The sequence below is a fragment of the Microcoleus sp. F10-B2 genome (genome assembly GCF_036704965.1).
Classification (GTDB): Bacteria; Cyanobacteriota; Cyanobacteriia; order Cyanobacteriales; family Microcoleaceae; genus Microcoleus.
Genome location: NZ_JAUBTB010000013.1, coordinates 56,037 through 110,096, shown reverse-complemented (window position 1 = coordinate 110,096; position 54,060 = coordinate 56,037). Strand labels below are relative to the sequence as shown.

At 42.5% G+C, this 54,060-nt stretch carries 75 protein-coding genes and 1 pseudogene (1 of these 76 cut by a window edge); 27 read left to right on the top strand and 49 right to left on the bottom strand.

Annotation, left to right across the window (positions count from 1 at the left end):
• The 4 genes from QUA99_RS07765 to QUA99_RS07750 form a co-directional block, all read right to left on the bottom strand.
• Positions 1-188: the 5' portion of a hypothetical protein gene (locus QUA99_RS07765; protein WP_333235243.1), read on the bottom strand. 112 nt of this gene lie to the left of the window's left edge; the window shows 188 of its 300 coding nt (coding positions 1-188); the start codon lies at positions 186-188; its stop codon lies beyond the left edge, outside the window.
• Between the two features lie 103 nt (positions 189-291).
• A complete protein-coding gene (locus tag QUA99_RS07760; protein WP_333235241.1) occupies positions 292-1,869 on the bottom strand; it encodes an AAA family ATPase in 1,578 nt (525 codons plus the stop codon).
• A 312-nt stretch (positions 1,870-2,181) separates the two neighbouring features.
• Complete coding sequence (locus QUA99_RS07755; RefSeq protein WP_333235239.1) at positions 2,182-3,528, bottom strand: hypothetical protein; 1,347 nt, start codon at positions 3,526-3,528, stop codon at positions 2,182-2,184.
• A 98-nt stretch (positions 3,529-3,626) separates the two neighbouring features.
• Positions 3,627-3,947, bottom strand: a complete 321-nt coding sequence (locus QUA99_RS07750) for a helix-turn-helix transcriptional regulator (RefSeq protein ID WP_333235237.1) — start codon at positions 3,945-3,947, stop codon at positions 3,627-3,629.
• 594 nt (positions 3,948-4,541) lie between these two features.
• Between QUA99_RS07750 and QUA99_RS07745 the strand changes: the two genes are divergently transcribed.
• Genes QUA99_RS07745 through QUA99_RS07730 form a run of 4 tightly spaced genes read left to right on the top strand, consistent with a single transcriptional unit; the run spans position 4,542 to position 8,902 of the window.
• Positions 4,542-4,769, top strand: a complete 228-nt coding sequence (locus tag QUA99_RS07745; RefSeq protein ID WP_333235235.1) for a hypothetical protein — start codon at positions 4,542-4,544, stop codon at positions 4,767-4,769.
• Positions 4,770-4,787: 18 nt separating this feature from the next.
• Positions 4,788-5,153 (top strand): hypothetical protein, encoded by a 366-nt coding sequence (locus QUA99_RS07740; RefSeq protein WP_333235234.1) that lies wholly within the window; start codon positions 4,788-4,790, stop codon positions 5,151-5,153.
• A gap of 11 nt (positions 5,154-5,164) precedes the next feature.
• Positions 5,165-8,668, top strand: coding sequence for a VapE domain-containing protein (locus tag QUA99_RS07735; protein ID WP_333235233.1), 3,504 nt, complete (start codon positions 5,165-5,167; stop codon positions 8,666-8,668).
• 21 nt (positions 8,669-8,689) lie between these two features.
• Positions 8,690-8,902, top strand: coding sequence for an NblA/ycf18 family protein (locus QUA99_RS07730; RefSeq protein ID WP_333235232.1), 213 nt, complete (start codon positions 8,690-8,692; stop codon positions 8,900-8,902).
• A 151-nt stretch (positions 8,903-9,053) separates the two neighbouring features.
• Here the strand turns inward: QUA99_RS07730 and QUA99_RS07725 are convergent, their stop codons facing one another.
• From QUA99_RS07725 to QUA99_RS07710, 4 genes and pseudogenes are all read right to left on the bottom strand, one after another.
• Positions 9,054-9,644 carry a tyrosine-type recombinase/integrase gene (locus QUA99_RS07725; RefSeq protein WP_333235231.1) on the bottom strand — a complete coding sequence of 197 codons (591 nt, stop codon included), beginning with the start codon at positions 9,642-9,644 and terminating at the stop codon, positions 9,054-9,056.
• Between the two features lie 62 nt (positions 9,645-9,706).
• A complete protein-coding gene (locus QUA99_RS07720; protein ID WP_333235249.1) occupies positions 9,707-9,982 on the bottom strand; it encodes a phage integrase SAM-like domain-containing protein in 276 nt (91 codons plus the stop codon).
• Positions 9,974-10,084 (bottom strand): annotated as a pseudogene (locus QUA99_RS07715) (hypothetical protein); the annotation flags it as partial. The pseudogene QUA99_RS07715 and the gene QUA99_RS07720, both read right to left, overlap by 9 nt.
• Before the next feature lie 338 nt (positions 10,085-10,422).
• Positions 10,423-10,626, bottom strand: coding sequence for a hypothetical protein (locus QUA99_RS07710; RefSeq protein WP_333235230.1), 204 nt, complete (start codon positions 10,624-10,626; stop codon positions 10,423-10,425).
• 200 nt (positions 10,627-10,826) lie between these two features.
• On the opposite strand from QUA99_RS07710, the gene QUA99_RS07705 reads away from it, so the two are divergent.
• The 14 genes from QUA99_RS07705 (at position 10,827) to QUA99_RS07640 (ending at position 18,310) form a co-directional block, all read left to right on the top strand.
• Positions 10,827-11,063 (top strand): hypothetical protein, encoded by a 237-nt coding sequence (locus tag QUA99_RS07705; protein ID WP_333235229.1) that lies wholly within the window; start codon positions 10,827-10,829, stop codon positions 11,061-11,063.
• A gap of 411 nt (positions 11,064-11,474) precedes the next feature.
• Complete coding sequence (locus QUA99_RS07700; RefSeq protein WP_333235227.1) at positions 11,475-12,044, top strand: hypothetical protein; 570 nt, start codon at positions 11,475-11,477, stop codon at positions 12,042-12,044.
• 314 nt (positions 12,045-12,358) lie between these two features.
• Positions 12,359-12,673 (top strand): hypothetical protein, encoded by a 315-nt coding sequence (locus QUA99_RS07695; protein WP_333235226.1) that lies wholly within the window; start codon positions 12,359-12,361, stop codon positions 12,671-12,673.
• 35 nt (positions 12,674-12,708) lie between these two features.
• Entirely contained in the window at positions 12,709-13,005 is a 297-nt protein-coding gene (locus tag QUA99_RS07690) for a hypothetical protein (protein WP_333235224.1), read from the top strand.
• On the top strand, positions 12,986-13,315 hold the full coding sequence (locus QUA99_RS07685) for a hypothetical protein (RefSeq protein ID WP_333235223.1): 330 nt from the start codon (positions 12,986-12,988) through the stop codon (positions 13,313-13,315). The genes QUA99_RS07690 and QUA99_RS07685 overlap by 20 nt, the downstream gene beginning before the upstream one ends.
• Complete coding sequence (locus tag QUA99_RS07680) at positions 13,285-13,497, top strand: hypothetical protein (RefSeq protein ID WP_333235222.1); 213 nt, start codon at positions 13,285-13,287, stop codon at positions 13,495-13,497. Before QUA99_RS07685 ends, QUA99_RS07680 begins: the two co-directional genes overlap by 31 nt.
• Positions 13,497-13,712, top strand: a complete 216-nt coding sequence (locus QUA99_RS07675; protein ID WP_333235221.1) for a hypothetical protein — start codon at positions 13,497-13,499, stop codon at positions 13,710-13,712. The genes QUA99_RS07680 and QUA99_RS07675 overlap by 1 nt, the downstream gene beginning before the upstream one ends.
• Positions 13,690-13,986 (top strand): hypothetical protein, encoded by a 297-nt coding sequence (locus tag QUA99_RS07670; RefSeq protein WP_333235220.1) that lies wholly within the window; start codon positions 13,690-13,692, stop codon positions 13,984-13,986. The genes QUA99_RS07675 and QUA99_RS07670 overlap by 23 nt, the downstream gene beginning before the upstream one ends.
• Positions 13,979-14,185: a hypothetical protein gene (locus tag QUA99_RS07665; protein WP_333235219.1), complete on the top strand. Its 207-nt coding sequence runs from the start codon at positions 13,979-13,981 to the stop codon at positions 14,183-14,185. The genes QUA99_RS07670 and QUA99_RS07665 overlap by 8 nt, the downstream gene beginning before the upstream one ends.
• 7 nt (positions 14,186-14,192) lie before the next feature.
• Positions 14,193-14,531 (top strand): hypothetical protein, encoded by a 339-nt coding sequence (locus QUA99_RS07660; protein WP_333235218.1) that lies wholly within the window; start codon positions 14,193-14,195, stop codon positions 14,529-14,531.
• Positions 14,532-14,653: 122 nt separating this feature from the next.
• Positions 14,654-15,487 carry a hypothetical protein gene (locus tag QUA99_RS07655; RefSeq protein WP_333235217.1) on the top strand — a complete coding sequence of 278 codons (834 nt, stop codon included), beginning with the start codon at positions 14,654-14,656 and terminating at the stop codon, positions 15,485-15,487.
• On the top strand, positions 15,484-15,774 hold the full coding sequence (locus QUA99_RS07650; protein ID WP_333235215.1) for a hypothetical protein: 291 nt from the start codon (positions 15,484-15,486) through the stop codon (positions 15,772-15,774). Before QUA99_RS07655 ends, QUA99_RS07650 begins: the two co-directional genes overlap by 4 nt.
• Positions 15,758-16,219, top strand: coding sequence for a hypothetical protein (locus QUA99_RS07645; RefSeq protein ID WP_333235214.1), 462 nt, complete (start codon positions 15,758-15,760; stop codon positions 16,217-16,219). The genes QUA99_RS07650 and QUA99_RS07645 overlap by 17 nt, the downstream gene beginning before the upstream one ends.
• Positions 16,220-16,462: 243 nt before the next feature.
• Positions 16,463-18,310 (top strand): hypothetical protein, encoded by a 1,848-nt coding sequence (locus tag QUA99_RS07640; RefSeq protein WP_333235213.1) that lies wholly within the window; start codon positions 16,463-16,465, stop codon positions 18,308-18,310.
• 59 nt (positions 18,311-18,369) lie between these two features.
• Here the strand turns inward: QUA99_RS07640 and QUA99_RS07635 are convergent, their stop codons facing one another.
• The 4 genes from QUA99_RS07635 to QUA99_RS07620 form a co-directional block, all read right to left on the bottom strand.
• Positions 18,370-18,777, bottom strand: a complete 408-nt coding sequence (locus QUA99_RS07635; RefSeq protein ID WP_333235211.1) for a hypothetical protein — start codon at positions 18,775-18,777, stop codon at positions 18,370-18,372.
• 148 nt (positions 18,778-18,925) lie between these two features.
• Positions 18,926-19,570 (bottom strand): hypothetical protein, encoded by a 645-nt coding sequence (locus QUA99_RS07630; protein WP_333235210.1) that lies wholly within the window; start codon positions 19,568-19,570, stop codon positions 18,926-18,928.
• Between the two features lie 43 nt (positions 19,571-19,613).
• Positions 19,614-20,156 (bottom strand): thermonuclease family protein, encoded by a 543-nt coding sequence (locus QUA99_RS07625; RefSeq protein WP_333235209.1) that lies wholly within the window; start codon positions 20,154-20,156, stop codon positions 19,614-19,616.
• Between the two features lie 63 nt (positions 20,157-20,219).
• Positions 20,220-21,281 (bottom strand): hypothetical protein, encoded by a 1,062-nt coding sequence (locus QUA99_RS07620; RefSeq protein WP_333235208.1) that lies wholly within the window; start codon positions 21,279-21,281, stop codon positions 20,220-20,222.
• 251 nt (positions 21,282-21,532) lie between these two features.
• On the opposite strand from QUA99_RS07620, the gene QUA99_RS07615 reads away from it, so the two are divergent.
• Complete coding sequence (locus QUA99_RS07615; protein ID WP_333235207.1) at positions 21,533-22,873, top strand: thymidylate synthase; 1,341 nt, start codon at positions 21,533-21,535, stop codon at positions 22,871-22,873.
• The gene (locus QUA99_RS07610; protein ID WP_333235206.1) at positions 22,870-23,121 is read left to right on the top strand and encodes a hypothetical protein; all 252 of its coding nucleotides are present in this window, start codon (positions 22,870-22,872) and stop codon (positions 23,119-23,121) included. The genes QUA99_RS07615 and QUA99_RS07610 overlap by 4 nt, the downstream gene beginning before the upstream one ends.
• A 559-nt stretch (positions 23,122-23,680) precedes the next feature.
• On the opposite strand, the gene QUA99_RS07605 is transcribed toward QUA99_RS07610, so the two are convergent.
• From QUA99_RS07605 to QUA99_RS07565, 9 genes are all read right to left on the bottom strand, one after another.
• Positions 23,681-23,860, bottom strand: a complete 180-nt coding sequence (locus tag QUA99_RS07605) for a hypothetical protein (protein ID WP_333235204.1) — start codon at positions 23,858-23,860, stop codon at positions 23,681-23,683.
• Between the two features lie 101 nt (positions 23,861-23,961).
• Positions 23,962-24,282 (bottom strand): hypothetical protein, encoded by a 321-nt coding sequence (locus QUA99_RS07600; RefSeq protein ID WP_333235203.1) that lies wholly within the window; start codon positions 24,280-24,282, stop codon positions 23,962-23,964.
• A gap of 127 nt (positions 24,283-24,409) precedes the next feature.
• Positions 24,410-24,661 carry a hypothetical protein gene (locus tag QUA99_RS07595; RefSeq protein WP_333235202.1) on the bottom strand — a complete coding sequence of 84 codons (252 nt, stop codon included), beginning with the start codon at positions 24,659-24,661 and terminating at the stop codon, positions 24,410-24,412.
• Between the two features lie 41 nt (positions 24,662-24,702).
• The gene (locus tag QUA99_RS07590; RefSeq protein ID WP_333235200.1) at positions 24,703-25,035 is read right to left on the bottom strand and encodes a hypothetical protein; all 333 of its coding nucleotides are present in this window, start codon (positions 25,033-25,035) and stop codon (positions 24,703-24,705) included.
• A 38-nt stretch (positions 25,036-25,073) separates the two neighbouring features.
• On the bottom strand, positions 25,074-25,457 hold the full coding sequence (locus QUA99_RS07585; RefSeq protein ID WP_333235198.1) for a hypothetical protein: 384 nt from the start codon (positions 25,455-25,457) through the stop codon (positions 25,074-25,076).
• A gap of 85 nt (positions 25,458-25,542) precedes the next feature.
• Positions 25,543-26,553: a DUF5131 family protein gene (locus QUA99_RS07580; protein WP_333235197.1), complete on the bottom strand. Its 1,011-nt coding sequence runs from the start codon at positions 26,551-26,553 to the stop codon at positions 25,543-25,545.
• Between the two features lie 30 nt (positions 26,554-26,583).
• Positions 26,584-26,829 carry a hypothetical protein gene (locus tag QUA99_RS07575; RefSeq protein ID WP_333235195.1) on the bottom strand — a complete coding sequence of 82 codons (246 nt, stop codon included), beginning with the start codon at positions 26,827-26,829 and terminating at the stop codon, positions 26,584-26,586.
• A gap of 161 nt (positions 26,830-26,990) precedes the next feature.
• Complete coding sequence (locus QUA99_RS07570) at positions 26,991-27,497, bottom strand: hypothetical protein (RefSeq protein WP_333235194.1); 507 nt, start codon at positions 27,495-27,497, stop codon at positions 26,991-26,993.
• A gap of 427 nt (positions 27,498-27,924) precedes the next feature.
• Positions 27,925-28,215: a hypothetical protein gene (locus QUA99_RS07565; RefSeq protein WP_333235193.1), complete on the bottom strand. Its 291-nt coding sequence runs from the start codon at positions 28,213-28,215 to the stop codon at positions 27,925-27,927.
• 104 nt (positions 28,216-28,319) lie between these two features.
• Here QUA99_RS07565 and QUA99_RS07560 point away from each other — a divergent pair, with 104 nt between their 5' ends.
• Complete coding sequence (locus QUA99_RS07560) at positions 28,320-28,484, top strand: hypothetical protein (protein WP_333235191.1); 165 nt, start codon at positions 28,320-28,322, stop codon at positions 28,482-28,484.
• On the opposite strand, the gene QUA99_RS07555 is transcribed toward QUA99_RS07560, so the two are convergent.
• The 20 genes from QUA99_RS07555 to QUA99_RS07460 form a co-directional block, all read right to left on the bottom strand.
• Positions 28,477-29,313 carry a hypothetical protein gene (locus QUA99_RS07555; protein ID WP_333235190.1) on the bottom strand — a complete coding sequence of 279 codons (837 nt, stop codon included), beginning with the start codon at positions 29,311-29,313 and terminating at the stop codon, positions 28,477-28,479. The two genes, QUA99_RS07560 and QUA99_RS07555, sit on opposite strands and share 8 nt — an antisense overlap.
• A 60-nt stretch (positions 29,314-29,373) precedes the next feature.
• On the bottom strand, positions 29,374-30,027 hold the full coding sequence (locus QUA99_RS07550) for an HNH endonuclease (protein WP_333235189.1): 654 nt from the start codon (positions 30,025-30,027) through the stop codon (positions 29,374-29,376).
• A gap of 297 nt (positions 30,028-30,324) precedes the next feature.
• Positions 30,325-30,804 (bottom strand): hypothetical protein, encoded by a 480-nt coding sequence (locus QUA99_RS07545; RefSeq protein ID WP_333235188.1) that lies wholly within the window; start codon positions 30,802-30,804, stop codon positions 30,325-30,327.
• Between the two features lie 96 nt (positions 30,805-30,900).
• On the bottom strand, positions 30,901-31,473 hold the full coding sequence (locus tag QUA99_RS07540) for a hypothetical protein (RefSeq protein ID WP_333235187.1): 573 nt from the start codon (positions 31,471-31,473) through the stop codon (positions 30,901-30,903).
• Between the two features lie 47 nt (positions 31,474-31,520).
• Complete coding sequence (locus tag QUA99_RS07535) at positions 31,521-32,006, bottom strand: hypothetical protein (protein WP_333235186.1); 486 nt, start codon at positions 32,004-32,006, stop codon at positions 31,521-31,523.
• A gap of 85 nt (positions 32,007-32,091) precedes the next feature.
• Positions 32,092-32,700 carry an SLOG family protein gene (locus QUA99_RS07530; protein WP_333235185.1) on the bottom strand — a complete coding sequence of 203 codons (609 nt, stop codon included), beginning with the start codon at positions 32,698-32,700 and terminating at the stop codon, positions 32,092-32,094.
• 52 nt (positions 32,701-32,752) lie between these two features.
• The gene (locus QUA99_RS07525; protein WP_333235184.1) at positions 32,753-33,358 is read right to left on the bottom strand and encodes an alpha-ketoglutarate-dependent dioxygenase AlkB; all 606 of its coding nucleotides are present in this window, start codon (positions 33,356-33,358) and stop codon (positions 32,753-32,755) included.
• 75 nt (positions 33,359-33,433) lie between these two features.
• Positions 33,434-34,849 (bottom strand): phospholipase D-like domain-containing protein, encoded by a 1,416-nt coding sequence (locus QUA99_RS07520; protein ID WP_445250988.1) that lies wholly within the window; start codon positions 34,847-34,849, stop codon positions 33,434-33,436.
• A 93-nt stretch (positions 34,850-34,942) separates the two neighbouring features.
• Positions 34,943-35,341, bottom strand: coding sequence for a hypothetical protein (locus QUA99_RS07515; RefSeq protein ID WP_333460327.1), 399 nt, complete (start codon positions 35,339-35,341; stop codon positions 34,943-34,945).
• 544 nt (positions 35,342-35,885) lie between these two features.
• Entirely contained in the window at positions 35,886-36,320 is a 435-nt protein-coding gene (locus QUA99_RS07510) for a hypothetical protein (RefSeq protein ID WP_333235181.1), read from the bottom strand.
• A gap of 306 nt (positions 36,321-36,626) precedes the next feature.
• Positions 36,627-37,124, bottom strand: coding sequence for a hypothetical protein (locus tag QUA99_RS07505; RefSeq protein WP_333235180.1), 498 nt, complete (start codon positions 37,122-37,124; stop codon positions 36,627-36,629).
• Between the two features lie 111 nt (positions 37,125-37,235).
• Entirely contained in the window at positions 37,236-37,532 is a 297-nt protein-coding gene (locus tag QUA99_RS07500; protein WP_333235179.1) for a hypothetical protein, read from the bottom strand.
• A 205-nt stretch (positions 37,533-37,737) separates the two neighbouring features.
• A complete protein-coding gene (locus QUA99_RS07495) occupies positions 37,738-38,142 on the bottom strand; it encodes a hypothetical protein (RefSeq protein ID WP_333235178.1) in 405 nt (134 codons plus the stop codon).
• Between the two features lie 100 nt (positions 38,143-38,242).
• The gene (locus tag QUA99_RS07490; RefSeq protein ID WP_333235177.1) at positions 38,243-38,623 is read right to left on the bottom strand and encodes a hypothetical protein; all 381 of its coding nucleotides are present in this window, start codon (positions 38,621-38,623) and stop codon (positions 38,243-38,245) included.
• Between the two features lie 129 nt (positions 38,624-38,752).
• The gene (locus QUA99_RS07485) at positions 38,753-39,133 is read right to left on the bottom strand and encodes a hypothetical protein (protein ID WP_333235176.1); all 381 of its coding nucleotides are present in this window, start codon (positions 39,131-39,133) and stop codon (positions 38,753-38,755) included.
• A 41-nt stretch (positions 39,134-39,174) separates the two neighbouring features.
• A complete protein-coding gene (locus QUA99_RS07480) occupies positions 39,175-39,552 on the bottom strand; it encodes a hypothetical protein (RefSeq protein WP_333235175.1) in 378 nt (125 codons plus the stop codon).
• A 105-nt stretch (positions 39,553-39,657) separates the two neighbouring features.
• Positions 39,658-40,065, bottom strand: a complete 408-nt coding sequence (locus QUA99_RS07475; RefSeq protein WP_333235173.1) for a hypothetical protein — start codon at positions 40,063-40,065, stop codon at positions 39,658-39,660.
• 202 nt (positions 40,066-40,267) lie between these two features.
• A complete protein-coding gene (locus tag QUA99_RS07470; protein ID WP_333235172.1) occupies positions 40,268-40,684 on the bottom strand; it encodes a hypothetical protein in 417 nt (138 codons plus the stop codon).
• Positions 40,685-40,793: 109 nt separating this feature from the next.
• Entirely contained in the window at positions 40,794-41,198 is a 405-nt protein-coding gene (locus tag QUA99_RS07465) for a hypothetical protein (protein ID WP_333235171.1), read from the bottom strand.
• Positions 41,199-41,267: 69 nt separating this feature from the next.
• Complete coding sequence (locus QUA99_RS07460; RefSeq protein ID WP_333235170.1) at positions 41,268-41,651, bottom strand: hypothetical protein; 384 nt, start codon at positions 41,649-41,651, stop codon at positions 41,268-41,270.
• Between the two features lie 63 nt (positions 41,652-41,714).
• On the opposite strand from QUA99_RS07460, the gene QUA99_RS07455 reads away from it, so the two are divergent.
• Together QUA99_RS07455 and QUA99_RS07450 are read left to right on the top strand one after the other, a co-directional pair.
• Positions 41,715-42,551 (top strand): DNA cytosine methyltransferase, encoded by an 837-nt coding sequence (locus tag QUA99_RS07455; protein WP_333235169.1) that lies wholly within the window; start codon positions 41,715-41,717, stop codon positions 42,549-42,551.
• 5 nt (positions 42,552-42,556) lie between these two features.
• Positions 42,557-43,279, top strand: a complete 723-nt coding sequence (locus QUA99_RS07450; RefSeq protein WP_333235168.1) for a hypothetical protein — start codon at positions 42,557-42,559, stop codon at positions 43,277-43,279.
• A gap of 19 nt (positions 43,280-43,298) precedes the next feature.
• Here the strand turns inward: QUA99_RS07450 and QUA99_RS07445 are convergent, their stop codons facing one another.
• Positions 43,299-43,730 (bottom strand): hypothetical protein, encoded by a 432-nt coding sequence (locus tag QUA99_RS07445; RefSeq protein ID WP_333235167.1) that lies wholly within the window; start codon positions 43,728-43,730, stop codon positions 43,299-43,301.
• 95 nt (positions 43,731-43,825) lie between these two features.
• On the opposite strand from QUA99_RS07445, the gene QUA99_RS07440 reads away from it, so the two are divergent.
• The 4 genes from QUA99_RS07440 to QUA99_RS07425 all read left to right on the top strand — a co-directional run bounded on the left by QUA99_RS07440 (position 43,826) and on the right by QUA99_RS07425 (position 49,197).
• Positions 43,826-44,272, top strand: a complete 447-nt coding sequence (locus QUA99_RS07440; protein WP_333235166.1) for a ribonuclease H — start codon at positions 43,826-43,828, stop codon at positions 44,270-44,272.
• Positions 44,273-44,381: 109 nt separating this feature from the next.
• Entirely contained in the window at positions 44,382-45,800 is a 1,419-nt protein-coding gene (locus tag QUA99_RS07435) for a hypothetical protein (RefSeq protein ID WP_333235165.1), read from the top strand.
• Entirely contained in the window at positions 45,793-48,498 is a 2,706-nt protein-coding gene (locus QUA99_RS07430; RefSeq protein ID WP_333235163.1) for a hypothetical protein, read from the top strand. Before QUA99_RS07435 ends, QUA99_RS07430 begins: the two co-directional genes overlap by 8 nt.
• A gap of 105 nt (positions 48,499-48,603) precedes the next feature.
• Entirely contained in the window at positions 48,604-49,197 is a 594-nt protein-coding gene (locus QUA99_RS07425) for an HU family DNA-binding protein (protein ID WP_333235162.1), read from the top strand.
• Positions 49,198-49,291: 94 nt separating this feature from the next.
• Here the strand turns inward: QUA99_RS07425 and QUA99_RS07420 are convergent, their stop codons facing one another.
• From QUA99_RS07420 to QUA99_RS07390, 7 genes are all read right to left on the bottom strand, one after another.
• The gene (locus tag QUA99_RS07420; protein WP_333235161.1) at positions 49,292-50,134 is read right to left on the bottom strand and encodes an ATP-dependent DNA ligase; all 843 of its coding nucleotides are present in this window, start codon (positions 50,132-50,134) and stop codon (positions 49,292-49,294) included.
• A 10-nt stretch (positions 50,135-50,144) separates the two neighbouring features.
• Complete coding sequence (locus QUA99_RS07415; RefSeq protein WP_333235159.1) at positions 50,145-50,849, bottom strand: hypothetical protein; 705 nt, start codon at positions 50,847-50,849, stop codon at positions 50,145-50,147.
• Positions 50,850-51,018: 169 nt separating this feature from the next.
• The gene (locus tag QUA99_RS07410) at positions 51,019-52,221 is read right to left on the bottom strand and encodes a collagen-like protein (RefSeq protein ID WP_333235158.1); all 1,203 of its coding nucleotides are present in this window, start codon (positions 52,219-52,221) and stop codon (positions 51,019-51,021) included.
• 114 nt (positions 52,222-52,335) lie between these two features.
• Entirely contained in the window at positions 52,336-52,890 is a 555-nt protein-coding gene (locus tag QUA99_RS07405) for a hypothetical protein (protein WP_333235157.1), read from the bottom strand.
• Between the two features lie 113 nt (positions 52,891-53,003).
• Complete coding sequence (locus tag QUA99_RS07400; protein ID WP_333235156.1) at positions 53,004-53,357, bottom strand: hypothetical protein; 354 nt, start codon at positions 53,355-53,357, stop codon at positions 53,004-53,006.
• The gene (locus QUA99_RS07395; RefSeq protein WP_333235155.1) at positions 53,350-53,643 is read right to left on the bottom strand and encodes a hypothetical protein; all 294 of its coding nucleotides are present in this window, start codon (positions 53,641-53,643) and stop codon (positions 53,350-53,352) included. Before QUA99_RS07395 ends, QUA99_RS07400 begins: the two co-directional genes overlap by 8 nt.
• A 15-nt stretch (positions 53,644-53,658) precedes the next feature.
• Positions 53,659-54,021 (bottom strand): hypothetical protein, encoded by a 363-nt coding sequence (locus tag QUA99_RS07390; protein WP_333235153.1) that lies wholly within the window; start codon positions 54,019-54,021, stop codon positions 53,659-53,661.
• Positions 54,022-54,060: the final 39 nt, after the last annotated feature.

The window sequence follows — 54,060 nt, the reverse complement described above, 5'->3', positions numbered from 1 at the left end:
AAAAAAGTGGGAATTTCATCTTTATTAGTAAATAGTTCGTTGGCTATTGCTAAAGCATTTGTGTTGCCAGCCACGGCGCTTGTCCAAATCATTGAGGCAAATGCCCAACTATTCATTACTTCTTTTTTACCTTCATCGGTATCAATGGTTTCCAAGGTTGACAAAGGGTGAACAAAATGTGGTTCCATATTCTGCCTCAATTTATGTGAGCAATTCCTAAATCAGAAGCAAAAAGCGAAGCATTTGTACCCTTCGGCTACGCTCAGGGCGACGCTTCGCTTTTGATAACGATTAATTTTCGTCAACCTCAAGAGGGGAAAGCTGATATGAACTGGAAGGGGTTGCGGTGCGATCGGCAATGCTGGCGGATTTAGCACCCGAGCGAATGGCCCAAGTTTTCAAATCATCAATTTGCGCCTCGGCTATTTGTGCCAAAGGGACGCAGCCGGCGATCGAAACGAGTAAATCTTTTTGGCTGAATTCTTCACCGTTGGTAAAACCTGCAACCATCGCGTCGTAAACCACTTGCTCAATCTCCGCACCTGAAAAACTTTTCGATTGCTCTGCCAGTAGCTTCAAATCGAAATCGCCTTGCTTGACTCGATCGGGCCGGACGCGGGTGAGGTGAACTTGAAAAATTGCCTCCCGCTCTGTGAGGTTCGGCAGGTCAACCCAGAAAATTTCATCAATCCGCCCCTTACGAATTAGCTCGGCGGGTAAGACTTCCGCTCTGTTCGCGGTCATCACTACAAACACTGGCGCGGTCTTTTCTTGCATCCATGTCAGGAGCGCACCAAACACTCGCTGGGAAGTTCCAGAGTCTCCATCCATGCCAGACGTGATGTTGGCGAACGCTTTATCTATTTCGTCTAAGAATAATATACATGGTGCGATCGCCTCGACGAGCTTAATTACCTGTCGGATGCGGTTCTCACTTTCACCGACCATGCTGCCGAACACGCGACCGACATCGAGGCGCAGCAAGGGGAGTTTCCATTCAGTGGCAATCGTCTTGGCAAGTAGCGATTTACCAGTCCCTTGAATGCCGGCGAGTAAGACACCTTTGGGGTTTGGCAAACCATATTCACGAGCTTGGTCAGTGAAGGAGCGCGATCGAGATTTGACCCATTGTTTGAGAATTTCGAGTCCGCCGACTACTTCCAGACCTGATTCAAGCGGGATAAATTCGAGGATGCCCGTCTCGCGGATGGTTTGGCGTTTCTCCTCGATGATCATAGGGAGTGCAGCACTATCAACTTTTGCTCGTTTACCACGTACCAGGCATTTGGCGAGGACACGAGATATCCGGCACCGGGTCAGCCCCTGGCAAGCTTTGATAAATTGCTGCCGTTGCTCGGCATTTAGTTTGAGATCGGCGGCTGCCACCAATCGAGTGAGCAAGTTCGATATCTCCTCGATGCCTGGTAAGGAGATATCCACCACCGTCGTTTCTTGAGACAGTTCTTGAGGAATTCGGAGTTGGTCGGAGAGGATGACGAGGCAGCGACGGTCACGGGCAATTTGCCATGCCAGATTTTTCAGTTCGCGGACGATCGCTAATTGGTTTATTGCTATCTGTCCGTTGGCACCGGGGGCAATGAGCGTTCCCAAATCCTTCATGACAAACACTGTTACCTGTTCCATTGCCGGCGCTTTGCTGATGCGCTCCAAAGCTTGCATCGGATTTCCTTTGCCTACACCTGAATCATTCCACCCCCTGGCGAAATCCCAGAAGTATATTTGTCCCTCTATGCCTTTAATTACTTCGCACAAAATTTCTTCGGCTGGTTCTTCTTCCGGGCTCACTACCCACAGCAAAGGAAATCTTGCCAATAACATTAGCTGAATTTCTTTTTTTTGATCTATCATGTTTTTAGTCCAATTATCACCAATTGCCAATTACCAATTACTCTCTACCCAATAGCTTGCTTAGCTAGTAAACGATGTCGCTACGCGGCCCGTAAACTACGAGCTTTTGAGTCACCAAAATTGCTACAGTCTTGGGCTACCCACCCAAGATGATTAGACCTCTAACAATATCCATTCTCCCTCTCGACTCAGTAACAGAAACGCCAAAATGTTACTGAGTTTTTGTTTTTGAAGGTTTCTAATGTTTTTAACATTTCTAACATTTCTAACATTTGTAGCGTTTCTGGTGTCTAGTATTTAGGTCACAGCAGATTATTTGGCTAAAGCAAATTTTTGCTTTTTGGGTTTAGTAGATTGAACCGGAGGAGAGTGAGTTTCAGAAACAGACTCAGGAACAGGTGCAGCAATAGGTTCAGAAACAGGTTCAGGAAACTGTTGTTGAACCGGATGAGAAGGTGAATCGAGAGGGTCATCAGCCCAAGTTTCAGGAAGCTGGTCTAAGAGACTTTCACACACATCACTAGAAGAATCTGTAGGAGAATCTGTAGAAGAATCTATAGAATCTCTCTTATTTTCAGAAAGTTGAGCTTGAGTTTTAGCAAGTGCCGCTTTCAAATCTTCAATTTCTTTAAGAGCGTCTGACAAATCAGCATGGAGGGTTTCATTTTCCACCATGAGCTGAGCATCAGTAACCAATTCATCGTCTGAATCAAAAGGTCGATCGACTTGTAAAGCGCCACTAACTTTCTGTTGAGTTTGCAGATTAGTAATTGTTGTGGAAGCTTCTTTAAGCTGTCCTCGAAGTTGTTCGAGTTGAGACTCAAGAACTTGTTTCTGACCCATTTCTGATTGCAAGTTTTGAATCTGAACATGAAGAGTGGAAACTTCCCGTTCCCGTGCTTCAATTTGACCATTGAGTTTAGAAATTTCAGAAATACGATCGCGTGCTGCTGCTTCAAATTCTGCAATTTCTGCCAATCTTCTTTCAGCAACTGTCAATTTTGCTTGTAATTCGTTGCGATCGGCTTGTAACGAGTCCAACTGTTGACGAAATTCTTCAGAATCTGTCAATTTTTGCTTGTTGAGATTGATGTAAGCTTCTTTGAGTTCATTGCACTGGCGATTGTACTGAGCTTGGTAAAACTCCAGCTCCATTTCCAGTTTGGGAAACGCTTGGAGTTGTTGCTGAAGGATTTCATTTTGCTGAGCTAACTGTTTCATGCGATCGCCGGATACACTACTATCCGCTTTTTGGAAAGCGAGGCGATAGGTGGCAAGCGCCATTTGCCTAGCAACCGCCAGAAAATCTTCAGGAATTTCTGAATCCTCTAATAAACCGTCGTCTGCTGCTTCCATTAGCACGGTTGCCAAGTCTTTCTCCGACTTCCCTTCTTTCAAGAAAGACAGATTGTCTGACCGCCATTCTTTCAGCAGTTTGCATATTACGTCGGTACTCCCGCCGACTCCGTAGATTTCTTTCAGAGCTGCGTTGACCGAACGCACTACCACTCCTACATTATTTTTCTGAAGCACAGCACAGGCAATATCGAGCATTTCTCGACTAATTCCCGTGTATCCTATGTACTTCTGCTTTTCGTTTTCTAAGTCAAACCCTGACAGGTCAAGGCTTTTAAACGTTGTCGGTAATTTTTTGCCCATTGTGAATATTGGTAAATAGTTTTGGAAAGCTACTTACCAATATAACATCGTTTACCATTAGTGGTAAATACATTTATTAAAATTTTACTGAAAAAGTTTCAAGAAGACATTCGCTCAGCAATAACGTGCAAAATAACAGAAAGTTCTTCCTTATCTATCACACGAACTTGTTGTACAAGTTTTTGTAATCGGCTGGGTTGGCGGGCTCCGCCCAGGATTTGCTTAAATTCTTCAAGAGTTTCACCTCGAAAAGAAGCTATACGTTCTAAATTTTCTTGATCTGGTATCCCTTCCAAGTTCTCCCAAGCTTTGATGGTTGGGTGAGTGACGCCAAGCAACCGGGCAAAAGCCCGGTATGACCTGTTTGCTCGCATTTCACAAATTATGTCAGCAAATTTTTCCCTAGTGGCTTGATCCATTCGGTATCTCTGTGATTGGCTCTGGCTATCGTTTTCACAACTGTTTTGGGAACTGGTAGCGGTGAGTGAATACTTCGGAAGAGTATGTTGTGAATTTTGGGTGTCCGATCGATGATGGTCAGGATGTTCAGGATGAGTAGCATCCAATAAACTCGATCCCTGTCTCTTACGTGTTTCCATTTGGTAAATTTAGGTGGTAAATTACGGTATAGTGGTAAATACGTCTGGTAAGCCAAGCATTTTGTACTAGCACTTACTGAGGTCTAGCACCGGAACAGGTTATATAAGCAACCTCAAGCTCTACAAGCTTTACTGCTTAAGCAATTAAGTCGTTAGGAACCTCCGTTTACCTGTTCTGGCAATGCCCTGAAACGCTATACGGCCCTTGTCTGTTACCGACATTAAACAGTTACTAAGTCACGCATTGCTGAAACCTAGCCACAAACTTATGTGCTGATGGAAATGCAAAGTTGCACTCCTTCACAACTTTCATTCTGCCGCATTTGCTGCGGGGTATGGTAACTCTAGCACACTGCCACAGACTTTTCAGCCGTAAGAATATTAATCTAATCCCTCATTTCACCCATTTGTACGATGACAAATTTTACAAATTCAACTGTTTTGGTTGAAAAGCTTAGTTCTGTTGCATCTATTAAATGTCTTGAAAAAGTGAAGAAAACTAAACGCACCATATCACTTTCTGAAAAGCTTGATCACAGAGTTCGTATTTTAGCAGCCAATAAAAGAATTAGTGTGGGCGCAATAGTCGAAGATGCTCTGAATCTTTACTTTTCTCAATCTCAAGAAAATACTGAAATTTAAAATTCAGAGGTTCTTCTGATGACAATAAACGGATGGTGCCGTAACAATTACCACAAAGATGGTAAACGTCGTTTTGCCAAGCTAACGGACGGTTTCTGTTGGGAATGTCAAGCCGATCAACTTGCTAAAACAACTACTCAAGTTAATGAACCAGTTGCTGAGCCTAAAGAAACGCTACCAAAAACTGCACAACAGAAGAAGGAAACAGCCGATCGCAGAAAAATCACTTGTCTCCAACAAAAAATTATAGATATGGAGGTAGAACGAAACCTTTTGAATAAAGAAATTGACCGTCTACGGAATAAGTTGCAGACACTTATTAACTCCTTGAATCAATCAAGAGTTAATACCTCAGAAATAAAATCAGGAGTAGCAAAGACGTGAGTAATAAAATCGTGATTGATCGTGAATTAGCAGAAAAACATCTCAATTACCTGGGATATAAATCAGGTCAAGCCTACTTGAGATTTTTTTATCATTCTACAGATGATCGTAAGAAAAAGGATAAAGGGCGCAAACTCTCTGACCTTAACTGGCAACAAATTGAACAATATCAAACAGATGAGCGTGGTGTCTATGTAGTCGTTAATGGTGCTGGCGGCACTGGTCACACTGATACTGATATAGCTCATTGTTGCGCTATTTTTTGTGAATGGGATGATATACCGCTGGGTGAACAATTTGAGAAATGGAACGCTGTAAACTTTGTAGAGCCTACCTTCACGATATTTAGCGGTGACAAGTCCATGCAACCGTATTGGTTGTTCGAGGAGCCGATCGAACCGGAGCAGTGGCGCGAACTGCAAGTGCTTCTCATCGATATAATGGAAGCTGATGAAAGTAATAAAAATCCCAGTAGGGTGTTTCGCCTAGCAGGGGGTTGGCACGTCAAACCCGGTCGTGAACCAGTCAAATCAGAAATTGTAAGTGAATCAGGTATTCGATACAATTACAATGATTTGCGGGAACATCTTATTAGATTATTCAGGGAACTTGAGCAAAGAAGAAAGGAGGAAAAGGAGCAAAATGAGCAAAATTTACTCGATTTATTGCCAAGGCAGACAATGGCTGAAAATACTACCAACGGTACAGAAAGTGCTGGCACTTCAACAGCAACACTTATAAAACCGCCAGAAACTCTCCCCGCGCCAGGAACCAAAAAGATAAAATTCAAAGATCTTAAGGTTCCGGTGCCGATGGCTATACCCTTGGATTGCGCTTTGGGAAAGGCTAAGGTTTATTTGAGTGGAGTGCAAAGTCAAAGAAATACATCAATGGCAATGCTCGCCAGAGATTTACTTGGAGTTCAGGCTGAATTTCACCGCCTGGGACAACTTACAGAGGACGATGCTTATACATTGTTTCTGGATGCTTGTCGTCGTTGTTCACCCGGTGGCGGATGGGATGAGGATGAATGGCAGCAGGTCTGGGATTCGGCTGTTAAATCCAACCCCATATCCTCTATCAAACACTATATTCCTGATGGAGTAGAAAGCTGCATCAAAGGCGTATACTGGCGCTTTTTAAAAGGTCAACGACCCTTTGATTTAGATTTCTCACCTGTTGCTAATTCTGTTGCTGAGCTAGAAACTCAAAAGTCATCAGATTTTAACATTTTTAATTCTGATGACAAAATGATTCAGGATTACAAAAAATTGAACAGACATTTTGGAAAGCGGATCAGGCTAAACACACTCAGCAAACGAATAGAAATAGATGGGAAACCTGTATCTCTCGATCGAGTCCGTCTTCAACTCGCAATTAGACACGGAGTATTAGTCAGATCCAGTAGGGAAGATGTCCAAGACATTCTCACAGAAATAGCAGTGGAAAATCAATATTCACCTATTCAAGAGTATCTAAATTCTCTACCCGTGGCTTCAGATACTTCAATTTTAGATACTTTAGTTCAAAGATATTTTGGTATTGAAGGTGAACTTTATACAAAGTTCATCCGAAAAACTTTAATTGGTGCGGTAAAACGTGCCTTTGAACCAGGTTGTAAAATGGATACAGTTTTAATTTTGCAAGGGCCTCAAGGTTTCCGAAAATCCACATTTTTCAAAATCTTGGCAGGCAAGCAATATTTCGACGATTCTTTAGGTACAGTCTCCGATAAAGATGAACGTCTAAAACTTCACCGAGCTTGGTTAATTGAATGGGCGGAGCTAGAGTCAATTTTCAAACGTCGGGATGTCAGCGCAACCAAAGGTTTCCTCTCTTCTGGGACAGATGCAATCCGACCGCCGTATTGTCGAGATACCGAAGATTTCGATCGACCTTCCATTATCGTGGCAACCACGAACAAACAAGAATTTCTCGCCGACGAAACTGGCAACCGCCGATTTTGGGTAATTCCGGTTAAACAAAAAATTGATACCAAATTACTCAGGCAAGAACGAGACAAAATTTGGGCTGCTGCAATGTTGGCTTATCGCTCTGGTGAAGAACCCTATCTGGATTTTGGAAATGATGAAGAAAAAGCCGAACTCTTAACTGAGGACTTTCAAACGTCCGACCCCTGGGAAGATGTCATCTTGAATTACATCGAGCACCGGGACTATGTTCGGTTGAGCGACCTTCTCAATCATCTTCAAGTTGATTTGAGCCGCCAAGAGCGATCGCACCAGATGCGCTGCTCGGCGATTCTCAAAAAAATGGGGTGGGAACGAGAATTCCGAATTATCGGCTCCAAACGTGTTCGAGTCTGGGCAAAAATCGAAACAGATGAAGTCACTGATCAACCTCAAAATTTGAAAACCCCCTTAAAAATGGAGGTTGATCACGAGGTTGATCTTCTTGCTGTGTCTGACTTCGATCGACCTGATCAACTCGATCATCCTGTTTCTCAAACTTTACTAATTCCTGAGCAGACTGTTTATCCAACCTCCGAGCCAACCTCCGAGCCAACCTCCGAGCCAACCTCCGAGCCGAGCGCTGAGCCAACCTCCGAGCCGAGCGCTGAGCCAACCTCCGAGCCGAGCGCTGAGTTGAGAAATGAGGCGATGGCAGCAGAAGATTTTGATAGTTTGGGTGTAAAGGATGATCAGGTTGATCAGGTCGATCAATATCAAGCACAGCAAGGGTTTGAAAATGATCGACCTTTTGAAAATGAGGTTGATCATTCAAAAACAGAGGTTGATCTGCGAGTTCAACAGGAATGCGAAAAAGAGTTGCTCGAATATATTCGGACGGTGCTTCGAGAGGGCGACCCTAAATTAGCCAGAAATATTCAGGGTGTTTTGACCGAAGTTTGCAGTGACGGTGCTGCCGATCGCAAAAAGGTTTGGGCAAGCCTTACCGAAGCTGAAAAAGCCGCCTTCATTGCATTACTCGAAGCTCCTGAATCTGAATCTGAATCTGAATCTGAATCTGAAACCACGGCAGAACCGACATCGATCACAGCGGAACCAACATCGGTCATACCAGAATTAATATCAGCCCCGGCGGAACCGACATCGGTCACACCCGAATCGGCCACACCGGAACTGATCGCACCGGAACCGATCGCACCAGAATCGGCTACACCGGAACTGATTGCATCGGAACCGATTGCAGCGGAACCGCTTGCGCCGGAATCCATTACACCAGAACCGATTACACCGGAAGCAGCATCGACCCCGCTGGAACCATCAGCATCGGTGGAACCGACATCAAATTCTGTGCCAACACCAAACCAGATTAGTAGTCTAGATGCAGAAAAACTGCAAAATATTGCTTTGATTTGGTGGCCTGAATACTATCCTGACCAACTACAAAGCCTTGTTGCTCAGATGTATGGATGGGATGCGCCGGGGACTAAATATGATGTGGACGTTATCGCTATGTGGCTGGAAAACCAAGATGAGGTAATTCGCAATCGAATTAATCACTTAATATCGCTCAGAAATAACATCTAAGATACAGAAACAGACAAGACTATGACCACTGAAAAAGAGGAAGATGGAGTTCAGTTACAGTCTTTAACTGAACTCACAATTGAGCAGCAATTTAAGCTCAAAGTGTATGCTGATGAGACTCAATCACTTTCTGCTGAAGAAGCACAAATACTTCTAATTCAAATGGCCCGCCAAAATATGATAAAAGACAACGTTATCCGACATCTAATTGGTAATCAACTAGAACAAGCTTAGACTTGTTTCTAATAAGCAGGGTAGTTACCTTTCAGAAAGCTTTTTCTAATATGCAGGGTATACAAATGCTAGAAAACAGGGTTGGCATTTGTAGAATATTTTTCATAGATTACAGCACCAAAAACAGTGACTTAGTGCTTAAAATTTAGCCTCAAGAGTCATCACAAGAGGAAAAAAGAGGAAGAAGCTCAGGAAGTTGTGGCGGATTAACAATTCCTGCGTATCTTTCATATAAAGTACGGACACCATGCCCGGTAAGAGCTGCAATTCCAACTGAGTTCATACCAGATTCTAAAGCATGGGAAATGAGAGAGTGTTGGGTGATATAGGGTTTTCGATAATCAATCCCCAAATCAGCGAGTGCAGGTTTCCAGTAACGATTGCAGAAATTTTTGCAGTTGATCGTACATCCCTCAACACTAGAAAAAATCGGATCATCTTTCTGCTCGGTTTGCCAAGCTTCAGGTCGGCGGTTGAGCAGTAGTTTTTGTAATTGGAGAGTTAGCGGCACCGTGCGGTTTTTATTGCGCTTGGCAGCTTTGGGCTTTCGATTTTCGCCAGAACCCGTTAAAGTTTCTCCAATCCAAATTCGATCGCACTCACTCGAACAGTGTCGCCGGCGCCAGGCTGCTACTTCACCAGTAGGGAGTCCTGTACAAAACTTAACTTTCAGGTAATCTAAGAAATGTTGCAGTTCTGGGTCAGAACCAAATTTTTCAACAATCGCCTGAATTTCTTTCAAAGTGAAAGGTTCTCGGGGCTGCTTAGGTGGAACTGAAACCTTAATTTCATTCTTTTCCTTACTTATTCCCAAGAAGCCTTCATCATCACTATCCGCTTTCGGATAGTCCCGGGTTCAAGTTTTTGTATCTCTCGTAGCCAGTCTCTAAATTTCTCACAAACCCTTTCAGAAACAGAAACACACATTTTGTTACTGAAAAACAGAGAAACGTGTTTTTGTAACCCAAGATATTTGGCAAAAGTAGAAAGCTCAATTTTCCGGTGCTTGTACTCGACAAAACGCTGGAATAAGTCAGAAACAGAAAGTGATTCTTGTTTCTGAGGTTTGTATTTGGTCAGAGAGGGGTCAAAATTGCCACTAGCCATGTCGAGTTCGATCGTCAGTGCTTTGATTTCAGCAAGTTTACGATTGGCGGTGGTGTCAGATAGACCCATGTATAAGCAAAACCGTTTGTCTTGTCATGACCACGCTAACCGCAGCCGATTCCTAAAAACCTTGACTTTCAAAGAGCCAGAAGCCATTGATCGTAAAATTCCTCTTATGTTTGCAGGTGGTACGACAAATGGGTCATATCCTCATTTTCACTCTTAACCTCTACGCCAGAATTATGAATTTCTTAACAAGTGGAAGAATTTCATGATTTTTACACGAATGTTAAGAATTTTAACTTTTGACCCCTACTAAGCTCAAAGTTGTCTGTATTTCCCTGTAATGCTTACTGTGTATAGCTTCTCAATTACATAAAATTGCTGAGATATCATTAAACCACCTGCGAATCTTAAGAATTTTCAGAATCTTGAGAAATTTCTGATATATCAGGTTGAGCAATTTCTTGTTGCTCAACCCAGTCAAGCACGGCCATGCGGACGATCGAAGCAAGGGACTGATTCGGTTCACGAGCCTGAGCTAGAAGGCGATCACGCAGTCCCCCAATATCAAAAGTCACTGTGAAACGATCGCGTCGGTCGTTACTTTTGCCCATAAAACTTAAGAAAATCCATAAAATCCTTGCGCTGTGTTCTCTCAGGATAATGGAAAACTTAGAAAATTCATAAATTTCTTAGGGCGTGTTGACATAACATTAAAACGATGTTATGTTTGCAAGACGCCTGGAAAATCTGCGTCAACAGACTTTCCAGACTTTCCACCCAATGCCGGCACACGGCACGAGGAGACAGGATTATGTTACTACACCAAGTGCTGTTACAACAGCACATAAAGCCGCATCCCCAAAAACATCAGATTGTGATCGAACGTTCGTGTAACGGACCTTCGATCGCAACAGTTCTTGGCAGAACTGCTGAAGAGGCAGCTAAGAATGTCATGAAAAATGCACGAGCTTACGGCTACTGGGATGCAACGAAAGCTTATCCGCAAGGTAAAGCCCCCGAGCCTGGAAGCTCCCGAGACGATCGATAGTTTTTTTTTGCCAGTACCGCGATCCAAATAAAGTGCAAGAAATTAACAACCGGAAGTAGATCGTCAATTAGATCGTGAGATACACCCAAAAATGCCGTAACCCTGTCTCAGTACAGTGTGAGCAGCCTAACGGAAGGCGAAATTTCTGGACTCGTAAACAACTCAGAGAACTGCTGGGACAGGTAGGCAAAGACAAGCGCAAGAAAGCACCACCAATGTCAGAAGGCTCGTTCAAGAGACGGCTGGCACTGCTGGAGGAATGCCCAGAAGCAGAGCGGGCGATCTATACCCGCCACTTTTCAGATTTCACAAAATGGTGTCTTGTTCGCATACAAGAGATCTTTCTGAATGAATGCAATCGAAACCTAGAAAGAACCCGTACTTACCTCAAAGAAAAAGGACTAGAAACAGATGAATACTTCGCGCAATGATCTGAAATGGCAACTAGGTTTGGGTGCTGTTAAAGAGATCACCAATGTCCGCAAAGCGTTGGGACAGAAGGATTGGCAGCAAACTAATATGACCGAGGCAGATGCTGGAGAAGTTCGGAAATATTATGAACTGATTCGCGAGAAGATGATGTCCCCGCAGGAAGCTTTGCTAACGATTGCCGAGAGTCGCACAGGCACGGAAGCCGAAGCTCAGAACGACATGATTGACGAAAATGCGATCGACCATAGCGAACATCGCGATGGCGAAGAAGAAACATCGGAGCTAGTTGTGGCAGTCAGAGGAGCAACCCAAGAAGCAGCTTTGGCAATGACTGATGTGGGTAAAGCTGCTGCTGCCTCGGTAGTTGATGCGTTTTTCATCTCTTTAGGTACCAATGTGGTCAGTGAGCTGACAGAGCGATCAGCAAACACTCGCTCAAATTTTGGGCAAGTAGTAGCGTCCGTCAAGAATGCTCCCCTAGACTTGCGCGATGGTAGCTTACCAGGAAAAAAAACGAGCCCACAGAAAAGGATCGGAGCCTGGGGCTAATTGAAGCCTGTCTAGAACTAGCTGAAGCTTATAGCGATCGGCTAGTTCTGGAAGAGCAAGCTCGCGCAGCTCACAGAGAAAAACTGTTCACTGCCTTGTATGTTTATGCGAGCTTGCATTATCCTTCCCGTTCTTGTTCCTGTTCTGAATCTCAGTCAGAATCTAAATCTGAGAACTCAAACTCTACAAATTCATCAACCCCTTCAGAAAAAGAGAAAAAAGAAATGATCAAATGGTTAATGTCAATGTTCACACCCCCCGCTAATCCTTATCCTGTGAGTTCATGTTCGGTGTTCATGACGGGGATGTGCTAAATGCTAGTTTCTATCACATCTCGTGACCTCTACAACTGGCATCCAAATCAAAAAGTTTACGTATACAGCGCTAACAAAACGTGTTTGCAACTGTGCCGAGTAATAGACCTGGATCTATGTACAAGCGATCAGACACTATTTGTTGAACCTGTTGACGATAATCTGCAACTTTGCAAACCCGAAGAAAGAGAGTTACCTCCTAACTGTGTCGGAGGTAGGGAATGTCCCTATCCCGAAACCTGCTATAGACTGGAAACTGATCAACAAGACTACGAATGCACCTTTCCTGACCCCACAGCTAATTTGTTTGATTGAGCTGAACTCCCAGCTACAACTACAGGTAAATTCTCATGAATGACCAATTTTTTATTGATTCCGCTGATTCTACTGATTCTACTGATTCCACTGATACAACCGAGCATTCAGGTCAAGGTTCTAGGTTATTAGGCTCTTTAGTTTGTGGAGCTATTCCAGCACTTTTGGTAGGTTTCGGGGGTTTGTGCTATCACACTGGGTATTACCACGCTGTGAAAGAAGCGCGTCCTAACATCATTTACGGCAGCCAAAACAATACCAAAATTTATAACATTGCACCCTCGATCAACAGCAACAACAATAGCAACAACAATGGTAAAAAAACCGAGTGAGATGACTTATGATGAAATCGTTGTTGAACGTCAAATAAATGCTGTTAAAAAAGACAAGTACAAGTCTCAGGCAGAAGCTGAAAAAGACCTATCTACTTGCCTCAAAATTAATCAAAAAATCTTGAGATTAGCTAACAGAAATGAGGCTTTAGCTAAACAGCAACTTGATTTACTCAAAATTCAAAAATCTCAAGCTCAAGCTCAAGCTCACATTGAATCTAAACCTAAATCTGTTGATAAAAGCAACAAAAATTCAAAGAACTCAAAAAACCCGTCGATATGTCACTCGAAGAAATTCGGGCAGAACTGAAAAGTCATAATGAGAGAATTTCATCACTTGAAGCTAATGAAGTTCAATCAAGTGATTTTGAAACTCGTTTCAACGCTAAGATGGAAATTCAAAAGCTTACTCCTCGCATGAAACGTCTTGATGAACAAGAAATTTCTTTGCTAAAACATCAAATTACTTGTCTAAAAAATGGTAGCTTGTAATGTTTAAACGACCTGTTTCGACGTTTCTAGGAAAAAACCTCGAATATTGGGATTGGGCTATTTACGATGGCTTTGGGCAAGGAATGTTAAACGCTGGTGTGGCAGACACGGGAAATGATGCTACCGCCATAGCTAAAAATTGGGCAATTGAATTTCTTGAAGGTCGAGTTCTGTGTAAGAGCAATTTTCGCTATGATTCAACCACCAGAGTCTAAATATCCACAATCTTATGATTCTAAACCTTTAGAATTAGGAGATTTTGTCTGTCCCCGCTACATGGCAAAAACTGCTGAACAAGCGATCGCCCAAGGGTTTGTTTATCAAATTATCAAAGTAAATCAGCCCGGCAGCATCCTCACAGTACACAGAGTCTCTGACCCCAGAACCCAAATTATTGCCTCAAGCGATTTCTTCATCAGTTTGCAAGAAGAAGAGGGCGATGTTGATATTGAAGTTTATGAAGAACAGGAGAAAGAGGTAGATGCTTGATTGGTTATTCGGGGGGAAACCTCAAAATACACATTCCCGAAAAGTTTACGTTAGCAGCAGCCGTCGTCGGGGAACCCAAGTTTTTACAGTTTATGGCGATACCGAAGTCTGCGCGATTCGGGCCATGAAAGAAGTCGAGCGTCAGCTCCCCAGACCTGAACCGGGGGAAACGGTTGAAATCAAAACTTATTTGGGATAGGAACCAAATGCGTAGGAACCTTAAAAAAATACTGAATCTATTGCCCGATTCGATCGTCCTCTCATTCACAAAACAATTGTTAATCTACTTAAAAATTAGAGGAGCAATCAACGACTGGGTAATAAATCCACCAGTAACGGACGAATATGAGCATTCTGGGTTGATTATCCGTCTAATATGCTGTCACATTGATGGAGATGAACAGTGGAGTGAGAAATGGAATTGGTACGTGTACGACGGGATGTATCGGATGCTTGAACAAGGTCTTACCTATGATTCAGCTTCTTCTCTCCAAACAGCCCAAAAGTGGATTGATGATTTTATGGGCTATGAAGATGAAGTCTGATGAGGCGGAGTGGATTGATTTGATTCTTCTGATGAAACAATTTTATATTAACAAAATGGAGGGAAAAAAGAATGCAGGCAACAATAGAAAACACTGATGTGTTGACAAAACTCCTCACAACTTTGGTAGATGGAACTCTTGATCAAGAAGGCGAAACAATGCTGTGGGAAATATATAATATCTCCACGGCTAATTTTAGCGAATTGACCTCTCAGGACTGGGCAGCGATCGGTGAACGTGCCATCCAAGGAAAATGGTTTCTGGATCACATCAAAGAAATCAAAGAGAGATTTCAGCTCCTTATTGACGCGCAAATCTCTTTCCGCCAATTTCAAGGTTGGTTGATGGAGGAAGGCTACAAAGGTGCTGAAAAAATTAAGGAAGCTGAGATAAATGTCGCTGTTGCCAGGGCTAAATATGGAGCGACAGTAGATGTACAGAATTACCGACTTACCAAGCAACAGGAACAGTTTGATGGAGAAGTTGAACAAGAAAAGCTTCTCTGGGATAACAAAGTAATTGCAGCAATCGCTAAGAAAGTTGCCGAAGTAGATGCAGCTCTTGCAAGGTTGCAAGGAAATCCCGAATTTGCTGAGCAATTACGACAATGGAAAGAAGACGAAGATAAAAGCTATAAGGAAGCTGAATACGGCTTAAAATACGGCTTTCATGGGCTAAGTCACCCAGCTCTTAACCCTCCCTCTTCTTCTCAAGTTCAAATTAGTCAATCCAATCAATCTCAATTTGTTTCCCCTCCAATTTCTTCAGGCGCTGGATTAGCAGCCAAAGGACGAGCCAGCATAGCAGCAGCAACAACGGCAGCAGGAAAGACAAAGGATTCAATTAACGTAGCGGTTAATTGGTCAGGCGATATGGCAGGTCAAATCAAAGGAGTCGCATCTCGAATTAATCGCGGGTTCACCCGAGTTGGTAATTTCTTCGGAGGTAAAGCGTGAAAATTTCTAAAGGCGAAGTTTTCAGAGTTGTTAGTTCAATTAGCTTGAAACACCCTACTTACCATGCAACAAACACAGGATTTGTCGATATCATAAGAAAAAACCAAAAAATAAGTCTGGTAAAAGACCGAAAACTAGGCATAACAATTGTTAGTAGTGGTGGATATTTAGTTGTTGCTGAAGCTTCAGCTATTGAACATATTGAGTTTTGCCCACACTGTTGTGTCTTTTATGGTCAACCATCCAATAAATGTGAGCATTGCAAAAATCATGTTTCCTTCATTTAATTTTTCCTCTCCCGTTCCCGTCCCGAATCCCGTCGGGCAAAGACCGGGGGCACAACCACAGCAAGTTCCACAGCAAATTCCACAGGTAGAGCCGATCGTCTACAAACCTTCACCGCAGCTCCAACGCTTGAAAACTATCAACAATTGGCACTTTTTGATAGTGAACTTCGCGATCGGTGTAGGAATCGTCAATTTGTCTCGGCTCTCAAGCTCACATATATTTTTGGGCATCATCGCCATTATCGCCGGGTCTATCACTTTATTCCTCATATCGCCAGCCGATCGCACTTATGTCGGGTTGTGGCGGACGGGCGGTGCAGCACTATTTTTCGGAGGCATTCTCTGTTTCTGGGACTTGTATCATCTGCTGACTTGGCAGCATGGCTTGGCAATCGTCGTGAGTGTGATTTTCGCCATGTGGATTATTGGCGCTGGCAGTGACTAGCTTACGCTCACACAATTTCCACAACCTTATCCCAATCTCGAACTAGGACAAATTTTCGCCCGTGGTGTCTTGGTTTGACATTGGGATTTGTTTTTGCTATTGCCATTGCTGCCGGCAATGGAACTGGAGCCGTCCTACACGCGCTGACCTGGGCAAAAGTTTCGGGAAAGTTTCGGGCCACAGATTTTGGGTATTGGGTATTGGGCTTTTGGGTATTGGTTTTTGGGTAAAGGGTAAAGAGCCATGAGTAGCAAGGTAACGATCGGATCATTTGTAGGGGCATTGTCCTGTCTGGCACTGGCATTGGTGCCAATCCCCTTCCATAGTTGGATAGGGGTTCGCCAAGCGAGTACCGTTGGCGCAGTAGGTTTCGCATACCTCGGTTGGAGGAACAGCCAGAACAAGAAAGAACAACTCGAACAGCATGAACTGTGGCTATTTGAAGAGAAGAAGAAACAGCAGGCGATCGAAGCTGCGATGAACAATGCTGTTGCCGATGTCTTGGTTCAGGAGGTTGTCGTCAAAGAACAGATGCGCGCCAACGCTTCCGTTGAGGTCTACAAGGCTCAAACTCAGCAAAACTATGTCACGGTCATGAGCCGTAACCATCCCGAAATTCTTGAACAGCTCATAAAAAACTCAGACACCTCAGAAACAAAAACTGATTCTGCTTCTCTCCCAGAAACAAAACCTGATTCTGTGACTGATTCTGTTTCTGATTCTATTTCTGATTCAGTACCCGAACCAAGGGAGGACACCAGGACAGCAGAAGAAATTCGAGCAGAGCAGATGGCAGCAGCGCGAGCGGTGCTTCTGAAGTTAATCGAAGAACACGAGGGCGGATGGATTGGGCAATTGATGAAGAAACCCATCCTAATCTATGGCGACCAAGGCAGCTACAAATCATATTTCGCAGCGTTTTTGGCACTGTGCCGATACTATCTACGAGGGCACTCCATTGTATCGATTGCTGACCCTCACTTCCACCAAAACAAAAACAAATGTTGGAAATATTTAGTTGATTTAGGTGTACCGGGATACGGTGCAAATTTTAATTATGAAGAGATCGGCGAGCAATTAAATGCCATGTACGATCGATTCGCCATACGGACTGAAGAAGATAATCCTATCACTTCAATCTTTGATGAAGTAACCAACTATGGCTTAGAGGAAGGCAGCAAGGAACCTGCTTCTAAACTAAGCCGAAAGGTTGTCAGCGACCCTCGAAAATCCAATGAATCTCCGCTGATTATCGCTCATAACAATACTAATGCTGCTTGGGGTGGTGGCAGTGGATTTAGCGATTCGCTTCAGGGCAATGTAATCCAACTTAAATTTCTTTCCACTTCTGAACAGACACCTGTTTTCCGAGGTGTTATTTCAGGCATCAAAGATGAGGAAGGAGAATTTATCAAAGATTACAAAATCTCTATCTTAGCAAATTGGATTCGTCCAGAATTTGTCTACAATCTTTTCAATCCTCCAACTGATTCTACTAAGCCTCCTATTACTCCTACATCCACATCCACATCCACATCTACCCCTACATCCACATCTACATCTACATTCACGCTTATGGAGAATGTAAATGTGCAAGATACATCAAGTGCCACTAACACCCATAAACAATATTTTACTAATGAAGCTCAAAAATGGTTGGATGAAATTAATGGTCAAGTCAATGGTCAAGTCAATAGGGAAGTAAGAAAAACAATTGGGGAAGCAGAAGTGAATTCTACTGCTCAAAACTTAGAGATAAGTGAAGTAACAAAAGTTACTTCAGAAGTAGCAGAAGTACGCATTAGTAATACTTCCAGCGTTACTTCACTACTATCTGAAGAGGAACGCTCGAAAGCTCTCGTAGCAGTTATAGAACTTTTATCAGTAGCAAAAATAGCTTCTGGGGAAGTAATTAATCTGATGCCAGATAATCCAGATAAAGCGCTGTGGTTGGGAATCAAACTGCTTAATAAAAGCATGACAGCAACAATTAGAGATGTGCTCGATTGCGGAACAGGTGGCAAGAAATTTCAAAGAGGAAAAGCCTGCTACCAAGCACTGAAAAGTCAATTTGGAGATTATAAAAATTAAATTCACTCATAATAAAAAACCTGCGAGTTACATCACAGGTTTTTTACTGCCAGTTTAACTTATCCCTGATCTTCAGAAGATGAATCTAAATCCGGATCTTCAGTCGGGGGTAAAGATCCTAATGGCATTTTTGACAGATTAGCTTTTTTTCTTGGGGGTAATTCTCTAGTAGAATCAGTAGGATACTCAGTGAAAGACTCAGAGGAGTTGTCCCGATTATAAACTGTTTTATCTCCCCGCCGAGAGTAGCTAGCAAACGAAAAATTGCGTGGTAATCTTCCTCTGTTGTAAACTATTTCTAGCCCTAAGATGGCAAATCCATTAATTAAAAACCCATCTTTATGGCTAATATATTCAGTATATGCAAGAGCTTCCGCAGCAAAAGCGATAGTACCCAAGATTGTAGCTAGAATATCTAAAGTAGTTAATTTGGCTCTTCTCTTGCTTCTTCTTCTGGTTTTTTTCATGGTCGTTTCTTTAATTTAGTCATTAGAAAGAAATTGATTAGCGGTTAAAGCATACGAGGAAATCGCTAATCATTTATAGATGCACCTTTATATAAGCTGATTACTAACTACTAATCACCAAGCACTAAATCAGTAAGTAGTGATTTAGTTATGCCGGAAGTTTCGTCCGATCGATGATTGTCGTCGGAAAAACAAAACCGGGATTGAATGAGTAGCGCCGATCGCTTTTCACACGCTGCATAAATTCAACGTGTTCTTCCCAGAGCCGACCAACCAGGCAACCTGCGGAGGCAGTATAAATGTCATGAACCGGATGGTTGTATCCCCAGTGCTGGTTTATCCCAAAAAGACCCCATTCTACTAGATCCCCTGTTCGCTTCAGATCTCGGTTGTAGTCGCGGTGAACCGCAACTTCTTCGACCTGAACTAAAGACTCATGAGGGTTAGAGTAGCCATGCAACCCAACCTGCCAAGCAGTGTATTGTCCGAACTTAATCCGAGCAGCGCCCTTGGGATTCATCGGATTGTCAGTGTAATGGAAACCTGGCTCGGTGGTTGCAAGATAGATCCCTTCGATTACTGGTCGGAATTTTTCATCAAACGCAATAATTATCCTGAGATCATTGAAGTAATTGGGTCGATCGTCATTTTCCGTTCCATTAGTATCAGCCCCTTCTACATAGATTATGTTTTTTTGCCCTTTGTTCCGGGAAATTTTATAACCTTGTTGCTCCATATACTCGATAATCCGGTCAGCAAATGTTCTTACAGTCGGTGGTGTTTTTTGTATCATTTTTCGTGTGTTTTGAGGATGTTGACGTACATAACTACTAAAACTAGAGAGTCATTTTTTTGAATTCGTGAGGTAGAATCATGGTTGGTTCTGACCAGAGTCCTATTTTTTTCCTATTAGCTGTTGCCGCAGCACTTATTATTGACCGCAACAGATTAGCTTCTCTCACACTGTATATATGGCGGTTATAAGGCAATAGAGACACAGCTAAACCAGATTGAACCATTTTAAGTTGGACATTGTTTGAAAGTGGCAAACCTTTGCTACTAGAAACATCAAGATAGATGTCACAAGCCCATCTCTTGTACATATCCATTTCATAAGGGATAGCTATTAACGCTTTGTTTTGAATTAAATCCATCAAAGCGGTTTTAGCTTTTTTTGCCCATTCCCAATGCTTAAGAATCAGTGGATCAGAGCTAGTTTGATTGGCTTTTTGCGACTCTGGGGTGTCAATCCATTGCAAGCGACAAATAATGCCCAAACTTTCTGTACCTGTTGAAGATAATAATTTCAGGTTGAAACTATCTCCATCATAAATGAAGCCCAACTCAGCTTTGTAGGCTGTTCTTTTGACTATTTGCATATGAAAATTGGATACGAGAAAACCCTAACCCTTATCTCAATTATAGCTCTAGGGTTCGGTTATTTAGGAATTTACATATATGGGCTTGATCCAAATTCGCTTGCCGTTCTTCCACCGTTTTCCCTCACCGCTCTCTAAAACTCTCCAGTGTCCTCTACGCCAATGAGCGAGCGGTGATGAGTGAGTTCTCTTTGTTTCTACGTTTTCAGTTTCTATTTGTTCTTCGGTTTCTTCAACCTCAAGAATTTCTTCAGTTAATTGAGAATCTGACTTACTGATAGAAAAACCTTTGCCAAGCCAACGAGGAAATCGGTCGATCGCTTTAGATTTTCTTAGAGGTGCGCCAAATCCTTTAGAAGAAACTGCTAAATCTTTTTTATCGACCTCAGAAACCATAGAAGGAAGGAATTCAAGGGTCAAAAGAACGTTAATGACAAGATTTCTTAGACGGCGAATAAAAACTCTATCTTCAGAAGTAAGCGTGTTTCGTCCAATATCAGAACTCTCGTCATAAACTAAAGTTTCTCCATCTTCAGTAATCCCCGTACCTGAAGTCCACACAGTTTCATGAGTATCTACAGTAGTACATTGAAAGTACAAAGGATATGTTAACTTAAAAGGTTTAATTGATATACCCTTCCACTTAGCCGAATTCCATTCAGGATGATTGATATCGCTACAACTAATCGTCAGGTAATCGATCCAGGCTCCATCCGGCGTAGATATTGCTCCTTTAGGTATGGCTAGTAAAAAAATGGGCAATGATGGCCGCCAACCACACATTATCCCTGGCTTGCGGATAGCATCTGTGTGGTCAAAGGCTTCAATTATTTCCTGGGTCATAAGATACATCGGTGCTTTTTGAGCAAACCAGAGCGCAATTCGATAACTTTGGTAAAAGGCTGACATATCAACTTTTGCATAGTCCAAGCTACAGGTTGCTAACCCGATCGCAACTACTTGGCTTAATACTTGCCAACTTATGTAGTTTGATGGCATTCGATAATTCATCTCTTCTCTTATAGCTGCTAAGAGTTCTTTATTAATTTTCTCCCACCTCTGCAAAGTCTTATCTCGATTCAAAATATGATGTAATATGAGTTTCTTTGATGTATTAATTAGCATAAGATTAAGGTTTTTGTGATTAATTATGTTATATTATAATTCAAGTTTCTGTTGATTTTTCTAAAAAAATAACAAAAATGGTAAAAAATTATAAACCATTGTACAAACCAAATCAAGTTTATTGCGGGACAGGACAAACTGTAATAGTAACAGGATGGACACTAAAAGGTGCAATCAAAAAGAAATTGGAAGATCATGAATATGGGGCGCTTGGGCAACTATACTCTGCAACACGCGGCCTTAACTTCTTGGTGCGTAACTTACTTTGGAATCCTCACATTAGGTTTTTAATAGTTGTCAATGCAACTAAAGAGGATAAAAACTCCGGTGCAGTTCAGTGCTTATTGGACTTCTTTCATAAAGGTTTTAAATCAGAACAAACTGAGAATGATTCTTACTGCTGGAAAATAATTTCAGAGGTGGTAGGGTACATTGACATCGAAATCCCGTTCGAGAATCTGCAAATGCTGCGGGAGTCGATCGAATGTCACGAAGTCAAAAGCATTCGTGAAGCAGTAAGTCTGGCGAAAAAATTAGCCAACCTTGCCCAGAAGCCGGAGTGGGCTGCGCTGACGATATTCCCACTGGTTGAAAATCTCCCGACGGTTCTCCCAGGTCAGCGCTACGGGCATCGGATAGAAGGCAAAACGATAGCCGAAACCTGGGTAAAAATCATCCACCGGATAAAAACGACAGGTGTGTTGCGACCAACTGGCTATGACGGCCAATGGCAAGAACTGATCGACTTGATGGCTGTGGTCACAGAGGAACCGCCGAAGTTCTTTTTCCCGGAGCCCAACTATTTGCCGATCGATCGCCCGTTTCTGGAAGATTATATCCCGCAGATGCTCGAAGATCCTCCATACCATGAGGGAATCAAGTACACGTATGGTCAGCGGATGCGGTCATGGTTCGGGCGTGACCAAATCGAACAGGTCATCACGAAGTTAATCAAGGAAATTGACGCTGCTAGTGCAGTGATTAATCTTTGGGATTCTGGTGGAAATATAATTGCGCGACCCGACGGTTCTTCAGATCATGAGCACAGCGGTAGTCCCTGCCTCAATCACATCTGGGTGCGCGTGGTGGACGGGGAACTCTCACTAACTGCTACGCTCCGGAGCAATGATATGTTCAGTGCATGGCCGGCGAATGCGATGGGGTTGCGCGCGCTGCAACAGCACATCCGAGATGCGATCGCTCGGCGGTCGAATTACGATTTGACAATGGGTCCGTTGGTGACGCTATCCCAGTCGGCTCACTTGTATGACGACACCTTTGACACAGCCGATAGGGTCATCAGCGCTCACTACGATCGAATCTGCAACAGTCGCGACTATTTCGATCCAGCCGGTAACTTCGTAATCGAACTCACCAGTGATGAGCATGGTGAAAAGATTTTGGTAACTCAGATTCCGGGCAGTGGCAAAGCCGTTAGCTACTACTCTGGACACAACGCTCTGAAGTTAGTTCGAGAAATCTCTGCTGCCACCCCTGCCATCCAAACCGAGCATATCGGTTATCTCGGAGTAGAATTGCAAAAAGCTGTTCAATGTCTCAAAACTCAAACCACCTATACCCAAGATTTATGAAACCTTTTTCCTTAATTGCAGCTTCCCAAGAAGCGTTACCAAATGATGAAATCTTTGCTACAACAGAGCCTACGCCCTTTAACGCTAATCTGAAGAGTACAAATCAACCCTTTGATTTTCCCCAGTTCAAGCCCTTAAAATCATCGATCGCTTTGACCTCACAGCAATCCCAGACAGCTAATTTGGAAGCAAGATTAAGAGCGATCGGCATCAATCCTCATGAAGATCCACTAGCTAAAGAACATTAAAGTTTGCTCCTAACTCGCATCCCGGTTCCGAACAGGGATGCGTTTTTTTTATCTAAAAACTGTCGCTTTCAAGCATTCGACAAGTGTGAATAACTTGATTAGCTAGATATGAGTTCGATCTCAATATCAAAACCTTCGACTACAGCAGAATAATTGTGTTATGGTAAAAAAGCCGTGCGTTCTAACATTGTTGCTAAAAATTGCCGTGTTTCTAGGAACAAAGTTAGGGTGTAGATAAATTCTTGTAGGCGCTGGAAAGCTTCGGCTGCTAGCGCTTCTTTTTTTACTTGTTAATTAAGTCTAATCTGCACCTGCTTACAGAAACAGAAACAAATACTCTTTTCTGTTTCTGTTTCTGTGATTGTTTCTAAACTGTAATGAGCCGAATGCGATTTTCTGGCATCCGTTTTAAGTTGGCAGCAACTCGGGGACTTTTGCCATCGTAAACAGCCAGCATATAATCAGCAGCTCGGCTCATCGCGATATCCTGTGCTGGATAGTAACCAAGCTCCGGGTTACAGAAGACGATCGGATACCCCATATTATCCTTGTCTCCAGTTTAATAAATAGTAACTCTAGGATATTCTAAGAGAAACAACATTCTCAAAGCAATTTCATCAAAGTTGCTCAACTTTCCTATCAAGGTTTCGGCGTTTAGTGCCATTACTTTGACGATTCTCAAGCTAACTTCTGGAGGAATTCGTTTGAGACTTTCGGGACTCGTAAAAAATACTTTCATTCGATCGAATCTCCTTAACAATCCTGAACATGAATTTCCACAGAAACAGAACCAGAAATAAATTAGTAAATTGTTCCGGTTTCTGTTTCTGTTTTTAGTGGTTAAACTCGGATAATACGGATACGATTTGGTGGCATCCGTCTCAAGTTGGCTTTAACTCCATAACTTAGACCGTCATAAACTGCCAACATATAATCTGCCGATCGACTCATTTCAATATCTTGACGTGGATATCGACCTACATTAATGACTGGATAGCCAAAACTTAGACTGCTCCCAGTTTCATAAACTTTAACGTTGTGATATTCTAAGGTATTTAGAAAGACTAAGGCTAATTGATCAAAGCCGCGATAGTTACCGATTAAGATAGTAGCCTTTAGCTCTGTGATATTATGAATTCGCGTCCACATTTCCGCGTTCATTTTCTCAAGTCTTTCGGTTCCTGTGAGAAATACTTGCATTGATTTAAGTTATAATTGATTTGGTGTTTTCACTGAGAGAAGTGACTGCTGCAAGCGCGATGTAACAGTCACTTTTTCTACCAAGTTTCTAGATTCTTTTAAGAAGCATAGCAATGCGCTCGTATCTATCAGAATAGCAACCGTTATCAAAAATCCCAAGCTGCTTATGAGAATAGTTGATGCCGAGTACCGAGATAACGCAGTAGTGGCGGTAGTAAGGGAATAATATTGAACCTAAATATGGCTCAATATATTCCGTTTCAAACAAAACTTTCGCCGTCAGCTTTTCATATTGTTGCTGGCTGTTTTGTCCCAAAAGTTCTAAACTCTGAGTGTGCATAGTCAATTATTAACTAAAAACTGCAACTCTATAGCGAAGCATTAATCCCGACCGCGACTGTAATAATTCAATTGTTTCACTTCTGTGAGTTGGTCGATCGACCACATCTGAGCTAAAATCTTGCCAATTTCGTCATAAGTTTCAGCATAGTTAGGACGCTCAGCTCCCTGGGTTTTGTCTGCAATAGAACAGGTATTGCTGTAGTAGCAAAACAGTCTTTGTAACTCTGGCACAATATTCAGTCTATCCCAACGTAATCGGTTAGCTAATCTCAATGCTGGTCGATCGTATGGAATAGCCGAGGGATGTATGAAAGAATAAGCGGAAGGTTCTGAGTCTGAATTGTCAATTTTCTTGAGATAGGGTAGTGACATATAAGTGTTCCAAAAAGTCACTACCCAACAGCGAAGCACTACTTACATCCACGACTGTAGTGATTTACTTTCCTTTCTTCTGTTTCTTCTTCGTTTGACCACATTTTAGCTAAACACCGGCCAACTTTATCATATTCTTCCATGCGATCGTCCCTATAATTCCCATAACCTTGTCCCACATACTCCTCATCACATAGAAAGATATAGCAGTAGTGTTTGTAATAGGGATAAAGTGCACCCAAGTCCGGTTCAATGTTCTCCCTTTCCCAGCGTAGTTTTGCAGTCATTTTTACAAAAATTGATTCTCGTTCTTGCTTGAGTTCTGCTGTTGAATTTGATGCTGGATTTGATGCTGGATTTGATGCTGATGTGGCTGAAGCACCGGAATTAAGTTCACTTTTTTTGCGAAATCGAATTTCCATATTTTTAAATCCCTTTAAGAAAAACCTAAAATCCTATAGCGAAGCATAAAGAATCTGTTTAAATTCTTTATGCTTCATCTCAAAGTTATCGAGAAACGGTGGCTAAAACTCTATGGTATTCAGGTAAAATTTGACAACCTTGCAAGTCGATCGGAAATTCGTTTTCATCAGTTCCTTTGCGATGCTTGGTTTTATAAGGCAAAATTATGTTATCGCCCTTAGACTGCAACAGATTGCCCTGAACACATTGCAACTGAACCGGGTTTGAACCGAGTTGCTTGACGAATGGCGGAATGTTAGCGAGTCGGCATTGGCTGACGATTGATCGAAGCCAGTCCACGTTGCAGGGCCTGGAATCGCTTTTCTTTCGAGTTGATTCACCGCCCGCAATTACCCAATTGACAGCCGATCGACCAATTCTGTGACCGCCTCGGAAGTCACAGCTTTGACACCCAACGCAGATGCCAAGATATGGAGAGAGATTTACTGGACCCAACAACGGTTCGCAACTGATGAATTTTCCAGCAGCCTGGATATGTCGGAGTTCATCAATTCTCCAGACATAATCCTGATTTTCGACGCTAACTCCGAGCCAGACATTGGGTAAGGGAAGGACAAGCTCAGCGAAATATCTTTCTAGTTCTTTGATCGATCGCCATGCCCTTTTACTAATCAAATCCTCATCCCAAAATTCCAACGCAGCTTTGAACAGTTCAGTAGTTGTTAAAGTCTCGAAATAATGCCTCATTTCAACAGGGCGTTTGGTCAGCAGTTTGTAAATATGGGTGGGAGTCAGGGCCATTACTGCCAAGACTTGACTCAGTTCATTGCGTTTGACATTCTCATGTGCAATGTCCGTAACTGATAAGAAAGCCGTTCTCGGATTCCGCCATCGAAAAGGTCGATATAGTTCTTTTTTAACAAAGGCGATCGTCCCGTCCCATTTCTTCACTGCCTGATACTGCCACAACTTCTTAAACTTTGGGTCTAGTGGCAAGTCAGCAGCGTAGCAATTTCTGCAACCGGGAGAGATTCTAGAGCATCCCACGATGGGATTCCAAGCCTCTGTTGCCCAGCTTATCAATGTTCTACCCATGATTTCTATTTCCTGTTGTGTTAAATGCGTCTAATTTTCTCGTAACCATTGTTGAATCGCGCTCACATCACGGTCTGACATTTGAGTTTCTAAACAAATTTTTTGTTTTTCATCTAAATGACAGAGACTACGATAAGCCCATGAAGCTGGTTCAATAGGGTCATCAGTTTGGACATAAATTAAGTGAATATGGCGAGAGTGTTGGCGATTGTAGTCGCTGTAAGGTTCACTGCCATTAAATCCACAGACTTTTATTACTTTTAAGCTGTAAGTCATCTCCACCTCAGAAACGAAGTATTACCAGTGTTTTTTGTTTCTAAAATTATTGAAAAATGGCTAAAAAAGTGAAAGAAACCTAAGAAAATTTTAGCACTTTTCTTAGATTTCTTTCGAGAATTTACTTGGTATTTACTTAGGTTTGAATGGAATTCAAGGAACTACTTAGGTACTATAAGTTCTTTGAGTAGCGCAAAATAAGGCAATAATCCATCAACACCTGTCCAAGCAACAACTCGCATAACATCAGCTTGGCAAAATGGGAAATTGCCTTTGAACGGATCTTCAAATTCATCAAACTGCTGGGCAAATTCTACTTTTTCTGGATGTTCGGATAAGTGCCTGTGCCAGAGAGCGATATAGTATTGAATCCCCCAATCATCAACCGCAAAGCTAGTACCGGATTCATCGGTCTTCACGGGTAATCGGTATTTACCAATTTGCCAAGCTACTTGTCTAAATCCTTGGTGCTTATATTTTCTGGCATCTCTCCAATTTCTGGGTGCTGGACAACCTTGAAACCATTTAGCGCACTGGTAGTGATTCTCGATCGAATCTACTACCCCAAAAGCTCTGACAGAACAGAAAAACGGACTATAGTTTTGATTGCCCCGTGAGTGACACTGTAAAATACGTGTGCCATTTTCATCACTTTCAATATCGTTCATAATTTTGCTCCGAATTAGGATTTACATCAGCTACAGAACTTAGAAATCATCAACTTACAGCGAAGCATGATGTCCTAATATTTTCTCGGACTGCTGCCAGATTTATTGGAACGATCAATCGCATCAGATCTCTACTTTTCACAAGTAACAAGAATTTGCTGCTGTTCCTGTTTCTGTTCCTGTTTCTGTTTCTGTTTCTGTTCCTGTTGCCGTCGTCGTTCACGTTTGGAATGACAGGGAACACAAACGCATTGGACTTCGAGGTGATTAACGCCGTCGTAGCCCTTATGGTGGTCATATTCGTGCTGTCGTAGCTTGCGGGTCGCTTAGCGACATCGATACCCAAATGACCGCAATCAGTACATGGTAAAGTGCGAGCATGGGGCAATCTATTGCGGGCAACGGCGTAATTCACACGAGCGCGGGCCTAGTTTTCGTCCCCATCTCTGGCAGGTTTGGGGGGAAAGCCTCTGGGTTTGCGAAGTTCGGGGGGAATACGTTCGTACCGCCGGCGATCGCTAGCACGGCGACAGGTTTTGCAACGATTGTTTTTGCCGTCATGCGTGGTTCTGTCCCGGCTAAATCCGTCGGAAGGAAGCCAGTCTCGGCAAGAGAAACACCATTTCAAGCCGGATTTGACATTTTGCAAATATTCTTCAACAGATATTCTTAGTTTGGCAGCGGCTACCTTGCAGCCACCGGATTTGGTTTGAGGCATAACACACAGATTTAATTGTGGGTATCGCTCGCCGGAACTAATAATTTGGAATTGGCGATCGCATTAGTCGCCAGTCATCAGTCATCAGTCATCAGTCATCGGTCGTGGCAGTTGTGGCAGTGATGGCAGTTGTGGCAGTGATGGCAGTTGTGGCAGTGATGGCGGGTATCGATCGCATGGCATTGGCTCTGGCTTTAAAAAAAAAGCTGGGGATTGCTCCCCAACTCTTTCAGCTAAACTTTACTCCTCACTTATCAAAAATCATTTAGCAGACTTTATTTGCTTTGTTGAGGCAGTTGCAGTCACATTAATTGCTGGTGCTTCGGGCAATGCCTGTGGTGATTCTTGGAGCTGAGGCAATGATGCTATAGACTGAGCTTCATTTTCAACCAACCGGGGATCTTCACAGAAAATTGTCCCTTGAAGTTCTGCTTCACTAACTTGACGTGCTGCCTTGAGAGCTACTTCATCTAACTCACTGCTAGGTTTACGAGTTGAGATACTTACTATGTGGTAGGCACCATACTCGCGACTTTCTTGCTTAGTTAATTCAAAGCGGAAGATATTTGTGAACAGAGCGTCGGCAGCTTTCTTCCTAGAATACTCATCAAAGCTACCGGGCATTCCTTCTTCTGCCCAAGAATTGAAAGCTTGCTGACCGAAACTTTCTATCAAGATTTTCAATTTGTCTTGTGACTGCCGATGAATCAAAAATGTACTCAATTCACTGCATTTTGGATGGAAATGATCTTTCATTCCTCCAGCTACTGGGAAGCCCCAGATTTCAGTGAATTGTTCATTGATGTAGTTGGGTTCAAAAGTCAGAAGCTTTGAGCCGATCGCACAAATAGCCATTTCAACAAACTTTCCGCGACTTAAACCTTTTTCTTGAACTTCAAGAATGTTTAAGCCTTTGGTATCTCCCGTAACAAAGACCCCGAAGTCCCTGCTACAATTAGCCCGGTAACGGCTAGGGATGCTGGGAAGTCGAAAAGCAAATCCATCAATCACCATTGGGTTTGCGATTGCGATTGGGTTTGTAATTTGATTTTGGTTTTCCACGATTTGTTTCAGTTTTAGGTTTTGTTTCAGATTCAATACTTCGGTCGTTTTTTAATTAACAACAGAAACTCAATCCCCCACAGCGAAGCACTACTATCAATCTGGGTTTACATGAGTCCAGGCTTGATTTCGACTGATGGAGCCGATCGTCGATGTTGCAACGCCAAATAGCTGACCAATCTTGATTGTACTCATCCCTTCAGCAAGTAACTTTTTGATTTGCTTTACTTTGTCATCATCAAGTTTTGCATTCACTCGCCTTGGATTTATTTTAGCTCCAATTCTAATTCCATCGACATGAGTCCAGGATTTTCCTGTATTGATAGTACAAATGATAGATGGATTAACACCAAACTTATCAGCAATTTGTCGATGTGTCAGTTTACGTTCAGCTAATAAATCGCGAATTTGTGCAACTTGAGACTCGGTAAGCTTGGCATGACCATTACTAGAGCCTTTTGCTTGACGATTTTTCTGCTGTCGATCGGCTATGTTATCGAGTTGACTACCTAAGAAAAGATGGTCAGGATTGATGCACAATCCATTGTCACAAGTATGACAAACACACATTTTTTCAGGAATTGTGCCTTTGTAAACTTCATAAGCAGCACGGGCAAGAACATAATGTTTACCATTGATAAAAATTCGTGGTCTGCTGTTTCCACCTTTGTAATTCGTTATCCAGCAGCCGTTCTTTGAAATGATGTGAAGTTCGATCCGTTGCTTGACTGTCAAACCGCGAATACTCATAGCATAGACTTAAGAATGCTTAGACAAAAGCTCTCGAATAATTTGCAATATTGGCATTATTAGATAATGCCAATTGTCAAAGATTCTGGATACGTGTCCATCACGCTCTAGATTTGGGATTTGCGATTCAGTTTTCCATAATTTTTGTTTTTGTTTTTGTTTCTGTTTCTACTTGTCAATCTGGATTGATATGAGTCCAAGTTTTATTAGGACTCATACCATAGACTATTGTCCTTCCAATACCGAATAATTGACGAATGTTAATTAGGTCTATTCCGTTGGTATATTTTTTTAACCCTAACTCTTCATGAACTTAACATAAACTGCCAATTTTGCCACTTTATTTTCTGTATTTTTCAGTTCGATAGCCCGTTGCCGTTTCAGGTTTTCTAAATGTGGAGAACTTAAAAACGTTTCGAGTTTTGTTTCTGCTTCTTCAAGTTTTCCTTGAAGTTCGGCAATGAGAGCTTTGCAGTGTTCGATAGCGGTTGCGTTCGATCGACAAAGGTTGTCGTACTCTCGGGCAATGTCCTCATCTAAGCGAACAATGGTTGTAATTTTGTCATCATACTGGCTTCGGAATTGGATGATGATTTTAGCGTTTTCGTCATTGTGAACGATCTGTTTCTTGGATTGTTTCTGTTCAAGAACATCAAACCCTTCAATAAGTGCATCGGGTTCAATTGCTTCCGCCTCGGCTTGGAGAATAGCAATTTGGTTGCGGATTTCGGCTATCCGTTTTAGGTAAGGATTTTGAACTAAGACAGGATTATCCATGTTAGAATTTGTGCGGTAAATACGGTATGTGTTGGCATAAAAACAGTTTCTCGATCGTTTCTGTTTCTATACCAACACTTTTTTAATTAGCAGTCGCTACCAATCAAGTACCATTGTTGCCTCTTCACGAGGAGTAGCATCAAACTCATCTTCAAGTTGAGATGGTTCAGTAGCCTCTAATTCAGCAGCTAATTCAGCAGCTAACTTAGCAGTGGTTTCAAATTCAGTAGCGTATTGAGCAGCTTGTTCTTCATTAAGAACATCTTGGTCGTATTCTCTTTCTTCCTCGGGGAAGTAGTAACCATCAAGCTCAGGTAAATGACGATCAAAATGTTTTGAGTCCTGATAGATAAACCATTCCGGTTGCAGTTCTATCGACTCAAGATGATTCTCAAGCCATTTCAGGAAAGCAAACTTAACCTGCTCAGGCGTGAATGGCGCGCAATGTTGGCTATCAAGTCCCTGGAGTCGATCGACTATATCATCCAGATTTATTAGTTTGCTGATGGCTTCAGCTAGAATCTTGTCTGATAATTTCGATGCAATCTCTGAATTGAACTCTGGTGAATTCTCATTTTGCTCAAGAGTTTGCTCAGAAATTTTGATTCGTGCTACACTAGCAATGGTAGAAATTGACATCATTTCATTGTTACCTTCAAAAGAAATCAATCATTGCCCCAAAGCGAAGCACTGCATTGCTAGCTTTGGGGCAATTTTTAACTTTCAGATGTTTCTCTAAAAGCAGAAATATCATCACTCCATAGCGAAGCACAACACGATGATGTTCCTGTTTCTTGTCTTTTTTGAAATGTTTCTGAGCCTGTTTCTGATTCTGGCTCTAGCTTTGAATTTAATTCTGCTTCCCAAGATAATTCTGGTTCTGACTCTGGTTCTAGTTCTGGCTCTGACATATCAAAAACTGAATCAGAATCTAGCTCAAGTTGCTCGGGTTCAACTATTTGATTTTGTCCCTTGGCTTTCACATTAAGAAGGTAAAGAAGAGTTGCAGCACCAACCGCAGTAAATTTCTCGGTTTGTGGTCGGTGTTGACCAGCACGTAAATGTTTGATGAAATATGAGTTGGCAGTGATTTTCTTACAACTGACAATCTCTCCGCGCTCGATTGCACCCTTAGCAAGCCGTGCGATTACGCTATGAATATGTACAGTAATTACTGTTTTCTTGGGCTTTGTGGTTATCATGAGTTGGTTATGAAAGATGTGTGATGAGTAAATACGGAATCTCCCTCATTTCTGAAGGAGATTGGTGAGATTTAGCTAAAACCTGCTAGAAAAGACTTAATTGCTTATGGATAGGTTGGAGAATTATGTACTTACGTTCATGTGGAACGTACTGATAAATCAGCAAATTATGTCTTTTAGCCATTTCAAAAGTTGTTGCTGTACCCCCGCCTTGACCATGAGGATCGCCAGAAAAAACAGCCAAACAAATGTCTGATCGTCTGACCATCCACCGATTCCGGGCTTGCATCACGCCCTCACTGTATTTGGGATAAAGGCAAACAATTTTCGTTGCTTCTGTCAGCAATTTTCTGTAATGACTTTGCTGACGTGGTTTCCATTTGGCGTGTTGGTCAGCACATGGTAATACTGCTGTCCATTTCAATTTTCGATAAATCATAACTTCGGCAGCTAGTTGATCAACACCAAGTGCCATTCCACAGAAGAAGTGTTTGACACCTTGATTAACTGCCATCATTATTAGCCTTTCGATTTCTCGTTTATAACTTTGGGAACACCAGCGATGCCCAGTAATCATCGCGGTATTGTATTCTTTCCCCTCAAATGAGTCTTCATCGTCAAAATTGTACTGAGTTTCACGATTTAACGATCGATCGAGTTGTTGTACTAGAGCTGGAATTTTGGTTGTTGCCATGAGTTGTTACCTTAACTAAAAAAAAGAATCAACAACTCACAGCGAAGCATTGCTAGTAAACTTGTCTAATTGTCAGGTTTAAGCGACCATGATTTTTCAACAAATTCGAGGTTCTAGGTAGAATTCTTTGGACTCCATGATAGGCTAAACGGCTGTCACCGTGCAGGATTAGGACATCGCCCGATCGCAACATGATGCCTTTTAAGGGATCTTTACGACTGCGGTTGCTGCCGATGACAAAACTGCAATCGTCACCTAGAGATATCGAAATGATGCAGGGTTTGAGATTTGGCTCGGTGTTATCTTGATGCAGACCTAATTTACTTTTAGCATTGGCTGGGTAAAAGTTGATTAGGCAGGTTTCGGGCTGGTAATCAAACTCACCAACTAATTTGGCTAAACTTTGAGCAATATCTATCAACTCTGTCGGCATTGCTGCGAATGGCTGATTATTTACTGGATTGATATGGGAATAACGATAGCCTTTTCGATCGGATAGCCAGCCAACAATTCCGCAACTGGTTTGGCTACAGTGGAATTTCAGACCCGATGGCATCACGGGAATTGTTATCCCGCCGTTAGCTTTGACTACATTTCGGATCAACTCAACGAGGTTATGTTGTTCACAAACAGAGAAATAGTTTTTGAGGTGCAGCATAATTTTTAGTTAGAAATCAACTCATTAACGCGAAGCGGTAGATAGAAAAATCTCCAGCGCGGGCTGGAGACTTATCTACTTGCATTCAGATTTGCGGGAATCCATCTTCTGCTTGATGCGCTGGGGTAGACCGAGGATTGCGCCTTGATAGAGCCGATCAAACTCCCGCTCGAAGTGAGCAGCGACCGTGGCACTCTCGATAACCAAGACTGCTTCGTCGTTGGTTCGGTTGGCGGCTTTACTCCAGTTGTGAGAACCGGTGATTACAGTTTTGCCGTCCACAACGCCGAACTTGTGGTGCAGGCGATCGCCAGCGGGCAGCTTGGGCATCCCGACCGTGGCCAGAGGTTTCACCCAAGGACGATTCTCAACTTCCAGCTTGCAGTTGTTCAGCAAGTTTGCGCCCATCATGTCCATACCCTCGCTGTACGGGCGGTAGATGAAACTGGAATCAATCAAAGCTCGGATGCCAACCCCTTGCTTCGATTTCCTCTCCAGTGTGTTTGCCAACTCCTGGGCGGAGAAGACAAACAGCGCGAGATTGACCGATTTCGATGAACTCGCCAAAGTCCGATCGATCAATCCGTTCGAGGTTTCTGCCAACGGAGTTCCCGCGCTTGATGGCGAAAACTGGACAGCGACGGTTGCACCGCCGACTTGAACTTGGGCAACGGGACGAGCAGGCTTCTTCACGCCAAACTTACTGTCTGATTTCCCTCCCGGCCCGTCGCCCCACATAAGCGCAAACTCCTCGCTGAAAACTTTTGCCAGCTCAGAGCTTTCCAGTTTCAGCAGATTGTTGGGATTGCCCCGACTTTCAGCGCTCACGAAATCCCCGTGGATATCGCTGGTCGTGAAATTCGCCGATGTGACGATGACGGTTTCGCCATCGATGACAACGAACTTGTGGTGCATTAAGCCACTGCCCTTGCTACCGTCTGCCGTATCGTCAATAACGGGAATTCCCGCATTCTTGACCATTGCCAGTGCGTCACCGCTAGCAATTTCTGCATCAGAGAGCGAGCCATCTTTATTAGCATCGGCAAGCTGAAGCAATTCGGCATAGCGATCGCGCTCTCTCTTTGGCAATGCCGCCAACTGGGACGGAGACAGAGCGATCGGACGATTGTAGAGATTTTCCACAATCACCCGAACTTTGATGCCCGACCGATGCCGATGCACCAAAGCTTGCGCTATCCGAGGCAACCGCAATTCTTGAACAGCGACATCAACAGTTTTGCGAGCACTGTTGATGTTGTAGACCAATAGCTGTTCCAAATCATCTCCCGGTCTAGTTACCTGGCGATAAGGCTCGCTGTAACTCGAAACTTGAGAGTGATTGAAATAAACTTGAAGCGATGGATCTTGAGGCAATGGAGTTAATGGAACTGGAACCGGAATTTCTTCCCTTGGTTTCGACTTCATAAATTGGCATGAAGCAAAACCGAGAAGAACCAAAACTGCCAAACCGCCGATGATTTTCTTGTTCATGATTGTTGTGAATGAGTTGACTTGAAATAGAACCAAAACTCAATTAAAATGGGCAAAAAAAAATCTCCAGCGAGGGCCGGAGATTTTCTTTACCTACCTGCAATCCAAATCTTTTCTGACGACATACTCGCCAGAATTACCGTAACTTCCGCCTCTGACGAGGCAGAATTTCTTTCTTGTCCAGGGATGGCTGAAGGTGACAGTGCCATGCTGGCCAAAACTGCCTCCTATCCCGGAGTTCGTATCAGAAGCCCAACTAATGAGCGTGGCTCGATCAGCTCCGGCTCGGCCAGCAACTCTTGCATCAATTCCACGAAATGTGGATCTGATTTCAATCCCTGAAGGCAATGGCACTGGCTTGCCACAAACCCCGTTCAGACATTCTGCGATTCCTGGCTTGTCGCCAGTGAAAATCGCAACGGATCTGACCTGTCCGTAGTTGACGATCGCATCGTAGCGAGATTGCTTCGATGTTTGGTGTAACTGAAGCAATGCCGCAGTTACCTTTGCTCCCCCTATGATGCGTAATGCAGTAGGGACTGTGTACAAGGCTAAGATGCCTACACAGGTCATCGAAACCAACAGTTCGGACATTTTCATTGTCTTCGCCTCCTAGCGATAAGAATTCACTCACCTCCCCCTCGCGAAGCGCCTCACAGATTACCTTCAGGTAACTCTGTCTTTGCTATTGCCAGTGATGGGGACTTACCTCCCCATCGCGCAGCGACCTCACAGATAACCTCCTGGTTCTGGACTTTGCTATAACCCAAAAACTTGTGGCATTTTCTGAAAAAAACTCACAAAATTCTTCCGATCGATTTTTGCGCTGGCATTTTGTGAAAAAAAATTCACAATAGGACTCCTGAGTTAGCGTTTGGTGAAAAAAAGCTCACAACTCTCGATCGAAAAAATCAACAACTTCCTGGTACATTAAAAAAAAAGCCCCGTTATCTCACAGACAAGTTCCTGGCGCATTAAAAAAAAAGCCCCAAAGTTACCTTTGGGACTTTTCTTCTTTCGATCGGTCAACGGCTAACTAGAAAAGATCCTCTGCATCAAACTCTTGCGAGTTGTATGCAGGTTCTTCGTAGCTACCACTATTGCTACCATTGCCGTTGCTGTTGCTGTCGTTGCCAGTAGCACGATTGCCATTACTACTATTGCCAGCATTGCCATTACCTTGGTTGGCTTTGGCTTTCTTGGCATAGTAGTTGTTGCGGAGGTTAACCAATTCTGCCTCCGAGAACTCTAATTCTTTGGCATATTCAACAATCTCTGGATAACTAAGGTTGTGAATCTCTTCTTGTTGCCAGAGTTCGTCAAACACACCATAGCCACCGTATTCCAAACCTTTCAACTCTTCTTTATATTCAGAGCGAAAGGTTTCCCAACCCAAGATTCTGAACGCATCGATTAATATGCTACGTCTTTTACCAGTTTTCGACGGAATACTGATCTTTAACGTTTCCATTACGCTTGGATCGATGGTCTTTGGAACACCATTACCATTAGAAGAAGTGGAATTTACGGAAGCAGAGTTTGCAAAAGCCATGATAAGTACCTAGGTAAAAGGGTAAAAAAACTTGGACAAAGCTAAGAAAACCTAGCTCATTCCCTCATCGCGCAGCGCCCTAACCGACCAACTTCGCAACACAGGAGTTACGGATGTTAGATTGAGTTAAGTGCGATCGAATGAACAAATAAACTCGGAAAAACAACGAAAAATAGGGTGACTAAGTTTCCTTAATCACCCTACTTTCTACCAATCAATGGGCATCTACATTTGGGATTTAAATCCCTTAGCTTGGTTTAGCTTCCATAAAACTAAACTAAACCTTTCCTCGCTCATGATACGAGGGACAGCATGGAGAAGTTTACAATTAAACTTCATTATGTCGCCGTCATTTAGCACATAGGTTTTGTCATTGATAGCAAATTCTGCCATACCTATGTTCAAGAGCACAGCCATAGGTTGCCCATAGCTATGATCCCTGTGGGGGGCAATTAAGCCACAACTTCCCCCTCTTTCCTTGCCGTGATAGGTCAATAGACCTATATCACAGCCCGGATACAGCCTTTGGCAAAAGTCATAAAGCCGTTGGTTAAAATAACCTTGGCTTACTTTCCCGTTGCCTAAATGGATTTTATTAAATAGCCACAATTCTAACCTTTTCTTGGTTAGGCTACTGTGGCTATACTCCATTTCATTGACCAAACCCCTCAAATACTGCTTAAGTTCAGCAATATTTGGGATCGTCTTTTTAATGGTTTCCATTGGTCTACGCTCCTTAGCAACAAGAATTTACTCACCGCCTCATCGCGCAGCGCCCTCACAGATAACCTCCTGTTGCTTTCTTTGTCCTCCGCCGTCGATCGTAACTTTTTCCTAATCGTTACTCACAAACATTTCTGGTGGGTAAGGTTGAGCGATCGAGTAATAACATTCTCTGTAAAACAATAGTCCTTCGACCGAGAAACCTCTTTCGACTGCTAATTCTTCCAGTTGGAGCAAGTTCATCGATCGAATCTTGCCCTTTACCCACCGACTGTAAAATTTGGTATAACGTAGATTCAAATTCTCTCGATTCTTAGGATTTGTTTCAAAAACCTCCCACGCAAGCACACGAAATGCGTCTCGCAGTCGTAGAGTTTTCTGTTTAGTTTCAAAATCGGGTTCACTCATTTTAGCCTCTTACTTTTAGTAACCAGCACTTCAAAGCGAAGCATTATTACCAATTTTTCCCTACTTTTTATCGATTTCTTACCCGATTATCTGACTTCTTACCGATTTATTAGCGACTTGTGACACGTATTTGCATTTGTGTACAGGTACAAGTGTATGTATCTGCACCTGTACCTGTATCTGTACGTGTACGTGTATCTGTATGTTAAGAAGGAAAAAGAATCTCTAGAAATTCAACTAAAGATTGACTGCATTCAAAATAAATGCGATGAAGATAAGGAAAAACGGGGTCTGGAGAGATTTCTAAATCAAATTTATCTTTTAGGTGTTGAATCTTTTCGAGTTGAATCTTTTCGATCGGAAATGATATCTGCAAAGAAGTAACCCTGGACGCCAACACTAAATCATATCTTTTAGCTTTGGAAGGTTTGTATCCCACGTATTGTTGCTTACCATATGAGATCAACTTAGTATTTTTTATTAGCCACTGTTGAGCAACCGAAAATAAATCTGAACCGCCTTCAATTACTTGAACCCTGCTTGAAATCAATGTTGGTACACCATCAACAATTTCAAATCGTTGGGTTAGGTCATAAACTAGCTTAGTCATGATTTGGTTTCCTATGTTTCTGTTTTTGCTATTGAATAATTCACAAATTCAAGTTCTCTCCAACATTTTAGCTGAAGAGAACTTGGTAGCATCAGCATTGCTACATTACTTTCTTCTGATTTGTGATGATCTGAGCTATATAATCAGGAGTCAGACCACGAATTTTGACTTCTAGTGGGAAATCTTTAATCCGTTTTGCTTTCCGTGCCTGACTTTCGTTACGGTATGTGTACCCACCTACTTGAGCAACAATTCTCAGGACTTTTTCACCTTCAGGAATCGATCGAACGCCCATGTAAGTAATAAATGAATCGAAGCCTGAACTTACATCCGGCATTTCTTCCCAGTTGAATTGGTTATTTGTTGTACCAACGATGGTAATGCGATTGGTTAACCTAACCACTACAAAACTACCATGTGGTGAAAGTTCAACTACTTTTCCTTCAACACCTGCAAAGTTGATTTTCTGATTGACTTGCATGATTCTAATCCTTGCTAATAAGACGACTCAACAATTTACAGCGAAGCATTACTCTCAATCTCAAAAACAAACTTATTTCTGTTTCTGAGATTGAGTTAGAAAAATGTTTCTGAACTGTTTTGTTTCTGGCTAAGTTGTTGTTAGGGGCTGCATGGGGAAATCCTCAAGGGTTTGAAGAAGGTATTCAGGAGAAAGCCCGATCGCTCTCACCTCAAGCAGAAACCCATGAACGTGCTTACACAGACGTACACCCTCATCTGGCGTCCCTCCAGCTTGGATGATTTTGTCCTTGATAATTTCTGCTTCATCAAATGTATGTGCACCCACATACAGGGTGAATCGCTCTCTTAGGAAACCTTTGAGATTATCGGTGACTGAATCCCAAACAAAATCGGCAGTATAGATGCCTTTGATTGCGATGCGATCGCATAATCGGAACAAAAAATAGCTGTTGTGCGGGGACAAAGCAAAAACTTGAGCCTGAATTCCACCAAAATTGATTCTTTCCATTTTCTGTTACCTAGTATTGGACAAATTAACTGACTATCACTTCAAAGCGAAGCATAGAATTGTTGTCTCTCTGCTGGAACGGGTGCTGGCATAAAGGATTTGAAGCGGGCTTTATCTTGACTTCTGTGTTGACGGGCGATGTACTGAAAAACCTCTTTAACATCGTTGAGGCGAAGGTTTTTGTAATTGGTGCTGCCGATCGAATACTGTTTCCACAGCCCCATTTGATACAGGTATAGACACAGGTAAAACCCATAGTCTGGCAAAATCAGCACAGGACACTTAATTCCTGTTAGAAACGGTTCATATTGTTTGACTGGCTTACCTAAACTTTCACAACTTCCTTTGTTTATAAGCCAAAAGTCAGCTTCAGCAAAGTTTCTGCGGACAATCCAGTCATAATTTAATTGGTTTTCCATCGTTTTTGGGAGTAAGGTCATCCCCAAAGAACGAAGTATTAGAAATCTCAGAAGAAGCTGGTTTAAAAAAAATATCCTTACCTGAAGAGGTAAGGATATTTTTGATTACCAGTAAGCGTAAAGAAACTCCCAAGTCAGAAGTCTCTCTTCATTGCCTTGCTCATTTATGATAATGTAGTCAAAATGTTGAGCAATGCAGTTATCTGGATGCATAGATTTCACTCTAACTAATCCAGCTTCGGTCATATAGAGGCTACCTACCTCTATGCGATCGAAGTTCTGACACAACGGCAAGAAACAATTAAAATAGAGCTGTTTCTTGCCATGCTGACAGATGTACACGCCGTCTTTCCAGAGAAAATCTGGCTCAGAACCAATCCCAAACTCTTCCAAGCTTGGTCGGGAAAGCGGCGGAATGACCTTCTTAGGTCTAAGGGGAACAGGTGCGATTACCTTCTTCTCAGTTTCTGTGGCTGTAACTGTAGCTGTAGTAGCTGTAGTTGCAACGGTCATAGCGATTACCCACAATAAAGAACTCGTTGCCTTATCGCGAAGCGCCCTAACCGATTAACTTTTTTGTACGTCTATCTTTTTATCGATCGTTAAAACTTTTGTTACTCTTTCTTTGTCAATTACACTTTCTCTAAGATTGCTTAGAAACATTAACCGTTGTGTTTCTATATTTGTTGCTAGAAACACAATGGTTAATGTTTTGTTACTGGTTAATTACTGGATATTCTGACCAATACCATTCGAGAAAGCGCTTGATGAACTGAGCAGTGGGTAAGTCATAGTAGCTGACATACCAAAGGAACATAGGTTGTTCTCTGAACCTCTCACAGAAAGAGAGTAGATGTCGGTTAACAGTTCTGTCTTGGAACTGACGCCAAATAATCTGTCGCTTTTCTTCAGCAGTTCCGCCCTCAAAATAAGTGGCAAGGTTAGTCAATTTCTTGCTTTGTTTGTTAGACCAAGTAGACAGACGAATATCTTTCCCTTCGTAAGCAACGCAATAATGACATTTGAGAAGTTCGTCATCAACGCGCTTGCCGTTACGATCGAAATATGTACCTTCACGACGATTAACATCGTAAGGAAAAAGTTTCATGGGGTTAATGTGAATTTCTGACATAATGCCCTTTCAATGTTGAACTTTGATGTTGATTTTGGTACTAAAATTTGTACGATAATCATGAAAACCCTAAGAAAATCTAGTCAACTAGACTTTCTTAGGGTTTTGTTTAAATCCGATGTGCCAAATAATCGACGCATCTAGCAATTAATTCGGCATGAGAGCGGTCGGTTATGTAAATCAGCTTTAATCTACCTTTATCTCGGTAAATTGAAGCTAATTTCATGACAGCCCTGAAGATATCTGAGTCGGGAACTAAAGGCTGGTAAAAACCTTTAATTCCCGTCCTGAAATACCTTGGCAAATGTTGTTGAATTTGTTTCCACAACATTTGCCTATACTCCTCAACGGAGTATTTGCCTCGCCACAGAGGGGACATTCCTAACTCGTCATCAACATAGCGAGAGTTTGTACCCTCGCTGACGTTGAAAACCGTTTCATCCAAGTCCAGCGCAAACTCGACTTTCTCTGTATCAAATTTGTTATAGTCAAATTTTTCTACAGTAATGGTCATGGGAATTACTAGGAGTGAGACATCACTTCCCTATCGCGAAGCGCGCCTCACAAATAGACTCCAAGTACCTCAAATCCTGATAATTTTAGTTTTTCTTTCACCAGTTCGATCGATATTGTCTCTGGTTCCCCGACTAGCACCATCCCACAATGCCAAACCGTAATGGCAAATCAAACACATCATCTTATCTCGATCGACATAACTGCCTGCAACTCCAACCGTTTCAAATCCAGTAACGTTTCTAGGTTTCCCGTTACCCGACCAGAGGGCATAGTAAACCTTAACATCTGGATAATTTTGAGAGCGTAAATACTCTTGAACCAGTTTGTCTACTCCAGGCGCATCACCCAGAATAATTGAAAACTCTAGCTCCATTATCTTAGTGATCGATTCTAGTCCAGGGCTGATATCTTTAATCGATCGGCTGCCAGAAATCATTACAATTTGGTTCATTTTCCTAACATTTATTACAGTTTTTCCTCTCAAAGCGAAGCACATCTTGTGTTAAACTAAGGTATGAAATTGAAGTGCATTGATTTATTTGCAGGGATAGGAGCGTGGGAATTAGCAGTTAGTCTAGTAAATCTGATTTCTCAAGTGAAATTTGAGACAATCGAATTTGTAGAAAACAATCCATATTCTCAAAAAGTTCTGCAAACTCACTTCCCTGAAATTCCAATTCATTCCGATATAGTTGACTATCAACCAAGAAAAAATAAAGCAGATGTTTACTTCGTGTCCTTCCCCTGTACCGGGACATCAAGAGCCGGAAAAAAGACAGGACTTGCCCATATTGAATCCAATCTATGGTTTGAGGCCCTCAGGTGCATCATCATCGGTAGACCAAGTTTTGTGGTTGTGGAGCAGCCTGTTGGGATTATCGATCGAGGGTTACGAACAGTTATTGCCGGACTCAGAATGGCAGGATTTGAGGCAGAAGTTGAGATTGTCAGCGCGTCGGAGTGCGGTGCGCCACACGAGAGGCAAAGAATATTTGTCATTGCCTACGCCGACTGCTTACAACTTCAGCAGCGGAAAGGGTGGACGGGCTGGTTTGAACAAATTGGAAAGCACATTACGATCGCAAAATCGTTTATCAGCTCCCCAGAAACTCAACCCGGAACTCTGCCTCTGGTTAATGGGGTTCCAAACTACTTGGCTGGAGTGCATTATGAAAACTGGTGGAGAGCCAATCCACCACCACAAAACCCTGGAGTAGAACCTCGAACGCCGGGAAGGGCAGAAGCCGTGAGTCTAGTTGGTAAATCAATATGTGTCCCGCAGGCTACAGTTCCCTTGATGCGCCTCCAATTTCTTGCTCACTTACTTTGCAATCAACATATTCGGAGATAAAACTAATGGGTAGAAACAAGAGAAAGATGAAGCCGAAAGACCGACTGTTTCTGGAGATGAGCTATGGTCGGACACTCAATTTACAGTGTGTCATTGACAAATCACATCATAGTGACGGTCATGGCGTTTATCTACAAATCGATCGAGGAAAGCAAAAGCAACATCGGCTAATCTCCGTTCATGCCAACATATTGGATGCGTGGAAAGTTGCTTTGAATGGAAATTCGCTCTTAGAAAAATCCAGCTTCAGTTACTCAAACAGCAACGATGAAATTACTCAAGAGTTCATCCGTAATTTAGTTCAATTTTATGGTGACTATGATTCAGATGACGCTCAGTATATGCCCAAGGGTGATAATCGAGTTATTTTACCGTGGCTCTTGTCTGGCGGAAAGATGGACGATCCGAATATCCCTGAAGGAATTACCATTGAAACGCTCAAATCTCCTGTGACCAAAAAGTGGAAGATTTATCACCGGGAATGCAACCATCCTGATTATTCTGAAGGAATGTATGCGCTCGGCACTTCAGACACGGAAGTTTTGCTGATTCAAGACACGGAAATGGTAGTGATTAGCAATGCCTACATCCTGGCTGCTTATCTGGCAGATTACTTGAATGATACCGACCACAGCGAAAGATACTTGGCTCAAACAGAACTCGATCGACTCTATGCAGATGCCCAAACAGTTTTCTCTGTTAGTCTCAACACTGTTGACATTAACTAATGAATAGAGCTTCTGGGAATCATAAGGATAAAACCCGCTGAAATTCTTTAAGTACATATCTCAGAAACTTCTGATTTCGACTAAGCAGCTCTAAGAACCTGTCAGGGAGACAAGTAAATCCTTGTCGAGTCAGCTCCTCAACCAGAAAGAACACAGCATATCCAAAGTAAAACAGCTTAGGAGCTATGTCACCTTCTGGCGTAAATCCTTCAGTGGATATGAACGAATTTCCTTTTGTATCGACATACTGAACCATATAGAGAGTTCCACCACCCTTCAGCTCTAGGGATTCTCTATTTTTTTCTTTCAAAGGCAAGTTCGGTCGATCGAAACGAAATTGATAATACATTTCACGGGCTAGATTATTCATGTAATCTAGTTGCCGTCTCAACCGTAAATTTTCTGCTTGTAGTTTCAGATTTTCAATCAATAATTCTGTATTTTCAGGCATACTAAATCTCTGGTATATTTGTTATATTATAACAAATATAAAAAGTTATAAATTGCTTCGCTATGAGGCATTGATGTTTTTCAATTATAAACTCTATGGCGGCAGCAAACGTAACACAAACCAATCCAACACAAACCCAAAAACCTGTAGTAAATATCCATTGTGATGGTGCTTGCTCAGGAAATCCCGGATCAGGCGGATGGGCAGCACTACTTACGATACCTGGAAAGCTTAATAGAAAAGTAGTTAGTGGTCGATCGCAAACAACCACAACTAACAACCGCATGGAACTAACAGCAGCGATTGAAGGACTAAGATCTCTCAAACGACCTTGTAAAGTTACACTATTTAGCGACTCACGCTATGTAGTCGATACAATGGTGAAAAACTGGAGACGTAACGCCAATCATGACCTTTGGGAAGAACTTGATAAATTGGTTGAAACTCATGAAGTTAGCTGGTGGTGGTTGTCGCGTAATTCTACACCTGAACTAGCTGAATGCGATCGAGTTGCCAAGGAACAAAGCCAAATTGTTTCTTAATGTAGTGACTGTCCTAGTTAATCTCGAATTATCCCCAATTTGGACATTGTTAGTTGTTACAATGTTCAAATTGGGTATGCTAAAATGAGCTAAATTTTAGGACAAAAAAATGAGTCAATTTGATTATTTGCGAGCCCAACTCACAGAGAATGTATGGGCAGGAAAAGAAATCTTGACCGTAGCTGATGCAGTGAACAACGGAGTCAACACCGGGAAAGACTGGTATTTTAGCCTACCACATATTCAGTTTATTATGTCACATCCAGTAATGGGAGGCATAAAAAATGTTTTGGTAGCATCTCAAGATTTGCAGTCAACTGTTATGGATTGTTGTCTAGTATTTCTGGAAACAGTTAATGGAATAAATCGTGCCTACAACAGCAAAGCATTCTCCAATCTAGCAGCTAAAGGTCAGCAGGAATTATCTAGTTTGTTGCCAAGTAGTAGAGAAAGAGCCATTTATGAAGCAGCAGTGATGGCGCATAACAATTCATTGAATTTGCCTGAATTATCCATCATGATCGAGGAAATTAATGCTGAAATTCAAGGAATTCAACAGATAGGCTTGACAGCAGAAGCCCAAATAGAATCATGGAAAGCACAAGCTCTTAATAAAATTGAGGAATTAAAAAATCAGCTTCTGGGTCTGTTGGACTCATTAACCGGAAATGCACGTCGTAGTGTACGGGAACGGATGCGTAGGGCAGATGCTGCCCGAATTGCCATAACCACAGGCAATATCCCGAAAATCATTGCCCACAATCCCTATATAATCAGCTCTGTCTATAATCACCCCATCAGTTCTATTTACCGCCGCCCGCCCATACTCAATAGTGCGATCGTACCGATCGCAGTAGGCGGTGCCGCTACCATCACAGGTGCGGTGAGTGTGCTCACAAGCATTGCAAGCTGGCTTCTCGGAAGTTTTTTCTTGAAAGCCTTCAATATTCCAGCAACTCTGTTACCAGCTTTGACAAACACTGTCGTGTCGATCGTCTTAAAAATCACAGGTAGTGGTGGTGGCGCTGAAGCGGTTCGGTATTTTGCAGCTTCTGCTTTGAAAGCTGGGGCAAGTCTGATGCCAAAAATCTTCGCAGTTACAGGAATGCAAGCAAGTGGATGGGCATATCTCATGGCTTGGGCTTCGCCTATAATTGGTGCTGCCGTTATTATTACTACCGCCATGAAATCTAGAACAGATCTTGCTGAATTTCTTTATATCTTTGCTGATGTTGGCGATGCAACTCCCAGAAATTTTAATTTAGCAGTTGCCAAAATGTCTGATACCAATCAAGTTGAAATTCTTGAAGAATTCAAGAATAGTGCTTATGAATTGATGGCTTCTGCTTTTCTACCAATCGAAAGTATTCTAGGAGTTGGCTTAAATAGTAAAAAAGAATTGATTATTGGCTATGATTTGACTACTCCCAGTAATCCAATTCAGATTCCCAAAGATGATATTTTTACCCGATTGGGTCCTGACAAACTTGCTAAAATAGCATCAGGAAAATTTTACTTTGGTGACTAATATGCCTACTGAGTACAAACTACTTTACTCTTGGATTAATGAAAGCCTAGCTCAAATTCAGACTACTGCTATTTGGTCTGTCTGGGATTGTGTCATTGGAAGATGGTCTACTTCTCCCAAAGTTACTCTCCGAAATACTCTCCTTTCTGGCTGGCATCAAGATTGTGGAAGAGAGCGTTTTGCCATCGGGGAAATCCCCAAAGATACCAAAGATGCCTCCCTTTTAAATCCATTTAATCCCAACAAAAATGATCGATATTTTTTAGATTTAGCCAGTGGTTCGAGAAATCACGGAAGATTTACCTTTAATCTGGCTCCGATTGGAAGGAAGTATTATGGTGATAAAGCTAGTGAGCAATGGAAGCGTATAATATACGGTTCCATACTGCACACCGGATGTAAACATCTGGTGGGGTATGAGTTTAATTTTATCATCGTAGACGACACGAACCGAAATGACCAAGGACAACCAGAAGATGACCCAACAAATAAAAGACATTGGAATAGCGGAGACAGTCACGGCAAAGCATCCAAGGAGTTTCTTCGCATATTAGGAACAGGTGATGTTCACTTTGAAAATGATGAAGGAATTCCTCTACAATTTAGGATCGCCTCTAGGGACAAATGGGTAGCTAAAGGAACAATTGCCTATAACCCTGAGTTAGATAATTCTGGATATGATTTAGTTATTCCTTGGAGTTCACTAAAAGGAAACAAACCAGATTTGGGAAACTATAGAGAAAAACTTCTTTGTGGATTGGTCTTTGAAGGAGAATTACGGACGGCAAAAGCTGGTTGGATGCTATTCCAATGGTTCGCATTTGAAACCCTAGAACAAGACAATATAATTAGCCGACTTCGATCGAAGTGTGAGAAGCTAGTAGCAGCTACTAACTCAATTCAAGCGCTGGCTAAAGAGTTAAGAATCCACCAAGAAGAAGCAGCACAAGAGCGTGAACAAGGCGATACTATTCAGTCAGAATCTGAATATATTAATACAGCAATGGAGATTATTAAATATGACATAAAAGGTCGATTATTACTCCATCCATACATAACGGGCAAAGTAGCAGAAAGACTTCGGGCAGTTTGGCTGAATTTAGCAAAGGCTGCTGGAGTCCGCTTTTGGTCACTGATGTCGCAACCTGATGAATATTTTGCTAAATACGAAATTACGGACAATAACGGAAAAACTACTTTTACTGAGAAAGTTTTCTGTGCTCCGGGTATGGCTCCTGGTGAGTATATTGTATTCTGCAATCCCATGAGGCATTGGGGGGATTGCCAACTCTGGATAAACCGTCATGAGGGCACTTATGCCAGAGCTCAAAACCTCATGGCTGCATCCACAAAACTCATGCTGAATTTGGGGAGAGACTTTGATGGGGATTTCGTTCAGCTCATCGCGTCTCATCAATATCCCAATCTGAGAGATGCGATCGCCAACTTCGACAAACCTCCATCCGTCGAGAAACTTCCGAAAATGGCATTGACCGGAAATTTGCAGGAGGTCGCAATCAATTCGATGAACGACATCACTGGGATTGTGGCCTCACTTCTCGGTCGCGCCAAAGCAGCGGGTGCTGAAGGGATAGTCCTCAACATCCCGCCAGGGGGAATGCAGACTGAGCCAAAAGAGATGTCGATTATCAACTTCCTCAGCCAGGAGTTGCAAATTGCTGTAGATTCGATCAAATCAGCATACCCCAATAATGATGTCGGCCTTAAAGCTGTTGGTGAGTATCTAGATAGTCTTGGTGATGTAAGCCAAATCCCCTGGCTCAAGGACTTCAAAGACAAGACAGTTTATCTAAGCCGACCTTGTAATGTGGCCGATGATGCGATCGATACCATTTCTCGGATCGTTAAAGTCGTCAACTCCTACTGGCGACCAGCTCAGTTGGAAACCAACATCGACATCAACTCCTTTTACAATGCACTTTTCGTAGGGGTTGAGGTGACAGAGGAGCAAAGTAATTTTGCTTTTGAACAGCGTAAGGGGTATGCCTCAGAAATGGGTCCTGCCATCGAATGGAAAGAGCAAAATGATGGTGACACTACCAAAATCCGCGAAGTATCCGCCAAATATCAAGCTCTCAAAGAGTCAGCCCTTGAGCAGTTTGTCGATGCTGAAGGCAAACCGTTCACCCAAAAATCTTGGGCGGCCGCCTACTGGCGCGCCGTTCACTTTAAAGCTACTCCACTCAGCACTGGATCGCTGGTGTTCAACTTATTCAGGGAAGAGATTTTGCTTGACTTGCAAGAGAACCCAGACACGTTACCTTATATCAGCGTCTTTAATGTCCACAAACAAGTACCTAATGTTTGGAGTCGGGGCGAGTGGAAAGGACAGAATGTTCTCATTCGCATTGTTCAGCGCATGAAACCCCCAGCAGGTAAGCAACCTGCACGAATGGAGTTGGGAATCGACATGAGATATCCAGATAGCACAAGAAACCCTGGGTATTTACCACTTGGATGGGTGGCCGAGAATTATAAAAGTAAGGTTGCGATCGGTGAAACCAGAGAAATGCGAATTTACACAGACGGCAAATATATGGACGAAGGCGGGAATATCATTACCAAGTCCGTCCGTTTATACAACCAATCCCTTACCCAGGAACAGATTGATTTTTTAAATGGTGATATGCCCGCAGGCCTTTACGGTCCTGAAGATTTTGGTTTACCACCAAATTAGAGCCAAATTAGTGCTTGTTATTGTGCTTTTAAAAAATTTGAGGCATAATCAAATTAAGCATCTCATTCATTAGTCATTAGTCATTAGTCATTAGTCATTAGTCACATGGCAGAAATTACTCAAACAATCAATCCCCAGACGGATACCCTTACTCTGGGTGAGGCGATCGAATCAATTGTTTCTGGTGTTAAAAATGGGCAAACCATTACAATTGAAGGTTTTGCAACGTTCTCTCCGGTAGTGAAAGAAGCGCGTCCGGGTAGAAATCCTCGGACAGGACAACCAACAACTTTCCGAGCCAGCCGAAAGGTCAAGGTAGAACTTGACAAAAGATTCGCTGACCGAATTGATCTCCAAGATTCTAGTCCGGCTCCCGCTCCCGTTCCCGCTCCGGCTCCGGCTCCGGCTCCGGCTCCGGCTCCAAGTCCCGCTGTAACTCCGGTTGCTGTTGCTGCTTCAGTTCCTGTTTCAGCACCCGTAGCGCCAGTTTTGCCACCACCGATTCCACCAGAATTAATCGCTGCTGCTGCCGCCGATTCACACTCAAAGTGGCAAATCCGATCCCCAAATGGTGGTTTCGTAGAAGTAGCAACAGCCGATCTGGTTGCACATGGAGTAACTGCCTCAACTCCTGTTTGGTCACAAGCAACAAATTGGCAATTAGCAGGTAAAGTCCCTGAACTTGTAGGAATTGTATAAATAAATAGTTTTTTGTTAATCTAGAGACAAGGAACTATTACAAAAAGCTTGAGTAGCGTGTCTACCCAAGCTTTTTCATATTTTTGATAGAATTCTAGGAATCTCTAAGAACTCCAGAGAAAACAGGATGTCTCAAAGATCCAGCAGGAGTAACCCCTAGATAGATCACTTCGATCGTTTTGTTTAAATATTCAGCTTGGTTACTGAATATGGTCGATCGTTCTAAATCCGTAAATCCAGTTCCGACGCGACTATTAATAGTCCGTCCGTCAATGTTACCCCTAACTAATACATTGCCCAAGGACTTAGAATATTTGCCCGTTCCCTTTGTAAAACCCACAATTTCTAGTTGAGCTTTGACAAAATTTTTAACTTTCAGTAGAGCAGTCGATCGACCCTGAAAATACATAGAGTCTCGGTTCCGCAACATTATCCCTTCATCCGATTGTCCTGAACTTTTGATTAGCTCTGCTTCAGCTTGAATAACTGAGGGCTTATTTTCGATCAATTTCTGTGGAACATAGCTAACTTTCCCCGCTGCTGGAAAGATTTGCTGAATCTGATTAAATTCATCCCCTGCCAGAATGTTCGGGTATTGATTGAAGCCGATCGCAAAGATGCGGAATTCAACTCTAAGTTTGTTGGCAGTCTGAGTCGCTTTTTTCGTGCGAACAATTCCAGAAATTACATCAAATGGTTCTCCAGCGATGTAGAGTTCACCATCCAGAAAGGATAAATTATTAGCCAACCTGATGCTTTCACAAATTTGTTCTATTTCGCCCAACCCTGAATATCGAACCGAGCCTGATCGACTTCTCAACCCAGTAGTCTGCTCCTGGTACAAGCACCGTACTCCATCCAATTTTGGGCTACTGAGCCATTCAGCAACTCCATAATCTTTCGTGGGGTTGTAAGTATTTGCTAATTGTGGCAACATAATCTACTCCTTAAACAAATCGACCCAAAGCAGGATTTCGCAGGTTGCCCGTTGATGTCAAACCCATGTAAATAATAAGAACTTGCTTGCCTAGGTATGAGGTTTGATTCATCCAAAGCTCTTGCTCTTCCTCTTCGTTTAGTCCATAGACACGAGAGGTTTTATTAATTCCATTTATAGTACCCTCCACGGACATATAGGAGGTAAATCCTGTAGTAGCACTTTGGGTAAAGCCCACTACTGTAAAGATTCCACTGGTTATGCCCTTTACTTTCAGAAGATTGTCCGATCGAACTCCTGAATAAATTGAGTCTGGGTTTCGGAGGATTATTTCTTCATTCATCCCCGCATTCATAACGGTGTTTGTTTCCTCAAGAACGGACAACGGGGTGTTACGAATCAGTTTTTGAGGTAGGTAGCTAATCATCCCCGGATTTGAGATGTTCTGCTGCATCAAAGCTACCATTTCACGGATCGTCAAATTTGGATTTGTCACCGAACCTACTGCGGAAACTCGAAATTCAAGAGTATTTTTTTCAGCAAGTTCATAATTGTCTCGATCAAGAACCAATAGTGCAAGTTGATCAAGGGTTTTCCCTGGAATGTACAATTCTCCATCAAGGAATGACAGATTATGAGTTTCACACAGGATGCGACACTCTAATTCCAGGCGATAAAGTCCTACATATCGGGTTTTCAGAGTTTGGTTTCTCAATCCCCGCGGTCGGCCATTTATGTAAATACATCGGACTCCGTTTAGCTTTGGGACGCTATACCAAAACCCAAGCTCGTATTCCTTTGCAGGATTGTAAGTATTTGGAACTTCTGCTAGAAAAGTCATCGATTTTCTTGATTTGCTTAATTCATTAGAAATTGAGTGAAAATTATTGAGGTGTTTCAGCGAGAATAGTGCTGAGACTTAAAAAACCTGAAGATAAATCGTAAGTAACAGGAGCTTGGAAAGTCACAGTGCCAGCTCGATCGATTTTGAGAATATTAGGAACTGGCGCGCCTCCATACCAGAAACAGGCTGGGTGCAGCCATCCATAACCGAACATCCATAAGTTCAGCTCTGTTGGTGGAATTTGTGCAATGACTGCGCTTTTATCGAATTTTGTCAGCACCATATCCACAAATAATTGTGTTAACAGCCCGTTTTGCTGTTTCCGATATCGGAATGCTGCTTCTCGGTTTGTGCTGTAAGTCACACTTGCCGATGCGATTACCGGGACATTTACCCAAGGGCCCCATGTTGGTGCGGGTGCTGCCAGTCCTGGATCTCCTTTTGACCCTGGATCTCCTTTGGATCCAATCGGCCCTATTGGTCCCTGCAACCCTGTTGAGCCTGTTGCACCTGGCACACCTGGTTCACCGCGATCGCCTTTGTCACCTTTGGGGCCAGTTGTACCAGGAAGGCCGGGTGTGCCAGGTAAACCCTGAATTCCTTGAGAGCCAGTATCGCCTTTATCGCCTTTGGGACCTGGAGGACCAGGAGGGCCGATCGGACCTTGAGGACCAACGATTGGAGGGTCGGGGGGAATGACCTCGACTTCTTGGGTAGCGGTTGCCAAAACATTATTACCAAGCATCAAATAAGCTCGGAGGGTTCCATTCTGAGAAATGAGAGTATCAAATGGAATCCAGGGAGATTCTTTAATAATTTGGTCGTTCAAAGTAAATCGAACAAAACCGTTTGTTGGCAAATATTGAACCTCAGCAAGTACCAAGGTTTGCCCTGAAAAAAGAACAGGAGGATTAAGGACAATAGCTGGGACGTTGGCTTTAACCTCAAAATTAATTTTGTCGGTCGATCGAATTAGGATAGGTTGTGTGCCAGTAATATCCTCAACTTCAATTTCGTTAATACCCGCATTATTAATTAGGATAGTTAGTCCATATTGATATTGAGGATTAGCGGCAGTACCTATATTGGTTGCCATTGTATCTATACCCACAACCACGCCGTTTAATTTAAAGCGAACATCAGTGTTGATGTTACTATCAGCGATCGCAGTTACTGCTAAAGAGTAAGGTAATCCACCCACCTGGACACCCTGCTGAGTTGGAGAGGTTATTTTTATTGCCATTGTCTTGTAGGTTTGTAGGTTGGATAGACAAACAATCTCCTTCTTGCCGCACCAAGAAAGAGATTGAATCGGATATCAGTCGAGTTTTAAGCCTAAGCCAGAATCAGACTCAAATCACGTTTGAACAAGCAGAGTTTGAGCAATGACGATTTCGCCATCGATTGATTCACCAAAGATAACCAGACCTGTGTAAGCATCCGGGTTAGGATTACGATCATCGCTAATCAGGGCAACTCTGCTATTCAGTAATTGACTGAAAATTTGGTAAAGTTCAGTCAAATATTCTACTAATTCGATCGGCATCAGAATACCAAAAACAGCACTAGGGGCAACCAATGCGTCACTCATCAAACCTTGATTTTGCGCTGTTGTATTTACTTCTACTAGCGCATTTTCAATCAAAGGTTGGAAGAACTGATCGAGTTCTTGATAAGTAATTACTCGATTATCCGGAGGTTTGTAGTTAGTAACCTCCGGGCTTACAACTTTCGTTGTAGCTTTCCGCATTGCAGCATCTCTGGCGAGGATAGCTGGTTCATCAAATGGCTTTTTTGCTCGTTTAATTGCCAGCGGTGAATCACCTTCTGACATGGGAAAGAAATTAAAGTCGCTGATTGTCAGACGGAGTGATTTTGTGGCTAGTCCTGCTGTTAGTCCTGTTGATACCATGTCTGTTCTAATTAAGAGATTATTTTTAGCCTATATCATATTTATCTTTTTGTGTTTATCCATCAAAAACTTGACTTTTATCCCCATTTATTATAGAAAAAAAAGTCATTTTTTTAATTGGACTCTGACCAAGCGACTACGATAACAGATAAAGAGTCACCCGAAAAATCATTAGTTTTGAAGTGAGTTTTCAAAAGTTTGATTGTATTCTCTGCCATTTCCTTAATATCAAAAAAATGGGCTTGTTCAAAATCAGTAACCCATTTAGAAGCTTCGTTATCAAGCAAACCATTAGCCAGGAACAGAATATCACCATATTCTGTAAGGTTACTAAGAGAATAGTAAGCAGAACAGATAACAAATCTTTGCTCTGGCTTAAAGTTGGTGGAATCTGTTGAATCTGAACCTGACATAGAAAAACCAGTAGCGAACTGGTAAATCGCTAAAATTTGAGTAGAATCAGTCAACAAGAGGTTTAAAGCTACTAATCTTTGTCCAATCAAAGGAATTGCCTATGTAGCTATCAAACAAATGACTTTGACCCCGTAGCAAAATCTTGTTAGCAGGAAGCCAATGAGCTTCACCTGAAATATCACGAATCAGAAACAGGATACGGGAATAACAGGGGACGATCGGAAGTTCAATTTGACCAACTACCCATCCCGGACACCAGTTAATGCCGTAGTGAAAGAAACATTCCTTTGGAGGGTCAAAGAAATTAATGTGTTCTTTCGTAATTTTTAAGGTTTCCATACAATCACCAGTACATCACCAGATAATGGACTTAAAGTTATTAATCTTCGTCCAATCGAAGCAATTTCCTGCATAGGTTTCAAAAAGATAACCTTTACTATGATTTTGCCCACGAATGGCAACTTGATTGGCGAAAACCCAATGACAACCGCCTTCAGCATCACGAACCAGAGTTAGGAAACGGGAATAGCTTCCGGCGATCGGTAGTTCAACTTTTCCGATGACCCATCCAGGACACCAGGTAGCAGACGAAGAGTTGTATAAAAAGAAACAATCTTTCCGTTCTAGAAACAAATCAATGTGTTTCTGTGATATTTTTAAGTTCATTGTTTTTGTTTTTGTTTCTAGTTTCTGCAACAGCTTAGTTAAAAGCTTCATCCGTGGGTTCTTTAATAAGACCGATCAAACAAAACCATC

Bases quoted from the DNA above. Each gene is read 5' to 3' on its own strand.
- QUA99_RS07760 (WP_333235241.1), bottom strand. From the start codon at position 1,869: ATGATAGATCAAAAAAAAGAAATTCAGCTAATGTTATTGGCAAGATTT.
- QUA99_RS07755 (WP_333235239.1), bottom strand. From the start codon at position 3,528: ATGGGCAAAAAATTACCGACAACGTTTAAAAGCCTTGACCTGTCAGGG.
- QUA99_RS07750 (WP_333235237.1), bottom strand. From the start codon at position 3,947: ATGGATCAAGCCACTAGGGAAAAATTTGCTGACATAATTTGTGAAATG.
- QUA99_RS07745 (WP_333235235.1), top strand. From the start codon at position 4,542: ATGACAAATTTTACAAATTCAACTGTTTTGGTTGAAAAGCTTAGTTCT.
- QUA99_RS07740 (WP_333235234.1), top strand. From the start codon at position 4,788: ATGACAATAAACGGATGGTGCCGTAACAATTACCACAAAGATGGTAAA.
- QUA99_RS07730 (WP_333235232.1), top strand. From the start codon at position 8,690: ATGACCACTGAAAAAGAGGAAGATGGAGTTCAGTTACAGTCTTTAACT.
- QUA99_RS07710 (WP_333235230.1), bottom strand. From the start codon at position 10,626: ATGGGCAAAAGTAACGACCGACGCGATCGTTTCACAGTGACTTTTGAT.
- QUA99_RS07705 (WP_333235229.1), top strand. From the start codon at position 10,827: ATGTTACTACACCAAGTGCTGTTACAACAGCACATAAAGCCGCATCCC.
- QUA99_RS07700 (WP_333235227.1), top strand. From the start codon at position 11,475: ATGAATACTTCGCGCAATGATCTGAAATGGCAACTAGGTTTGGGTGCT.
- QUA99_RS07695 (WP_333235226.1), top strand. From the start codon at position 12,359: ATGCTAGTTTCTATCACATCTCGTGACCTCTACAACTGGCATCCAAAT.
- QUA99_RS07690 (WP_333235224.1), top strand. From the start codon at position 12,709: ATGAATGACCAATTTTTTATTGATTCCGCTGATTCTACTGATTCTACT.
- QUA99_RS07685 (WP_333235223.1), top strand. From the start codon at position 12,986: ATGGTAAAAAAACCGAGTGAGATGACTTATGATGAAATCGTTGTTGAA.
- QUA99_RS07680 (WP_333235222.1), top strand. From the start codon at position 13,285: ATGTCACTCGAAGAAATTCGGGCAGAACTGAAAAGTCATAATGAGAGA.
- QUA99_RS07675 (WP_333235221.1), top strand. From the start codon at position 13,497: ATGTTTAAACGACCTGTTTCGACGTTTCTAGGAAAAAACCTCGAATAT.
- QUA99_RS07670 (WP_333235220.1), top strand. From the start codon at position 13,690: ATGATTCAACCACCAGAGTCTAAATATCCACAATCTTATGATTCTAAA.
- QUA99_RS07665 (WP_333235219.1), top strand. From the start codon at position 13,979: ATGCTTGATTGGTTATTCGGGGGGAAACCTCAAAATACACATTCCCGA.
- QUA99_RS07660 (WP_333235218.1), top strand. From the start codon at position 14,193: ATGCGTAGGAACCTTAAAAAAATACTGAATCTATTGCCCGATTCGATC.
- QUA99_RS07645 (WP_333235214.1), top strand. From the start codon at position 15,758: ATGTTTCCTTCATTTAATTTTTCCTCTCCCGTTCCCGTCCCGAATCCC.
- QUA99_RS07640 (WP_333235213.1), top strand. From the start codon at position 16,463: ATGAGTAGCAAGGTAACGATCGGATCATTTGTAGGGGCATTGTCCTGT.
- QUA99_RS07635 (WP_333235211.1), bottom strand. From the start codon at position 18,777: ATGAAAAAAACCAGAAGAAGAAGCAAGAGAAGAGCCAAATTAACTACT.
- QUA99_RS07630 (WP_333235210.1), bottom strand. From the start codon at position 19,570: ATGATACAAAAAACACCACCGACTGTAAGAACATTTGCTGACCGGATT.
- QUA99_RS07625 (WP_333235209.1), bottom strand. From the start codon at position 20,156: ATGCAAATAGTCAAAAGAACAGCCTACAAAGCTGAGTTGGGCTTCATT.
- QUA99_RS07620 (WP_333235208.1), bottom strand. From the start codon at position 21,281: ATGCTAATTAATACATCAAAGAAACTCATATTACATCATATTTTGAAT.
- QUA99_RS07610 (WP_333235206.1), top strand. From the start codon at position 22,870: ATGAAACCTTTTTCCTTAATTGCAGCTTCCCAAGAAGCGTTACCAAAT.
- QUA99_RS07605 (WP_333235204.1), bottom strand. From the start codon at position 23,860: ATGAAAGTATTTTTTACGAGTCCCGAAAGTCTCAAACGAATTCCTCCA.
- QUA99_RS07600 (WP_333235203.1), bottom strand. From the start codon at position 24,282: ATGAACGCGGAAATGTGGACGCGAATTCATAATATCACAGAGCTAAAG.
- QUA99_RS07595 (WP_333235202.1), bottom strand. From the start codon at position 24,661: ATGCACACTCAGAGTTTAGAACTTTTGGGACAAAACAGCCAGCAACAA.
- QUA99_RS07590 (WP_333235200.1), bottom strand. From the start codon at position 25,035: ATGTCACTACCCTATCTCAAGAAAATTGACAATTCAGACTCAGAACCT.
- QUA99_RS07585 (WP_333235198.1), bottom strand. From the start codon at position 25,457: ATGGAAATTCGATTTCGCAAAAAAAGTGAACTTAATTCCGGTGCTTCA.
- QUA99_RS07580 (WP_333235197.1), bottom strand. From the start codon at position 26,553: ATGGGTAGAACATTGATAAGCTGGGCAACAGAGGCTTGGAATCCCATC.
- QUA99_RS07575 (WP_333235195.1), bottom strand. From the start codon at position 26,829: ATGACTTACAGCTTAAAAGTAATAAAAGTCTGTGGATTTAATGGCAGT.
- QUA99_RS07570 (WP_333235194.1), bottom strand. From the start codon at position 27,497: ATGAACGATATTGAAAGTGATGAAAATGGCACACGTATTTTACAGTGT.
- QUA99_RS07565 (WP_333235193.1), bottom strand. From the start codon at position 28,215: ATGCCTCAAACCAAATCCGGTGGCTGCAAGGTAGCCGCTGCCAAACTA.
- QUA99_RS07550 (WP_333235189.1), bottom strand. From the start codon at position 30,027: ATGAGTATTCGCGGTTTGACAGTCAAGCAACGGATCGAACTTCACATC.
- QUA99_RS07545 (WP_333235188.1), bottom strand. From the start codon at position 30,804: ATGGATAATCCTGTCTTAGTTCAAAATCCTTACCTAAAACGGATAGCC.
- QUA99_RS07535 (WP_333235186.1), bottom strand. From the start codon at position 32,006: ATGATAACCACAAAGCCCAAGAAAACAGTAATTACTGTACATATTCAT.
- QUA99_RS07530 (WP_333235185.1), bottom strand. From the start codon at position 32,700: ATGGCAACAACCAAAATTCCAGCTCTAGTACAACAACTCGATCGATCG.
- QUA99_RS07525 (WP_333235184.1), bottom strand. From the start codon at position 33,358: ATGCTGCACCTCAAAAACTATTTCTCTGTTTGTGAACAACATAACCTC.
- QUA99_RS07520 (WP_445250988.1), bottom strand. From the start codon at position 34,849: ATGAACAAGAAAATCATCGGCGGTTTGGCAGTTTTGGTTCTTCTCGGT.
- QUA99_RS07510 (WP_333235181.1), bottom strand. From the start codon at position 36,320: ATGGAAACGTTAAAGATCAGTATTCCGTCGAAAACTGGTAAAAGACGT.
- QUA99_RS07505 (WP_333235180.1), bottom strand. From the start codon at position 37,124: ATGGAAACCATTAAAAAGACGATCCCAAATATTGCTGAACTTAAGCAG.
- QUA99_RS07500 (WP_333235179.1), bottom strand. From the start codon at position 37,532: ATGAGTGAACCCGATTTTGAAACTAAACAGAAAACTCTACGACTGCGA.
- QUA99_RS07495 (WP_333235178.1), bottom strand. From the start codon at position 38,142: ATGACTAAGCTAGTTTATGACCTAACCCAACGATTTGAAATTGTTGAT.
- QUA99_RS07490 (WP_333235177.1), bottom strand. From the start codon at position 38,623: ATGCAAGTCAATCAGAAAATCAACTTTGCAGGTGTTGAAGGAAAAGTA.
- QUA99_RS07485 (WP_333235176.1), bottom strand. From the start codon at position 39,133: ATGGAAAGAATCAATTTTGGTGGAATTCAGGCTCAAGTTTTTGCTTTG.
- QUA99_RS07480 (WP_333235175.1), bottom strand. From the start codon at position 39,552: ATGGAAAACCAATTAAATTATGACTGGATTGTCCGCAGAAACTTTGCT.
- QUA99_RS07475 (WP_333235173.1), bottom strand. From the start codon at position 40,065: ATGACCGTTGCAACTACAGCTACTACAGCTACAGTTACAGCCACAGAA.
- QUA99_RS07470 (WP_333235172.1), bottom strand. From the start codon at position 40,684: ATGTCAGAAATTCACATTAACCCCATGAAACTTTTTCCTTACGATGTT.
- QUA99_RS07465 (WP_333235171.1), bottom strand. From the start codon at position 41,198: ATGACCATTACTGTAGAAAAATTTGACTATAACAAATTTGATACAGAG.
- QUA99_RS07460 (WP_333235170.1), bottom strand. From the start codon at position 41,651: ATGAACCAAATTGTAATGATTTCTGGCAGCCGATCGATTAAAGATATC.
- QUA99_RS07455 (WP_333235169.1), top strand. From the start codon at position 41,715: ATGAAATTGAAGTGCATTGATTTATTTGCAGGGATAGGAGCGTGGGAA.
- QUA99_RS07450 (WP_333235168.1), top strand. From the start codon at position 42,557: ATGGGTAGAAACAAGAGAAAGATGAAGCCGAAAGACCGACTGTTTCTG.
- QUA99_RS07445 (WP_333235167.1), bottom strand. From the start codon at position 43,730: ATGCCTGAAAATACAGAATTATTGATTGAAAATCTGAAACTACAAGCA.
- QUA99_RS07440 (WP_333235166.1), top strand. From the start codon at position 43,826: ATGGCGGCAGCAAACGTAACACAAACCAATCCAACACAAACCCAAAAA.
- QUA99_RS07435 (WP_333235165.1), top strand. From the start codon at position 44,382: ATGAGTCAATTTGATTATTTGCGAGCCCAACTCACAGAGAATGTATGG.
- QUA99_RS07425 (WP_333235162.1), top strand. From the start codon at position 48,604: ATGGCAGAAATTACTCAAACAATCAATCCCCAGACGGATACCCTTACT.
- QUA99_RS07420 (WP_333235161.1), bottom strand. From the start codon at position 50,134: ATGTTGCCACAATTAGCAAATACTTACAACCCCACGAAAGATTATGGA.
- QUA99_RS07410 (WP_333235158.1), bottom strand. From the start codon at position 52,221: ATGGCAATAAAAATAACCTCTCCAACTCAGCAGGGTGTCCAGGTGGGT.
- QUA99_RS07405 (WP_333235157.1), bottom strand. From the start codon at position 52,890: ATGGTATCAACAGGACTAACAGCAGGACTAGCCACAAAATCACTCCGT.
- QUA99_RS07395 (WP_333235155.1), bottom strand. From the start codon at position 53,643: ATGGAAACCTTAAAAATTACGAAAGAACACATTAATTTCTTTGACCCT.
- QUA99_RS07390 (WP_333235153.1), bottom strand. From the start codon at position 54,021: ATGAAGCTTTTAACTAAGCTGTTGCAGAAACTAGAAACAAAAACAAAA.